Source organism: Paraburkholderia madseniana (assembly GCF_009690905.1).
GTDB lineage: Bacteria > Pseudomonadota > Gammaproteobacteria > Burkholderiales > Burkholderiaceae > Paraburkholderia > Paraburkholderia madseniana.
This window is the reverse complement of sequence record NZ_VOSW01000014.1, coordinates 57,672-115,342: the sequence shown is the minus strand read 5'-3', so window position 1 is coordinate 115,342 and position 57,671 is coordinate 57,672. Positions and strand designations below refer to the sequence as shown.

The following is a 57,671-nucleotide window of genomic DNA, read 5'->3' as shown; positions in this document are numbered from 1 at the left end:
GGCGGAACTGTCGCTGTTTTACGGAGACGAGGCTGCGTCCCGCGAAAGGGACGCGCCAGATAAACGACGATGGATGCCGACATTTTTTCGGGACCGGTACTTGCTGCTCGGCTTGTCCATCCGCTGCGCAAAAAAGGCGGTTATCCAGAGAGATAAATCGTGAGAATTCTTCAGTTGGTTCACGCACCGCGACTATCCGGGGCGGAAGTACTTGTAAAGGGGCTCGCGATTCAGCATCAGCGCGGCGGCCATGAGGTCTGTATTACGTCGCTGCTTCCCCAGCAGGACGATTTCGTCGGCATTCGTGCCGAGCTGGAAGCCGCGGGTGTCACCTGTCTGTTCCCGAGCAGCCCCCACGGCAGGGTGGGCAAATTGCTGCACCTGTATCGCGTGGTACGCCAGTTCCGCCCCGACTTCATCGTGGCGCATGCCACGCTCGCCGCACTCTATGTCCGGCTTCTGCCCGTGCACACACCGATCGCCTGGGTGATGCACTCCGGCGTCAACGACTTCGAGAACGGCGCGCTCAAGCAGGCCGAGCGCCTGCTGTCACGGCGGGCGAGAGCGATCATCGGCGTGTCGCAGAAAAATATCGACGACTACCTGCGAGAGATCGGCAAGCATCCGGCGATGGTTGTGATCCCGAATGGCGTTGACGCGTCGCTGTTCGCCGAAGACAACAACCCATCCGCACCGGATATCTCAGTGCCTGCGAAGCAGATCGTTCAGCTAGGCCGCTATATAGAAGGGAAGAGCCAGTTGGACACGATTCGCGCGTTCGAGCGTGTCGTGCAGAGCGAGCCTGAAGCGCGCCTGCTGCTGTGCGGAGTCATCGAGGAGATCCCCTATTACGAGGCGGTGGTGTCGCTGGTTCATCAGCTTGGCCTGGACAGCCGCGTGACGGTATGCGGGCCGCGCCTGGATGTCGCCGCGATCCTTCGCTCCTCGCGTGTCTTTGCCATGCCTTCGCGTTTCGAAGCGCAGAGCATTGGCTTTCTGGAGGCGCTCGCCTCGGGTATTCCTGTCGTGGCGAGCCGGATTCCGTCGTTCGGCTTCGCCAGCGGATTTGCCGGCGTCAATCTCGTCGACACGGCCGATCCGGAGGCCTATGGCCGCGCATTGCTCAAGGCGCTCGACATGCCGCGAGCGAACCGGCAACTGGCGGGATACACATTGCGCGACACGGCAGACCGCTACATGACGATCGCGCGGCAGTTCGTTCAGCCGCTGCGCGTTTCGACCTGAACCGCGTCGGGTCGATCGGCTCGCGCTACTGCGTCAACCGGTCGATCCGCACCGTCTCCGAGAACAGCCCCGGCAGTTCGCCGAGATCCTGGGCTGCGCCCAGGGCGAAACCATCGCCTACCGGATAGCGCGTCAGCGCCGGTGCGCCGCCGGTGAAATAGAAATCGCCGAGCGTCGCGTCGGTTCTTCGATAGAGCACGAGTGCCGCATTGCGCTTGTCACGCACGAAAGCCGGAAAGACATCCGACCACGACATGCCGCGCAAGGCCGCCGCCTGGACCGGCACGGCGTTTGCATCCGCTGTGTCGAGCGTGGCAATGTCGATGACCGCGTCCTCGTTCGTTCCGTCGAGATGCGGTGTCAGAAGAATCAGCGTATTGCTCGCTTTGCCGTGCACGGCCCCGACCGTCACTTTGACGAAGTCGGGCAGGAAACTCGCCGGCAATAGCTTGCGTTCGCCGACGGTCATGCGCGTGCCGTCGTTGGCGATTGGCGTGAGTGCGAGCCGGCCGTCCGCACCCTCCACCGCGACCAGTGACGCGCGTGATCCTGCAGTCTGGACTGCCAGAAGATTGGCGTTTTGCCGCAGGGTTTTTGCTTGTGCCATGAGCGTCGGCGCTGAGGCCACTGAGCCCGCTGAGCCTGTGGACGACGCCATCCAGAGGTCGAGCCCGCTATCGGCGCGTTTCTGTGCGATCAGCACGTCCGTATGTCCGGTTCCGCCGAAGTCCGCCGCCACATATTGCTGCGTCAACGCTGGCCTGAACTCGCGGCTGGTCTGAAGCCAGAGACGTGGGGCCTCGAAGCGCTCGCCTGTGCTGCGGAGCAACCAGAACGCGGTGCCACCCTGGCGCGCGGTGATGACCATCAGGTCCGCCTTGCCGTCGCCGTCGAAATCGCCGAGCAGGAAGCGCGCGCTATCGAAACACAGCTTGTCATCCGCGCAACTGGGCGCCGTGGCGCGAGGATCGAAAGGGACAGTGCCGGCGTACCAGAGGGCGGGGGGCGACGCTTTCACGAGCGACGCCGCGTACACGTTGAAGCCGGGTCCGTCGTGTTGTCGCTGCACATAGACCGCGGCTTGCTCCCCCGTGCCGCCAATGTCGCCGACCATCGCGGTTGCGAGCCGCAAATCGGTCGCCTGAGTGCGTTGCGTGGTCGCCCAACGGTAGCGTGTGGTGAGCAGGGTGCAGCCGCGCATGGTGAGTTTGGCGTCGGTTTCGCCAAGACAGTGCCGCAGCGGCGTGTAGACGAGGCCGAAGTCCCACGGCGTCCAGCGCTGCGCCATGTCCCATTGATCGCAGGTTTCGGAGATCAGATAGCCGTCGCGTTCGGCGATGCATTGCGAAGTCGCGACGCTGACGAGCGCGGCGTTGCGCGGATTGCCGGGATAGACAGTCACGGGATCCCAGCGCCATTGTTGCGTGGATGAGCCCGTGCACGCGGCGAGTGTCGGCGCCTGGCCGCTGCCTGCGGAAGTTAGACAACGGCTCGCCGCCGCGTTGAAGAGCTGAATGGGATGCGATTGGAAATCCGCGATGCGGCGATCGCTGCGATCGGCGAAGGCATAGCGTCGCGCGACCCAATTACCATTCCACTGAAACTCGCCGAATACATGCGAAAACTCGCTGCCGTCGACAGAAAAATAGCTGGCGACGATGTCGCGCTTGCGCTGAACCTCAGCCGCCGGCACATTACCGGGCCAGTCGCCGGTCGGATAGGTGATGTGGTATTCGATCGGCACGCTTTTGTTCAACGTCTGGGCGACGTGACGCGTGATGCGCGCGGCGTAGATGTGATCGGGATGCTCGAGAAACGGTACGGTGTCCGGATTGAGCGTGTAAATCTGCGACGCCCCGGCGAGTATCACTTTCAGTGTGGCCGACAGCGAGGCCCGATCGTATTGCACACGCACGGAACCGTCGGCGTTCATCGGATAGGTGGAAAGCGTGGCGTGCTGTTCCCACAGGAGGCCGAGCGGTTCGCGGCCGCCGCGCACGGCGCCGCCGGGCAGGCGGAATTCGAGCAGACGGACTTGCGGCTTCGCCTTCAGCACCATTTGATGCACGAGCTTGCCGGCGATCGGAATATTCGTTTCGATCCATTCGTCAGGCACCCCCGCCATGCGCGCATACGCGAGCCGCGAGGCCCGCTCGCGGGTCTGCACGTAAGCGAAATCCGCACCGTTGGCGCCGCCGATCAGATGGACGGTGGTGATGCACCAGCCGGCGTCGAGCCGTTCGCTGATGGCGGGGTCCACAAAAAGAAGATCGTCATCGAGGTGGGCGACGACCGTGACCAGCGTCCCGGCGCCGCAATTTGCCGCGCGCGCCGCACCGGAAAAGAGAGTGAAAAAAAGTAGCGCTAGAAAAGCAATGGATGAATCGCGAACGAGCCTGGCTGCCGATGATCGCATGTTTGATTCGAACCCTGACGGTGAGCTCGATCATACTGTACTGGCGTGGGCCGCCACGTTGGCGAACTCACAGTAAGCAGCACTTTGCGTGCCGGCAATGGGTCATGCGGATGGCGGGGCTGTTGGCGCGAGCGGTGGCCCAAACTCTGCCGCTAACGGAAGTAAGCCTTGGTGTTCTCGTGAACATCGGCGCGTGCGAGCAGCTCCGAAGGTGCTAGCCAGAGATAGTCGCTGTGCTGGTCGAGCCGGCCGACCGAGATGGTGCTGGTGAACTGCAGCGCATAGGCGAGCACGATGTAGTGCGTCGAGACGTCAGGCTCGGCGGCAAAATTGTCTTTGTAGTGGTGCTCGAAAACGCCCTCGAAGCGCGCGGTCGAGCGGTTCAGCCTGCCGATGCCCAATTCGGCGTCGGCAATGCGGGTGAACGCTGCGTCGAGCGTTTCGTCCTTATGAATGCGCCCGCCGGGAACGAACCATGTGCCGCGGGCAGGGCGATTGCGCCGGTGGCCGATCAACACGCGGCCCTCGGCGTCGCTGACGATCAGATCGATCGCGACCAGCGGCGTCAGACGCACCACGTCCAGGAAATCGATCTCGGTCAGCATTCCATCTCCTGCAGGGCGCGCGTCGCGTTGAGCGCGTGGTGATCGTGAGGCGATGCTGAAGGCGCTATTAGTCGCCATGGTGCTCATCATCCCGGGTGAGACGGCTTGAGACATTCGCCAGCAGCAGTGCGACCAGAATCGCGCCGACCGTGGCGAAGAGAAACGCCCCGACCATCCCGGCCAGCACCAGCATTGTCCATGCGAGGCCGTTCATTTCTCGGCTCCAGCGCGTTGATATGCATGCGAGGTAGTCTCCGTCTGGATTCTACGGGTGTAAGAAACGACCTGCCCTGTCACATCACGCCGAAGTATCGTCGCGTCTCGACAGTAAGCGTTGCCTATCGAAGGATCCACGGCGGCGCGCCATGCGCACCCCGCACTCCGCGCGGCACATCTAGCGAGGCACGTAACCCTCCGGAGTCGTGACCGCGTCCTTGAACACGCCGGCGTTGGCGGACACCACATAGATAGGCGTCGGCGACAGCTTGAGGCTCGCGACACCGTCGCGATACGGCAAGCTCGATGGGTTGCCCATCATGTCGAACACGGTCACTTCGCCCGACGTGCCGGGCGCGTCGACACGCAGACGATAGTCCGCGCTCTGGCTCGCGCTGAAGCCGGTTTTGGCATTCCACGCGTCGTTGTCATGCGTCCACAGCGCCGTCACGACCTTGCCGCCGCCGAGCCGGCGGAACGCGTACGCGTAGACGCCTTTGGGCAGACCTTTGAGGGGCCCGAGCGTATCCGTTCCGTCGATGATCCGCGTCATCGCCGCTACCGCGAGGGCGGCGGGTTTGGGGCTGATGCGAGCGGCGCCGTAGGCGCCATTCGGATGATCGAGTTCGAAGAAAACACCATAGCCGGGCGCGGCGTCCGGCATGTCCGCGAGGTAGAACACGTAGGTCATGTCCGCGCCTTCGCCGAGCAGGATGAGATGCGTGCGCGCCACGACCGCGGCTTGCGCATACAGCACGTTCTCGCCCGGATAGTTCTTGCCGTACGCAGCACCAATGTCGTAGCTGATGCCGGTTTCGGTGACGAACAGCGGCGCACCGGGTTTCAGGTATTGACGCAACTCGTGACGCAGCGCGCGCATTGCGGCGGGAAGCGCGCCCGGCACGGTGCCCTGGTTGCCTGGGTCGGCGACGCGCTCGGGAGGGTGCGACGGTGTCGTGCCGATGTCGTAATAGCCGTGAATGGTCATGCCATCCATATAGCGGCCGATCCCGAGCGGACCGAGACGGCGCATCTTCTCGACATTGACTTGCACCGAGGCATACGTCACACCCATCACCACGGCATGCGGGTCCGTCTGATGAATGCCCTCCCAGACGGCCTTGTACATCGCGACGAAATTCGCGTCGGTATCGCGCCACGGCAGGCCGCCGTCGGCGTCCGGTTCCCACGTCACCTGATAGTAGTTGTCGCGCTGTTTGGGGAAGTAGGTCATCCGCGTGCGGTTGGACTCGGTGCCGACTTTGGCCATGTAGTCCTTCATTTGCGCGAGCGAGGTCGGCGCATAGCTGTGCGTCTCCTTGCCGGTCGGACTTACCCACTGAGGAATACCGTCGAGCTGGATCAGACGCATGATGTCGCCGCGCCGAAAGTAGGGAAGCAACTGCTTGCTCGCGGGATCGAACGTGCCCGCGTTTTTTTGCTCTTCCATATACCAGTTGCGATTGTCGTTCGCCCACGAAAGGCCGAGCGCGGTATAGGCCGGGCGATAGCCGTCGCCGTCGCAACAATGCTGTAGAGGCGCCAGGTAGGCGGTGCCCTGTCCGCCGAATCGATGCAGATCTTCATACGGAAAGCGTACGGCGGGTAAGGCAGCGGAGGTGTCAGGCAGCACACCGAAAGTGGCGATCCCTGCAGGACGTGTGCCGCGCGATTCGAGCTGGCCGTGGGCGCGTTCCAGCGAAGCGGAAACGGCGAAGTAGCCGGCAACGGTCGAGGCGCAACTGAGGGTCGACAGCGTGGCGCCCGCCGCAACGGGGAAGCGGCCGCTGGCCCGCACGGCATTCCAGCTATCGCGGATCTGCCAGTTGAGCGTGTCGTTTTGCGTAGGTCGTGTCGTGAAGACGAGCGCGAAAGGTTTGTCCGCTGCGAACAGGCGCGTGCCGTCGCTCGGCGTGTCCGCTTCCAGCAGATCGCCGTTTGCGGCCGCGCGCACCTGCGAGGCGGGCGCGGCGCAGCGCAGACCCTGCCCGGGCGGTGCCTTCAATGAAGTGGGCACCGTGGCTGCAGATTCCGTCGCGGCGGCGGGCGCTGCGTCTTTTTGCGCCGGGACGGCGGCCTCGGCCTTGGCCGCCGTACTCGAATCAGCCGCAGTGACCGCAACCGCGCAGCGCTTCTCCACACCGGGTGCAGGATCGCCGAACACACCGTTATTGCAATCGGCGCTGGTCGTGAACGTCTTGATGACATGTTGCTCGACCGTGCCGTACAGCACGTCGCGCGTACCGCTGAACCGGCAGGTTCCATATTCCGCCGCGCATGCTGTCCACTTTCTGCCGTCGACCGTCAGATCGGCATTGCTTGCGCTGTCAGGACCGGCTGAAGCCGCTGCCGCACTACACGAGGAGGCCACGATGCCCAGCAGGATAAACGCCGCCGCCCAGGCGGCAACGCGCAGCACTAACGCGTGGGCGGCACAGGTGCCGAAGGGTGGTTGCAGCGCGCGATATTCGCATACATCAGACATGTGTTCCCCGTGTCGTTCGACGCATAGGTTCCGGCATGTTCCAACGATAAGGCGTCACCGGATGACTAGTTGACCAGGCCAGACCCGCCTCAGGCTACCTCGTGTCGCAATGTGTTGCGGAAACCGCATAGGCTATTTCCGCAATTCGATGGCGGAAACATACCGGCTCTCATCCGACAGAATCCGCCATTGGCCCGTCTATTGCCGGGCGGGCTAAAGTTGTCTTATTGCAGTGTTTCACGTTTGAAACATTAATCGTCGTGTTTATATTCTCCAGATCCTATAACAGCGAATTAAATAATTTTGTCTCTCGAAAAGTGCTTATATTAGAACCTGCTTTACATGTCTCCGCTGACCGAATATATCGTCAGAAGAAACCTCATCGGGCATCTGGTAAGAGCAATGAGTGGTGCAAGCAAGGCGGCTGCGCTCATTCTGACGACGTGATGGAAAGAAGTCACTTCAAATCCGCGAAATGATGGGCGGATCAAATTGCAACTCAAGCATTTCGAGTAGCGATTGTATGTGCGTCAACGCACAAAAAATCACATTAAATTAGCATTAAGATTCGCAGAATGTGAATTCATTCATATGCAGAATCGGCTTTTAATTCATTGAAAAAATAGTAGTGGAGTGCTTGTTCCGAAAATCACTGGCTGGCCACCATATCGAAACGCCAACATGTCTGCACTTTCGGTCATGGCGGCTAAATGCTTGATTGGGGATGACTATGATGCACTGCACAGAACATTCGTCTGTGTAGGCGTTCAAGGTTGAAAAGTAGATCCGTATTCTGTTGAGAGGATGACTATGACCTGCGCGAGTCTCGAGTCTGCAATGCTGCGCTGGGTGCACGCACCGAACAAAGGTATGCGTCGCATCGCAATCCTGATGTTCAACGACTGCTCGCTGCAGGGCGCGGGCGTGGTTGCCGAGGTGTTTCAGGCTGCCAACGAACTGGCATCGTCCGGCTCGGGTGGCTGGTTGTATGACGTTTCCTTCCTGTCGGCCGACGGCGGCATGGTGACCTCGTCATCGGCACTGCGGGTCTGGACCGACGGGCTCGACGCGCGGCATTACGGCGGCTTCGACGCGTTGTATGTAGCCGGTGGCAAAGGCGCTTTCGCCGCAGCCGGCGACGAGCGGCTGATCGCCTGGTTACGGCGCGTGCGCCGCAACACCGGCATGATCCGGCCGATCGCGGAAGGGCGCGCGCTGCTCGAGGCGGCTTATGTGCCGGACATCAAGGAAAGCGCCGAATTCCACCAGCCGCAGTCGATGTCTTCGCGCCAGACCGAGCAGAACGGCGATGCGGGTGACCGGCTTGAATCGATGAGAAGCGCGCTCGCCATGATCAAGCGCGATCTCGGCGGCGCGACCGCCCGCACGGTGGCCGAGCGTCTGCTTGCCGATTCGTGCTCGAACCTCGCACCGCTGCTTGGTGAAGACGGCGGTTTGAGCCCCGGCGACAAAGTGCGCGCGGCGGCCCGCTGGCTGCAAGAGAATTGCCAGCAATCGATTTCGATTGCCGATGCGGCTCAGTTCGCCGCGATGAGCGAGCGCAACTTCCTGCGCCGCTTCAAGATGGAAATGGGCATCACGCCCTCGAGTTTCCTGTTGCATGAGCGCCTTGCGGTGACCTGCAGCCTGCTGACCGAGTCGGAATTGCCGGTGGACAAGATTGCCCGGCGCACCGGCATGGGTAACGGTGACCGCCTCGCGAAGGTCTTCCGCAAGCGGATGAGGATTTCCCCGACTGAGTTCCGGATTCAAAGCCGCCGCATGGTCGGCGGATAGCGCGCGCCGCGAACCGCGCTGAGCGCGCCCAACACGCAGTCGTTTCGTACCGTGCTTCGGTAAGTATTTCCTTGACCTCAAAGAATTATAAGGATTCCGAATATGTTGACTAAGGGATTTGTGAGCGCTGCGTCGGCGAACCCGGACGGCGCCAGTGCCGGGACCGCCGGTGCGCGTTGCGCGCGCATCGTCCCGGTCATTCTTGCGGGTGGCTCGGGCACGCGGCTGTGGCCGGTGTCGCGCGAAAACTTTCCGAAGCAACTGATCGACGTGGTCGGTTCCGACTCGCTGCTGCAGGCGACCGCGCGGCGTATGGACGGCTTTCCCGCCGGCTGGAACGTGGACGTGTCGCCGATCATCGTGTGCGGCGAAGAACACCGGTTTGTGATCTCCGAGCAGCTTCTGGAAAACGGCGTGGACGCGCGTCTGATCGTCGAGCCTGCGCGGCGCGATACGGCGCCGGCGTTGACGCTCGCCGCGTCGCTCGCGTGCGCGGACGGCAACGACGCGATTCTCATCGTGATGCCGGCCGACCATTCGATTGCGGATGTGCCTGCGTTGCAAGGCGCGCTGGAACGTGCGGCCAGGTACGCGGAACGGGGTTCGATCGCGACGCTGGGCGTGCCGCCGACTCGCCCCGATACGGGCTTCGGCTATATCCGCATCGGTGCGGAATTGCCCGACGGCGGTCATGCGATCGACGGCTTTGTCGAGAAGCCCGCCGAGGAAATTGCCGCGCAGTACGTCGCTGCGGGCACGTATTGGTGGAACGCCGGGATCTTCGTCGTGCGGGCACGTGTGTGGCTCGATACGCTGAAACGTCTGCAGCCTGAGATGCACGCGGCCTGCGAACGCGCATTCGCGAACGGCCGCACCGAAGGCGCGTATTTCCGTCCGCTGGTGGACGCTTTCCTGAGTTCGCCCGCTGACTCGATCGACTATGCCGTGATGGAGCGTCTCACTGATGTGGACGATGCGAGTGACGCGAGCGTCACGGATGAAACGGCCGCGACCCACGTCACCGACCCGCAGGAGTCCGGCGCGAATCCCTCCGGCGTCGTCGTGCGGCTCGATGCGGGCTGGTCGGATCTCGGTTCCTGGGACGCCGTCTGGGCCGCAATGGATAAGGACGCCAACGGCAACGCCGGGCGCGGCCGCGTGACGTTCGAAGGCGCGGTGTCGAGTTATGCCCATTCCGAAGGACGGCTCGTCGCCTGTGTCGGCACGACCAATGTCGTGGTCGTCGAAACGGCCGACGCCGTGCTGGTGGTCGACCGCTCGCACGTGCAGGACGTCAAGGGCCTGGTGTCGCGCATCAAGGCGCAACACGCACCCGAGGCCGATGCGCATCGCAAGGTGCGGCGCCCGTGGGGTTTCTACGATTCCATCGACCACGGCGAACGCTTCCAGGTGAAGCGCATCGTCGTCACGCCGGGCGCGAAACTTTCGCTGCAACTGCATCACCACCGTGCCGAACACTGGGTCGTCGTGCGTGGCACGGCGCTCGTCACGCGCGGCGAAGAGCAGTTCCTGCTGAGCGAAAACGAATCGACCTACATTCCGCTCGGTACACGTCACCGGCTCGAAAACCCGGGGAAAGTACCGCTCGAAATCATTGAAATCCAGTCAGGCACCTATCTTGGTGAAGACGACATTGTGAGGTTCAACGACAACTACGGCCGCTGCTCCTAACAGCGCCCCGGAATCATGTGCGGAAAAGAACGAACGGCAAGAACGAGGTAAGCAAAATGCGCAAGTTTCAGGATTTGCTCGCGCGAGTTTTCGATGTCGCGTTGGTACTAGTGGGTGCGGCGGTGGCGTCGCAGATTCGCTTTGATTACCTCGCTCAATCCGGGTTCTATTGGGCGCTCGTGATGTTTTCCGCCGCCTTTGCGCTGGCAATCTTTCCAGCGTTCGGTGTGTATGAATCATGGCGCGGCCGCTCCAAGCTCTCGCTGGCCGGGCAGGTGTCGCTCGCCTGGTTGATGGTGCAGGGCAGTGCGCTGGTGCTGATGTATTCGCTGCACCGCATCGACTTCGTCTCGCGGCTGTGGTTCTCGTATTGGACCGCGGTGACGGGCGGCCTGCTGATCGCTTACCGGCTGATCACGCATGCGGTGCTGGCGCGTGCGCGCAGTGCCGGTCTGAATCTGCATCAGGTCGCGATCGTCGGCAGCGGCTCGCAGTGCGACGCGATCATCCGCAGGATCGATTCGGCGCCCGGCACAGGCTTTCGCGCGACAGCCGTCTACAACACGCGCCCTGACGTGTCCGCTGTGACCAGCACGCGGGTCCCTGTCTGCGAGACGGTGGATGCGCTTGCCGACTACATTCGCAGCAACGATGTGCACGAGCTGTGGCTGATGTTGTCGCTCGCCGAAGAGCCCCTGATCTGCAAACTGATCAGCGAGTTTCGCGACGATCTGGTGAATATCCGCTTCATGCCGGACGTGCGCAGCATTGCATTGTTCGATGGCAGCGGCGTGATCGATCTGCTCGGCGTGCCGGCGATCAACCTGGTCGCCTCGCCGCTGTCGGCCAGTTCGATGCTGAAAAAGGAAATCTTCGACCGTCTGTTCGCCGCCACGGCGTTGATCGGCCTCGCACCGATCCTGCTCGCCATTGCGATCGCGGTGAAGCTCTCGTCGCGCGGCCCGGTTCTCTTCAAGCAGAAGCGTAAAGGCGCGGACGGCCGCGTATTCACGATCTACAAATTCCGCTCGATGCGACTGCATCACGAGCCGAAGGGCACGCTCAAACAGGCGACGCGCGACGATCCGCGCGTTACGCGCGTCGGCGCATTTCTGCGCCGCACGAGCCTCGACGAACTGCCGCAATTCTTCAACGTGTTGCGTGGCGACATGTCGGTCGTCGGACCGCGTCCCCATGCACTCGAGCACGACGACCTCTATCAGAAAGTGGTTGCCGGCTACATCAATCGCTATCGGATCAAGCCGGGCATTACAGGCTGGGCGCAGATCAACGGCTTTCGTGGCGAAACCGACCGCATCGAGAAGATGGAGCGTCGCGTCGAACATGACCTGTACTACCTGGGGCATTGGTCGTTCGCACTCGACATGCGGATTATCGGCGCGACGATCGTTGCCGGACTGGCGCATCGAAACGCCTACTGAGTACTAAGTAGTTAACAAGCACGCTGGGCGCTACCTCCCCCGAGGACAGTCCCTGGCGCAAGGAGGAAACACCATGAGCTCGCTTGGCATACGCACGGGAAGTCTCGTGATTTTCACAGTTACAGCACTGCTTTCCGGATGCGGAATCGTACCGGGTCAACAGATGATTACCCCAGCCGCGGTTCAGGACACGGGTGGGGACTACAGCACGGAAGCATCGCAGCAACAGCAGATTCCGATTACCGATATCAACCTCGCGCTGCTGCGCAAGATGAACACGACGCGGACGTCCGCGGCGCTGCCGCCGGAGACGACGGCGCTGTTCGGCAAACCGACCGCATACAAGGTCGGCCCGGGCGACGTGCTGCAGATCGTCGTGTGGGATCACCCGGAACTCGCCGCCGCGCTAGGCCAGCCCGCGCAGAATGCAAAGACGACGGATGCCGCGCCCGGTTTTCTGATCGACGAAAACGGCGACGTGCAGTTTCCCTATGCAGGCACGGTGCACGTGGCCGGCAAAGACGTCGGGGCGATCCAGAAGGAGCTGCACAAGCGCCTGAGCAACGTGTATCAGAAGCCTGAGGTGACGGTGCGGGTGGCCTCGTTCCGGAACGCGCAGGTCTATGTCGACGGTGAAGTACGCACCCCTGGCGCGCAGTCGGTCACCGACATTCCGTTGTCGTTGACGAGCGTGATCAACCAGGGCGGCGGCTTCAGCGCAAATGCGGATCGCAGCCGCGTTGAGCTGATCCGCAACGGCGTGACATATCCGCTCAACGTGGACGACCTGATCAAGCGCGGCCGCAATCCGTCGGACATCTACCTCCAGGCCGGCGACATCGTGCGGGTGGCTTCGCGCGAAGACAGCGGCGTGTATGTGATGGGCGAGGTCAACAAGCCGGCGACCATCCTGCCGATGCGCAACGGCACGCTGACGCTTTCGCAGGCTATTTCCGACAGCGGCAGCTTCGACTCGAACACGGCGGCAGCCAGACAGTTGTTCGTGATCCGCAATTCGACCAGCGAATCACCGCAGGTCTATCACCTCGATGCGACCTCGCCGGTGTCCATGATCCTCGCCAATCAGTTCGAGCTTCAACCGAAGGACGTCGTGTATGTCGGTCAAGGCGGACTGGTCCGCTTCAACCGTGTGCTGAACCTGCTGCTGCCGGCGATCAATGCGGCTGTAACGGGTGCCGTTCTTGCGAAATAACAACCGTGCAACGTGACCTTGAACCGCCGGGCTTTGTTGGGTGAACAAAATGGCAATTAATTTCGAAAACCGCTATACCGACGTGTCCGGACCGGACGAGCTGCACCTGTCGGACTATCTGCGCACGATCGTGAGAGGTTGGCGCACGATCGTGACGGTGACGCTGATCGCACTCGCGCTGGGGTGCGCGTATGCGTTCCTTGCGCCGCCGACCTATCGCGCGGATGTGCTGTTCCACGTCGAGGACAAGACGGCCAACGCCAACGCGAACGGCAAGGATTCCTTGCCGCCGCTCACCGGCATGTTCGACACCAAGCCCTCGACGGCGGCGGAGATCGAGTTGCTGAAGTCGCGTCTCGTCACCGAGGAAACGGTCAAGAACCTGCACCTCGACATTTCAGCTTCGCCGCGTTATCTGCCGTTTATCGGCGGGATGATCGCGGGCCTGGTGAACGGACATTGGGGCTTCAAGTTGCCTTCTTTCATCAACCTGTCGGGCTTCGCATGGGGTAACGAGAGCATTGCCGTGTCGCGCTTCGACACGTCGAAGGACTTTTACGACACGTCCTTCACGCTGATTGCGGGCGATGGGGGTTCGTACGTGCTGCGCGACAAGAACGGTATCGCGATTCTCTCCGGCCGCGTCGGCGAGACCGTGGAAACCGACACCGCCGACGGCCCGATCGCGTTGCGTGTCGACAAGCTGGTCGGCGAGCCTGGCGCGCGTTTCGAACTGCAGCGCGCCTCGACGCTGGGCACCGTGGACCGCTTGCAAAAGGCGCTCGTGGTGGCCGAAACCACGCTGCAGTCCGGTGTGATCCGCACGAGCCTCGAAGGCGGCGACCCCGCGCTGACCGCGGCGATCGTCAACAGCATGGCGCGCGAATTCGTGCGTCAGGACGTGGAAAGCCGTTCGACCGAAGCGGAGCACATGCTGGCCTTCCTCGACCAGCAACTGCCCGGCTTGCGCAAGGAACTCGACGACGCCGAGCAACGCTACAACAAATTCCGCAACGCGCACGGCACGGTCGATCTCGGTGAAGAAAGCCGCCTGTTGCTCCAACAGGTCGTGGACAACAAGACGAAGCTGCTCGATCTGCAGCAGCAACGCGCGGAGATGTCGCAGCGCTTCACGGCGAATCACCCGGCGGTAGCCGCGCTCGATGCACAGATCGCGGCGTTGCAGGGCGCGGCGGCCACCATGAACCGCAGCGTGGCCGTGATGCCGGATACCGAGCAGACCGCGTTGCGCCTGCTGCGCGACGTGCACGTCGATACGGAGCTCTATACCAATCTGTTGAACAGCGCGCAGCAACTCCGGGTGGCGAAAGCCGGCCAGGTGGGCAACGTGCGGGTGGTGGACTTCGCCGAAACGCCTGACGAGCCGGTGCGCCCGAAACGCGTGCTGGCGATCCTGATCTCGCTCGGCGGCGGCTTGCTGATCGGCATCATGCTGACCTTCTTCAAGCGCGCGATGTACGGCGGCGTGGAACGTCCGGACGAACTCGAAGCGGTGCTCGGCGTGCCGGTGTTCGCGATCGTGCCGCGCAGCCAGACTCAGTTGCGTTTGCAGGAAAACGTCATGCTGCGCCGGCGCGGGCTGCATGTCCTCGCGCAGCAGGCGCCGGAAGACATCGCCGTGGAAGGCGTGCGCAATCTGCGGACCTCGTTGCAGTTGTCGCTCGATCACGCCGAGAACAACGTCGTGATGATCACGGGTTCGCGGCCCGACACCGGCAAGTCGTTCCTGTCGGTGAATCTGGCGGCGCTGGTGGCGTCGGCGAACAAGCGGGTGCTGATTATCGACGGCGACATGCGGCGCGGCGACGTCCATTCGCATTTCGGCATCGCCCATCAGCCGGGGCTCTCGGACGTGCTGAGCGGTGGCGATCTCGCGTCGATGGTCCAGCGCGACGTGCTGCCCGGACTCGACGTGCTCGCCAAGGGCACGCTGCCCTCGCATCCGTCTGAATTGCTGATGAGCAAGCGTTTCCAAACGATGCTCGACGAGTTGAAGTCGCACTACGACATCGTGATCGTCGACACACCGCCGGTGCTTGCCGTGACCGACTCGACGGTGATCGGCAAGTACGCCGGCACGACGCTGCTGGTGGTGCGCCACGGCCGCCATCCGCTGAACGAGATTGCCGAGACGGCCAAGCGGCTGCTCAACGGCGGCGTATCGCTCAAAGGCGTGCTGTTGACCGATGTGCCTCAGGAAGGGGCATTCCTCGGTTCCGGCTATCAAGGCGGTTATTACGGATACGACAGCATTGCGGGTTGAAATGGCGGCCCCATGACGGGGCCGGCCATTCGATCGTGGTGTTGCACTGGGATCTCAAAGTTCAACGAGGGGAGGGGTTCATGAAACGCAAGGTCGCGCTGATCACCGGCATTACTGGACAGGACGGGTCGTATCTCGCCGAGCTGCTGCTCGCCAAGGGTTACGACGTACACGGCATCAAACGCAGGTCATCGCTGTTCAATACGGACCGGATCGATCATCTCTATCGCGACCCGCACGACCCGGACCAGCGACTCTTCCTGCATCACGCCGACCTGACCGACTCGACTAGCATCCTGCGCGTGATTCAGCGTGTGGAGCCCGATGAGATCTATAACCTCGCGGCGCAGAGCCACGTGGCGGTTTCGTTCGAGGAACCAGAATACACCGCTAACGCGGACGGCCTCGGCGCGTTGCGGATTCTCGAAGCGATCCGCATTCTGGGGCTTCAGCACAAGACGCGTTTCTATCAGGCCTCGACCTCGGAACTGTACGGCCTCGTGCAACAGGTGCCGCAGTCCGAGACCACGCCGTTCTATCCGCGCAGCCCGTATGCGGTCGCCAAGCTGTTTGCGTACTGGACCACGGTCAATTACCGCGAGGCGTATGGGCTCTATGCCTGCAACGGGATTCTGTTCAATCACGAATCGCCGGTGCGTGGCGAGACCTTCGTGACGCGCAAGATCACGCGCGCCGTGGCGCGCATCGCGGTGGGCATGCAGAAGACCTTGTATCTCGGCAATCTGTCGGCGTTGCGCGACTGGGGCCATGCGCGCGACTACGTCGAGATGCAATGGCGCATGCTGCAGCAGGAACGGCCGGAGGATTACGTCATCGCCACTGGCGTGCAGTACAGCGTGCGCGAGTTCGTTCAGCATGCCGCCGCCGAGTTGGGCGTCACGGTGCGTTTCGAAGGCTCCGGTGTGGATGAAGTCGGCATTGTCGACAAGGTGGAAGGGCGCGAAATCAAGATGTCGCCCGGCGATGTGATCGTGCGTGTCGATCCGCGCTACTTCCGGCCTGCCGAAGTCGAGACGCTGCTGGGCGATCCGTCGAAAGCCCATGCGCAGCTCGGCTGGAAGCCGACTACGCCGTTCAGCGCGCTCGTCAAGGAAATGGTGCGCTCGGACTATCAGATTGCGAGACGTGACGCGCTTGTCACGCTGGCCGGTTTCACGGCGCTGGAACATCACGAGTAACGGCGATGAACAAACAAGCACGCATCTTCGTGGCGGGCCACCGTGGCATGGTCGGCTCCGCGCTGGTCCGGCGGCTCAATGCCGAGGGCTATCAAAACGTCGTCACACGTTCGAGGGCGGAACTCGACCTCACGGATCAGACCGCTGTGAACGGCTTCTTCGAGCGGGAAAAGATCGACGTGGTGCTGCTCGCAGCCGCGCGCGTGGGCGGCATTCTCGCCAATGCGTCGCAGCCGGGCGAGTTCATCTATGAAAATCTGGTGATCGAAACCAACGTGATTCACGCCGCGTATCGCGCGCAGGTGGAGCGGCTGGTGTTCTTCGGTTCGTCGTGCATTTATCCGAAGCAATGTCCGCAGCCGATCCGCGAGGAGTATCTGTTGACCTCGCCGCTCGAACCAACCAACGACGCCTACGCGATTGCGAAGATCGCCGGCCTCAAGCTGTGCGAGGCATACAACCGCGAATACAACACACAGTACGTCTCGTTGATGCCGACCAATCTGTACGGCCCCAACGACAACTACGACCTGAACAGCAGCCATGTTTTGCCGGCTCTGCTCAGGAAGGCGCACGAAGCGAAGGTGGACGGCTCCGCGACCTTGACGGTGTGGGGCTCGGGCACGCCACGCCGCGAGTTTCTGCACGTCGACGATCTCGCCGCGGCCACGCTCTTCGTGCTCGAACACAACGTGACAGAAGGCCTGTTCAACGTCGGGGTGGGTGAAGACCTGTCGATTCGCGAACTGGCCGAATGTATCTGCAAGGTGGCCGGCTTCGAGGGTGAGCTCGTGTTCGACGCGTCCAAACCCGACGGCACACCGCGCAAGCTGCTGGACGTCTCGCGGCTCGCGCAAATGGGTTGGCACGCGACCATCGGCCTCGAAGAGGGCATCACGTCCACGTATCGGGAATTCGTTGAATTACACGCCGGCTCGACCGCCGCCGCCGTCATGCACGTTTAGGCGCGCATTGAAGGGCTGCTGGGCGCGATTCCGGCAATGAGGGAGCGCGTGGAGCGTTCGCACGAATAGCGTGCAACGCACACAGGGACGATTTTCGAGGAGTGGCATAAAAATGACTGCGTCAGTCACGATCTTCCACAACGTCGTATGGTCGCGTCACAAGGGTGTCGTGTTCTCCGCCTTGCATAACATCTCGGCATCCGGCGCGATTCGCTACTCGATGGTGCAGATTGCGGATACGGAGCACGACCGTATTGGTTTTTCGGACGTCGACTATTCGTACCATCGCTATCCGATGCACAAGCTGTTCGACGGTTGCTACGAAGATGTGCCGACGTTGAAGATGATCGCGCGGCTCACCTGGGAAGTGTTGCGGACCAAGTCGGATCTGATCGTCCTGCCGGGTTACCACCGTCCGGAATACTGGGCGATGCTGGCGGCGTGCATCGTGACCGGCAAGCGGCGCGCGGTGTTCTGCGATTCGACCGCGCGTGACCGGCCCAAAAAACTGCTGACGTCGATTCCGAAGCGTGTGTTCTTTTCGCTCTGCGACGGCTATTTCGGTTTCGGTGAACGTAGCCGCGAGTATCTGGAGTCACTCGGCGCGAAGCGCGACAAGATTTTCGTGCCGTGCCAGGCCGCGGCAATGCCTGGATCGTTTGCACCGGAGCGCGCGCTGGTCGAGCGGGTTGCGGCGCGCGCCGGCAATCCGCCGGTGTTTCTGTACGTGGGCCGTCTCTCAGAAGAGAAGGGCATCGGCACGCTGATCGAGGCGTTCGCCGGCTTGCGGCGCCGCATTCCGGCGGCGAAGTTGCGCATTGTGGGCACGGGACCGATGGCGGACGCGCTGCACGCGAAGGTGGCCGATCTCGAACTGGGCGACGCGGTAGCTTTCGCCGGCAGTTTGCAGGACGAACCGCTCACCCGCGAATACTACGGCGCGACCTGCATGGTGCTGCCGAGCTATAGCGAGCCGTGGGGACTCGTCGTCAACGAGGCGCTCGCGCATGGTTGCCCCGCGGTGGTCAGCGAGAGTTGCGGCTGTGTGCCGGAACTGGTGATCGATGGCGTGAGCGGCTATGCATTCACGGCGGGCGATGTCGCCGGACTGCAGCGCACGATGCTCAAGGCGATGGAGGCATTCGCCGACGCCGGCGGCACGGCGCGCCGCTGCATGGATGTGATTCGCCGTTTCGATCCGCCTTCTGCCGCCGCCAATATCGCGCGTGGCTGCGCGCTGATGCTGAGCGACTGAGGCGCCTCACGGCCCCGTCGCGCATGCGAAGCTCTAACCCGTCCTGGCAGCCACAATGAAGATTCTGATCTACGGCCTCAATTACGCGCCTGAACTGACGGGGGTGGGTAAGTACACCGCGGAAATGGCTGTGCTTCTGGCCAGACGCGGCCACGAGGTTCGCGTGGTGTGCGCGCCGCCTTATTACCCTGAGTGGCGCGTGGCGGCGAACTATGTGTCATGGCGGTATCAGCGCGAAACGCGCGACGGTGTGACGATCTGGCGCGCGCCGCTGTGGGTGCCGGCGCGCCCGAGCGGGCTGAAGCGGATGCTGCATCTGGCGAGCTTCGCGGCGAGTTCGTTGCCGCTGCTCGCCCGGCAGGTGCTATGGCGCCCCGATGCCGCGATGCTGATCGCGCCGACCCTGATGTGCGCGCCCGCTACGCTGGCGCTCGCGCGTCTCGCGGGCGCGAGTGCGTGGCTGCATATTCAGGACTTCGAGGTCGATGCCGCTTTCGATCTGGGTCTTCTGAAAAGCTCGCTCGCAGCGCGCGTGGCGCGCTGGATCGAAAGCACACTGCTGCGCCGCTTCGATACCGTATCGTCGATTACGCCGCAGATGGGTTTGCGCGCGGCGGTCAAGGGCGTCGAGCCTTCGCGGGTCGTGTGCCTGCCCAACTGGGTCGACGTGTCGACCATCTTTCCGCTGACGCGCGCGAGCGACTACCGGCGCCTGTTGGGCATTCCGGCCGGCCAGAAAGTGGTGCTGTACTCGGGCAACATGGGCGCGAAACAGGGCATCGAAACGCTCGCCGATGCGGCGGCATCGCTCACCGCACGTACCGACCTCACCTTCGTTTTCTGCGGCAGCGGCGCGGCGAAAGAGAGTTTGCTCCAGCGCTGCGCAGGATTGACGAACTGCGTGTTCATTCCGCTGCAACCCATGGAACGTCTGAACGAACTGCTCAATCTCGCCGACATTCATGTCCTGCCGCAACGCGGCGATGCGGCGGATCTGGTGATGCCCTCGAAGCTCACCGGCATGTTCGCAAGCGGGCGCGCGGTGGTGGCCATGGCGCGGCGCGGCACGGGTCTCTACGACGCGGTGGCACCGCGCGGCGTGATCGTGCCGCCGGATAACGTCAAGGCTTTGGCGGCGGCGATCACGGTACTGGCAAGAGATCCCGAACGCCGTGCGGCGCTGGGTAAGGCTGCCCGCAATTATGCGGAGCGCGCGCTATCGCCGGAGTCGACGATCGGCACGTTCGAAGCGCGGCTCGCGACGCTGGTTCATGGCGCGCGTGGTTCACGTGGCTTAAGTGGCACGCATGCAAATGGGGAGACGCCGTATTTCGGTGTTCCGAGGTCTTCAACCTCCCCGACCCGGCGGCGCAAGCCGGCTACAACGGAGGAAGCCGCGCCGGATTGATCCGGTACGCGGCCATCTCATGAATGCGATATCACCACGGGGATTTGTAGACGGCGTGCTTGCCCGCATCGAACGGATCGGCGTAAGTGGTTTTCGCGGCGCCATCGGGCATCAGACGGGCGGCCGCGTTCGGACCGCCTGGCTGACCGGCCGCGCGCAGCTTGCCGTTGCCGGCGGCCTGCGCCTTGTTGGGCTGCTTGCGCACGGCAGGCTGCGCTCCGCCCAGCACCGTCATGCGTTGTTCGTCGAGCAGGGCCGCCTGCTGGGCGTCGGCGGTATTGCCTTGCTGCGCGTCTGGCGAGCCGTAGTCGCGTGGGGCGCCGAGCAACTGCGCTTCGCTGTTGCGATGCGCCGCACCCGGGTTGGCGCGCGCTGCGGGGGCGGGGGTGCCGTAGCTGGTCGCAGCCGTAGCGGCAAGGGCCGGCGCAGCGGGCGCGGGCGCTGCTGCGTTCTGCGCGAGCGCCGGTACGGCATAGGTCGCGATGGCGAGAACCAGCGGGGGTGTTATGTGCCGAAACGAGATGGTCATCGCATGCCCCAGGAAGATGCGGTCGCAATAGCGCTATCGTGCGCCAACCAGTACGCGTGCAGCCGCCAAAACGCTTGCTCGTACGGCCATGAAGCAGGCTTCAGTAAGGAGTCGCAACATAATGTGAGTGTGACGCAGGGGTATGTCGATTCCCGTTCGTGGTTTGGAGAAATCTGATGGGTAACGCCGCCGACGATCCGCAGATCGGGCGTATGCCGGAAGTCGAAGGCGTTCGCGAGGATGGCCGTGTCATCGATCTCAGTCTGGCTGGAAAGGGGAACTATCGCGCGAAGCGCGGTGCCCTGATCGAGCTCATCTGGTTTGTTGTTGAAGCCTGCGTGATCAACAACAAGCTGCTGCCGCTCTCGTCGGTCAGGGTTGCGTTGTTACGCCTGTTCGGCGCGAAGATCGGCACGGGTTGCCGCTTCGTGCATCCATTGCGCGTGAAATCGCCGTGGAACCTGGAGGTGGGGGATAACTGCTGGTTCGGCGTCGACGTCTGGATCTACAACCAGGCGCAGATCCGCATCGGCTCGAATGTCTGCATTTCCCAAGGGACGTTCCTCAGTGCCGGCTCTCACGATATGAGCACGACGATGGATCTGCACGTCGCGCCGATCGTCATCGAGGACGGCGTCTGGATCACGTCGAAATGCGTTGTGCAGATGGGTGTGACGATCGGCCGGTCCGCCGTGGTGACACCCTTGTCCGTCGTGCATCGTTCGCTCGATCCAGAGGGCGTGTATGGCGGCAATCCATGTCGTTTTATCCGGAACCGCTTCGATTCCGTGACCTGAAGCACAGAGAGAGAACCGCAGCGTTTATACGCTGAGGAGGCCAGGTCGTTGACAAGCCGGAATGTCGGCGACCGCAATCGGATTGTCGATCGATGCCCTTGATCGACACCTGCGGCGACGCCGATGATGCGTTCGGCAACGACGTGTGCGTGGTTTGCTTGCCAGCCCCGGTTGGATGAGTAGCCGGTTTGACGCACTCAGACATGCATGAAGAAGATGGGGAGTAGGGATGTTCATCGATACTCGCACTGTTGAACACAACACGGTCATTGAAACGACGGTCTGCATCATTGGCGGAGGGGTCGCCGGGATTACGCTTGCGCTGGAGATGTCGAGGGCGGGGGTCGACACCTGCATGCTCGAAAGCGGGGGCTTCGGGCCGGATGACGAAACCCGCGACCTCTATCGCGGCGAGAACGCCGGGCTTCCCTATTCGTTCGCGGACGGCTCGCGCAGCCGTTACTTCGGCGGCAGCAGCAACTGCTGGGGCGGCTGGTGCCGTCCGCTCGATCCGTGGGACTTCGACAAGCGCGACTGGATCCCGCACAGCGGCTGGCCGTTCGGTCTCGACGAACTGGCGCCGTACTACGCGCGTACGCATGAACTGCTGAAGCTCGGCCCGCAGAATTTCGACCCCGCCTACTGGGAGCGCGAGATCGGGCGCCATGACGTGCGCCGCATACCGCTTGCGACCGGCGATATGCGCGATACCGTCGCGCAATTCAGCCCTCCTGTGCGTTTCGGCAAGGCCTATCGCGACGAGCTGTCGCGTTCGGCGCGGGTGCGCGTGTTTCTGCATGCGAATGTGCACAATATCGACGCCGATGCTGAGGGCACGTCTGTTGCGCGGCTTCAGGTGGCGACCATCAGTGGACGAAAAATGACGGTGACCGCGAGGATTTTCGTGCTCGCCACGGGCGGCATCGAGAATGCGCGGCTTCTACTCGCTTCGAACAACGTGCAGGCGGCGGGACTCGGCAATGCCAACGATCTGGTGGGCCGTTACTTCATGGATCATCCGCGGATGATGTCCGGCAAGGTGCGTTTTCGTCCGGGCAACGCGCGCAATAAGCTGTATGACATCAAGTATCACTATCAGAATGCCGCGGTGTCCGCGCACGGCACGAAGATCTCCTCACAGTTCGCGCCGAAGCAGGAGTTGATGGAGCGCGAGAAGCTGCTGAACTCGCGCGTGTGGCTTTATTCGCGCTGGTACGGTGAAGGAACGGCAGGATCCGAGGCCCTGATCCACTGCAAGGAAGCGCTGTTGCAGAAGGACCAGCCGGGCCGCAGCCTGAAAACCGATATCGCCACGATGATCGCGCATCCGCTGCACACCGTGGGCTACGGTTTGACGCGGCTTTTGCAATGGCCGGCGTTGATCACCGATGTGACCTTGCAGGCGATCGTCGAAGCGGTGCCCGACCCCGATAGCCGGGTCACGTTGTCGGCCGATAAACGCGACCGGTTCGGCATGCCGCGGGTGAAGGTGGAGTGGCGTCTGGGCGAACAGGTGCAACGCACCTTCGACAAAACCTTCGCGTTGCTCGCGCAGGAGTTGCAGATGGCGGGCATCGCGGACGTCGAACTCGACGCGCCGCTCGAAGGCCGTAGCTGGCCGGCGAAGCTGGAGGGCACGTGGCATCACATGGGCACCACGCGCATGCACGATTCGCCACGTGAAGGCGTGGTCGATCGCGATTGCAAGGTGCATGGGATGAGCAATTTTTATGTGGCGGGCAGCTCGGTCTTTCCAACAGTCGGCGCCAACTTTCCGACCATCACGATCGCCGCGCTTGCGCTACGTCTTGCGGGTCATCTGGTGCGGCAACTCGATGTCCCGGATATCGTCGGCGATACGCGGGGCGACGCCGCCAACAGTTCCCTGATGTCGGTCCAGACGCAGCAGCCTCAAGTCGAAACCCTGCCGATCGCAGCCTCGACCTTGACGCCGTTGATGAAGGAGCAGTGAAGAACAACCGGTGACAGTGCGCGCCTCGTGGCGCGCGCTGTTATCCCAACGTCACCGGCTCGGTTGAGTCGTGGCTTCGCGCAGCGTGGAGAGCGTGTTTTCGCGCGTTTCGCCGATGCTGCCTTTCGTTTCCAGCAGCGCGGTCAACGCGCTGACCATGGTTTCGACCCGGAAGCGTGCTTCGAAAGTGCGAGTTGCCTGAGCGCGCATGGCGGCGCGTGCGGTGTCGTCGAGCTCGAGCCAGCGCACGAGATTCTTTTCCGTACCGTCTACTGTGTCGGCAGCCACCATTCCCGCGCCGTCCGCTTCGATCTCGCGCCACACGTTGACCTTGTCGGAGATCAGCGCCGGCAGTCCGCAGCCGAGCGCTTCGGCAACCGCTACGCCGAAGTTCTCCTGATGCGAGGGCAGAACGAACACGTCGCTTGCATGGAACGCGCCCCACTTGAGATCACCTTGCAGCATGCCCGGCAGGCTGAGGCGGTGCGCGATGCCGGCTGCCTGAGCCTGGGCGCGCAAGCTGGCCACCCAGCCGGTCTCGTCGGGACCCGCAATCATGAGATGCAGCGACGGGTCGCGGCCGGCGATACGCGCAAACGCATCGATCAGCAGATCACAGCCTTTCTTCGCGTGCACGCGGCCGAGAAACAGCACGATGCGTTTGCCGCGCAAGCCGGGCACGGCTTGCAGGAACGCTTCGCGCAGAGGCTCTATGTCGAGCGGCGGCACGGTCGCGCCGTACGGCACGATCCGCTCATGCGCCCGGTACAGCCAGAACGATTGACGGGCGCGCGCACGTTCTTCCTCCGTCGTAAAGATGACGGCGCGTGCATCGCGCAGTACCCGGTATTCGGCCCACGGCCAGTACAACCACTTCTTCAGATGCTTGAGCGGGTAAGCCTGTTTGAACCAGGGGTCGAGCATGCCATGTACGTACACGTAGTAGGGCACGTCGCTTTGGCGCAGCGCTTTCCATGCCGCGAAGCCGTGGTACTGCCACAAGCCGTGCACGATGACCGCGTCGAAGCGCTTCGCGTTGCCGGCGAGCCACGGCGCGAGTGGCGCGCTGTAGCTATAGCGGCTGTTGACGGGGCCGAATGCGTGGACCGGAAACGGAAAGGACGCGAGGTAGGCGTCGCCGGGCGCATCGCAGGTGGCCACTTCGATTTCGTGCCCGGCGTCCTGCATCGCCGCGCCGCTGCGGCGAACGCCTTCAACCGGGCCGCCCGCGCGGGGATCGACGCTTGCAAGCAAATGGAGAATTTTCATCGGACGATATTCCGTCGATTGGCGTTTTGCGTCGACGTGGGGCGCGACACGAGGGCGCCGAACTGGCCGGCGCCGGGTGCGGTGCTTGCCGCGTGCGAGATGCCGAGGGTCGTCGCGAGATCCGCGCGACCCATGCCGGGCTGGATCCTGCCCGGCAATTCAGGCATGGCGGCTGGGTGCAAATGCGGGGGCGTAGCTGGGCGTTTCATCCGCGCTGGCAGTGCGCGCTGCAATCGCGCGTGCGTGGCGATCATCAGGCCGAGGGCAACGCCGAATATCAGTCCGGAGAAACGCGGCCCGAGCGGATTGCCACCGATCGACGTAGCCGGCAGCGCGGCGAACAGCATGATGGCGCGGCCTAATACCGGAAGCATGGGCGCGTCGGGAACCACCACGCGCCAGTAGCGGTACGAGAAAAAGCAGATTGCCAGCGCGGCCAGGGTCGCCAAAGGCATGGCGATGCCGAACAGCAGTCCGCCCGCGAAGAGCTGATAGACCCAGAAATTATGGCCCGCCGGCCATTCGTTGATCGCGTAGAAGTCTTTCTCGCTGATCTGGCCGGCAAGGTCCGGCAGGTAAACGGGGGAATAACGGTAGTAGTGCCCGTAGCCTTCGCCGAACAGCAGCGTTTCCGGCGACGCCGTCACCTGGTCGTACTGATCGCGCATCTCGGCGAGACGGGTGATCGTGGTTGGATCCTTGCCGGTGACGGTTTCCTCGGACGCGAAAATGCGCTGCGTCCAGTGTTCGGTGACGGTCGGGAAAGTGACTGCCACGATGCCTACCACGCCGGCCAGTACCGCGCCGGTCATTACGCTGCGGGCGGCCGTGCGCCAGACAAGCTGGATCGACGGTGCGCTCAGTGCCATCGCGAACAGGAACAGGAAGACCGTGCCGATCATCAAACTGCGCGTCACGCTCAGCAACTCGACGATCACGCTGACCGCGAACACCGCGATGGTGAAAAACGAAAAGCGTCTGGCGACGACGAATTCGTGCAGTAGCACGGCTTGTAGCCCCAGCAACGTCACGGAGATGATACGAAAGCGCGCATCTTCGAGGTCGCCGCTCGTGGCGAGGCCATAGGCGAAGGTGAACAGGAGACAGATCACGTTGGAAACGAACAGGGCTTTCTCGAACTGCGAGATTCTGTATTCGCTCCACGGACGGCAGGCCACGAGGTAGCCCAGCAGAAACAGCACGAACGGTAGGAGAACGCGCAGATAGTTGCCGGTGTCGTTATCCTGAACAAACTGGGCGACGATGCTGCCGAGCACGCACAGCAGCACGCTGAAGGTGATCACCGAGCGCAGCCGCGAGCCGTTGTGAAAGCGCGGCGCGATCAGCGCGAGAGCGAGTCCCGCGGCGATCACGGGGATGACGAAAACGAACTGGATAAAGTGGCCTACGTTGGCGTCGGGCGCTTTATAGTCCAGTGCAAGCGGTAACAGAAATAACCATATCCAGAGCGTCGCATACTGATGGCGCATTGCTGATCCCTCCCCGTGCTGTCGATCCGCCGTTGGTCTATAGCGGACGGTCTCGCATCGGGTCATTGTGCGGGAATATCCCCATGTGGCCGTTCCACCTGGCCAGTTTCGTCGCCCATTGCCTGGGTTCTGGCGACAGTGGCAAGGGCGGTCCCTGCAAGACGCGCGCACACTTGCTGATGTTGTCGGCCAATGCCTTGATGTTGGCGCGCGCGCACGCGTGCCGCCACCGAAGATGCAAAAAGGAACACGCGCCCAAGAATGGCGACAGGGGAGAACAACATGAAATTATTCGGCGGGGCGAAATCCGTAACAGCCGGCCGGGCCATCGAGCTGGATTTCGTGCGCGGCATCGCCATTATCATGGTGATGGGCTTTCACTTTCATGTCGTTCAGACCGGCAACATCCTGATTGAGATCATCGAGTACCCCCTGAAGAATTTCGGGCGGGAAGGCGTCAACCTGTTCTTTACGCTGAGCGGATTTCTGGTTGGCGGCCTGTTGCTTCGACAGTACGCCGAAACAGGTAACGTCGACGCAAAGCGCTTTATCGTCCGGCGGATTTTCCGCATCTGGCCCGCGTATTACGTGCTGATCGCGTTTCATGTGCTGGCCGGTCGCCATCCGTGGAATACGTTTCTGGTGCAGAACCTGACCCACCTGCAGAACTATCTGGGCACCTCGATTACCCAGACCTGGAGCCTCGCGGTCGAAGAACACTTTTATCTCGTCCTGCCGGCGCTGCTGTTGCTGTTCGCGCGCTGGCGCCTTGGCGCATGGACGATTGTCGGCGTGCTCACCGGAATCTGCGCGGTGGTGTTCACCGCGCGCTGCTTCGCGGTGGCGGGCGGCAATCTGGAAGGGGCATTCGCGTACACGCAATACCGCATCGACAGTTTGCTGGTTGGCGTGATTCTGTCGGCGATCTACTGGATGAAACCGGGCGTCTATCATCAGATCGCAAAGCGCAAGTGGCTGCTGGTCGCCAGCATCGTGATTCTGTGTGCGTGGCTCGCCCTTGCGACCAAACACATCGCGCTCGACGAAAGCATCGGCTATACGATTCAGGCGCTCGGTTTTGCCGCGCTGATCGTGTTCGTGCTGGAGTATTCGGGATCGTTCAAGACGTCGTGGGTGTATCGCGGGATTGCCTGGATCGGCCTCTATTCGTATGGCATTTACCTGTGGCATTCGCTTGCGCTCGCTCCGGGCGACATGCTGATTCGCAAAACGACTGCCATGGGTCTCGCGCCGAGCGTAATCTGGATCGTGGCGCTTACCGCGCAGTTTGCTTTCGCGATTGCGATCGGCTACGTGACCACGCGCGCGATCGAGTATCCGTTCCTGCTGATGCGCAACGCGCTGTTCCCGGCAAAGCGCAACAGTTCGGTGCGCGAAGAAGTGCCTGTTGCTGGCGGCCAGGCTGCCGCGCGATGACATAGCGCATCGCGCCAGCCGCTCTGAGTGTCTGCCGAGGTGAGGGTGTGTCGAAGAAGGCGTGTTGCCGGATCAGGCCATCTGCTGAAGCAAGGTCTGCTTGAATTGCCCGAGCGTATGCCGTGACAGCAGATCTTCGCGTGCCGCCGGAACGGCCTCGGGCTCGTGCGGCCACGAGGTCATGGTCTCGGTGATCGCCTTGCCGATCGAGGCGGAACTCAGGTCCTTCAGAATCGGCCCCAGTTCGCAGCGCCGGCTGAACCAGCCGATCAGTCCATCTTCCGTTGCAATCACGGGCTTGCCGAAGCGGTACGCCTGCACGAGCACGCCGCTCATGCCGTAGTGCCCCTTGTAGCCTAGCCAGACCGCGTCGCAGGCGGAGAACAGATCGCGCTCGACGTCGTTCGCAATGAACGAGTCGAGCACCAGTGGCGCAGGCGTGAGGTTGCGCACATGATTGCGCATGAAATGGCGCGTGCCCGCATCCTGCTCGCCCGCGACGATCAGCGTGGGTGCATGCTCCAGACGCGTCAACGCGTGGACCAGTTCGTAGATGCCCTTGCGTTCGGTGATCGAGCCGTACACCAGCAGATAACGCTGCGCGGGGTCCAGTCCGAGACGCTCACGGGCCAGCACTGGATTTTCCGCGTGCTCGTCCGGAAACGGGTCCGCGACATAGGCGACGGCCGCGCTGTTTTTCGAGGCGTTGTGCGCGGACCATTCCGGCAGAGTCGGGTCGATCGTCAGCAGTGTGCGCAGCCCGACGGAGCGGATTGCACGCTTGAAAAGCAGCGCCTTGACCGCATTCACAATCGGTCGGTCGGGCGACTTGATGCCGACCTTGTGATGATGGAAGGTCGAACGCATCGTGATGCCGATCCAGGGTGTCTTGCGAAAGGGCGAACCGAGAAACGGCAACGCGTAGAAGAAGTAATCGACATAAGGCACAACCACCAGCCTGATCGGCTGCGCGTGGCTGACGATGCGATGCACGCGCTTGAAATAGCGGTGAAAGCGTGAATACTGGTTCGATTGGCGCAACAGCCCGCGGGGCCGCTCCTCGGGGTCGACGAAGGCGATCTGCAGATCCGCGCGGTTCGCGGCGACGATCTGTCTGGCGAGCCGATGGTCTTCGTTGGCGGATTCCGTTGCGAGGATGCAGGGATAGCCGGCTTCCGTGCAGGCCTGCATGGTCCATTCGACATAACGCCAGCGGTGGCCGGTGAGGTTGGGTTCCACAATCAGAACGTAGTCTTGTTCCATCGATTCAGTGGTCTTCAGTGGTCGAATGCGCTGTGGAAAAGCACCCTTGCGCCGGCTGTCTTAGGCGCTAGCTGAACAACGTTAGCATCGGCGGCGTCAGTGAACCCGTCTATTTGACCCGTTCTGTGGGTAAACGTACTAGAGCGCAATGGCTTCGGCTGAACTGACCTAGCTGATGGCGGTTGTTGCCGATTGTCTCGCTGTAAGGTCGTATATGGGATTCGATGAAAAAACTCGCCAGCTTGCTGGTGCAATCTAACAATTTATGCGCCGGCGGCGTTTCGCAGCGATGCATTGAATCGCTGCTTATGGCCGAGTCAACGGCGCTCCGATTCGACGGAGAAACAGCTTGCGGGCGATCAGGCTTCCGGCGCTCTCGATAGCGGCCAGCTTCGGCGCGAGCGCGGCGACATGGGTGCTATTGCAGCAGTTCGCCGTGCGTGGACTCGTAGCCATCAAATTTCTTGCGATTGGCCGGATGCTCGGGCCGGCGGCGATCGGCAGCGTGAGCGTGGCCTTGCTCGCGGTGGCGATTGCCGAGGCGTTGTCGGACACGGGTCTCGCGCAGGCGGTCATTCAAGGCGAACATCCACCGTCGCGTACGCAACTCGGCGCGGTGTGGACGACGCTGACCGCGCGCGGCGTGCTCATCTCGCTGCTGCTGGTCGCGCTTGCACCATTGCTGAGCAGTCAGTTTCATCTGAACGGTTCACTGGTGCTGATTCAGCTTGCCGCGTTGCTGCCTCTGTTACGCGGTCTCGCATCGCCCACTTACTACCTCGTGCAGCGCGAGCGGCGCTTCCAGCATATTGCCGGCGTCGAGGTCGGGGCGGCATTTGTCGATTGTTCGGTGGGACTGGGGCTCGCGTATTTCGGCGCCGGTGCGGCCTCGGTGCTGCTCGGCCTCGTGGCCGGCGAGAGCCTGAAAAGCATCCTGACCTGGGCGACGATGAAACCGCGTCCGCCGATGCGCCCCGTGTGGTCGGGCATTGGTCACTACGTCGGCTTCAGCCGCTGGATCTGGGCGAGCAGTGTGATCAACCTGCTGCTCAACCAGTTCGACAAGGTCGTGGTCGGCAAACTGCTCGGCCCGGCGCAACTGGGTGCCTATCAGATGTCGTCGCGCCTCGCGCAGATGCTGCTCGCCGACGCCGCCATTGCGATGTCGCAATACCTCTTTCCCACCTTCGCGGCACGTCATCGCCGGAGTCCGCAGGCCGCATCGCGGTCGATCAAGATTTATCTGCTCGTGATCGCGATCGGGCTCGCCGGGTTCGTCGCGGTGCTGAGGCTGATCGCCGAGCCGCTCTTCTCGCTGATTCTCGGCGCGGCCTGGTTGCCTGCGGTGCCGCTGTTCAGAATTCTGGTGATCAATATGGCGATCGGCGCGTTGATTGCCGTGCTGGTTGCTTATCTGCGCGCGGTGGGTGACGCGAAGGCGACGGTGCATGCGTCGCTGATTCAGGTTGTCGTGCTGCTGGCGAGCGTGCCTGCGGCGGTTCATTGGTGGGGCGTGACGGGTATTGCCTGGTCCATGACCCTTGGCCTTGGCTGCGCCGCGGCGTGGATGCTGTTCAGAACGTTGACTGCAAGGACTTCATGATGCGCGTCTTACATCTGGTTCTGGCGCCGCGTTTGTCGGGCGCCGAAGTCCTCGCCAAGGACCTCGCTATCGATCAAAGCGCCGGAGGCATGGCCGTGTGTGTGGCCTCGCTGTTGCCCGTGCACGCCGAATTCCTGCCCTTGCAGGACGAACTGCAGCGGCACGGTGTGCAGTGCTGGTTTCCTTCGCGGCGCAGGCGCGTCGCGGGCAAACTGTCGAATCTGTTCTTCACGGTGCGGCGATTTCAACCGGACGTGATTTTCGCGCACGCCACGATTCCTTCGTTTTATGCGCGCGCGTTGCCAATACGGGTGCCGGTCGTCTACGTCATGCATTCGGCCGCCAACGATTTCGAGCGGCCGCTGTTCCGGCGCGTCGAGCACATCCTGTCCGGACGTGCCCGGGTCGTGATCAGCGTATCGCAACAAGGCATGACCGATTACGTGCAGGCCATCGGACCGCATCCTTCGATGACCGTGGTGCCCAACGGGGTCGACCTCGGCCGCTTCACGTTCACCGACGGTGCCGGATATAGTGGCCGGGCGCCCCAGGTCGTGCAGATCGGGCGGTATGCGTCGGTGAAGAATCAGCTTCTGACGGTGCGCGCCTTTGGCCAGGTGCTCGAGCAGGTGACGGACGCGCGCCTCGTGCTGTACGGCGTGGTCGAAGATCCGGATTATCAGCGCACCGTCATTGGTCTCGTGCAGGAGTTGGGCCTCGCGCACCGCGTCGTGGTGGCGGGTCCGCGCACCGATGTGGCGAGCGTGTTGTCGGAGTCGAACGTGTTCGTCATGCCCTCGCGCTCCGAGGCGCACAGCGTGGCGTTTCTTGAAGCGTTGGCTTCCGGTATCCCGATCGTCGCGAGCAGGATTCCGTCGTTTGCCTTCGCGAACGGCTTTCCCGGTGTGCAACTGGTCGATACGGACGATGTGCCGTGCTATGCGGATGCCGTGGTCGCGGCGCTAGGGCAGGCGCGGGCGCAACGCTCGCTTGCCGGTCTGACGCTTAGCGATACGGCGGCTCGCTATCGGGCGATTGCGCATCAGGTCAGTAGCCATCTCGCCGTGCCGGCCCGTTAGTTCTTCGGCAGGACCCTGCCTATGGCTTGCGCCGGGACACCTGACGTTCAATGGTGGCTGATGGCGGAGCTGCGGTCGTCGGATGTCGTCTCGGGTGCGGGCGTCGACGGCCACGCGCTCGCCAGTTCGGATTCGCGCATCGCGAGGGTCAGCAGGCGCTGGGCTTCCTTGCTGCTCGAATCGACCTGCAGCGCATCGCCGGCTTTGTGCCAGACGCATGCCCATCGTGCGACATAGCCGCAACCTCGCGCCACGCTCAAAAGAGCGTCCCGCTCTTGTTCACGCGCGGTCACGGTGTCGCGCATGCGCAGTGCGTCGGGGTTGTCCGGCTGGGCCGCGATGGCTGCCGCCAGGCGCGCTTTCGTCGCCGACAGATTGTTCTGCTGCAGATTGGCGCGGGCGGACCTGATCTGCTTCGAGGCGTCCACGGGAGGTTTGACGGGCGGGTTGTCGGTCTGGCCGCCCGGGTTGTGCTTCGCCTCGGCCGATGCCGTCATCATGCGCCGCGGAGCCGGCGGCGGCGCAACCGGTGCCGGGACAGGAAGCGATCGCACGGGCACGGGCTTCACGGGCCGTTGAGCAACGAAGACCGGCGCGGACCGCTGAGCGAGGGCAATCGGCGGTTTCACGTTCTGGGTCTTCACTTTGCCGGACACCGCGATAGGGGTGCCGTCGTCCGAGTCGTTGCTGTGAATGAAGCCCAGGTACACGGCGGACGCGACAACCAGCATCGAGACGCCGAGCACGACGGGCTGGCGCAGTCTGTGCACGACGGGGGCGGCGACCGGTGTCTCGCTGGTGACGGAATACGGATCGGTTAACTCTCGCGAAGACGGGCGCCAGATTCGCGGCGTCATCAGCCGGGTCACTAGCATCGGCTGGGTATCGCCCAGCGGCATTTTCAAGGGGGGAGGCAGCGGTCGGCGCGTGCCGGGCGAATCGACTGGACGCGCGCCGCACTCGGCGCACGGCGTAAAGCGACCGGCTAGCGACGCACCGCAGTGCTCGCATTGGGGGTAATCATGCTGATCGGAAGTAAAGTCGCTAAGCATTGCCGTTTCGCAAACGGGCGTCGAATGCCGGCGCCACAATCAGGAAGAACCAGGCACGGCAGCGAGGCTTGCAGTCGGGATTACTGTGCGACGACGTAACCCCGCGCTTGCATGCACGCGCCATACGCGGCCCAATACTGTGTCATTGGCGGTTCAGGCGCCGGCAGCGGCGGCAGCTTCACGCCGGATGCCGCGGCCGTTTGTGCCGCGCCGGCTGCTGCCGTCCCCGAGGCGCCGTTATCCGCGCTGGTTGCCGATGCCGGCGTGGCGGCCGCGGTCGTCGCGGTTGCCGTGGTTGAACTTGCTGTCTTTGTCGCTGCAGCGGTCGTTGCCGTGCTCACGCCGGCTCCGCTTGCGGCTGGTGCGGCTGCGGCTGCGGGCATGCTGGCGCCAGGCGGGGTCGCTGAAAAACTGCTGGAGGGCAAGGGTGGCCGCGACGGGGCCCCCGTCGACGACGTTTTGGTTGCCGCAGGTTTGCGCGGTGGAAGCTGCGATTCGTGCGCGATGTTGATCTTGGTCTGCTTGTTGGCAGTGGCGTAGCACATCGCGGTGTCGATGCTGCGCTGATAAGCGCTTTGACTTCGGATGGGATAGATGAGCGGCTGCCATGCGAAAGCAGCACTGCTAAGCACCGATAGCGTCAATGCCGTATATGTTCTGATTCTCATCGCAGTCGCTCCCGCAGCGATGTTTCGCCGTTCGCCGGCAATCGCGCTTCGCGGTATGTTCTCGTGGCTGCTGATTTTGCCGCTGAACGGCGGCTCACTGCCGCGAAGGCTGCTTTCTTGAGCCTAACACCGGGCACTGTCGACACAAGGCGCCTTATAGCGTACGAAAACGCCATCCTGCAGTCGAATCAAGACACTCCGGCGGGAAAGGGCGGCAAACGCGGCGAAAATCCAAGGGAATTCCCTGGACGCCGCGTGCCGCCACGCTGACTGAGTGACCCGGTTGTCAGATTGCCTTTCTCACCGGTTGGAAATCCGCCTGGTCAGCCGCGTTGCGATATTCCGCCAGCCATTTGTCGTGTTTCGTCGCAGCAGCCAAGACGTTGCGCTCCTTGACGTGACCGAAACCGCGAATCTCGTCGGGGAGATTGGCAAGCCGCATCGCGACGTCCAGACGGTTGTTGTCCAGCGTGCGACAGAACTCGTCGATCAAGGCGATGTACTGATCGATCAGGGCGCGTTCACCGCGCCGCTCGGCGGTCTTGCCGAACACGTCGAACGCACCGCCGCGCAGGAATTTGAGCTTCGCGAGCACGCGGAACATCGGGAGTGTCCATTGCCCGAAGCGTTGCTTTTTCAGGTGACCGTGTTCGTCGCGTTTCGCCAGCAAGGGCGGTGCGAGGTAAAAGCCGAGCTTGTAGTCGCGGCCAGGTTCGCCTTCGAACTGCGCCCGCAGTTTGTCGAAGTACGCCGGGTCGGCATAGAGACGCGCAACCTCGTATTCGTCCTTGTAGGTCATCAGCTTGGCCAGATTGCGCGCGACCACTGGCGTGAGGCGTAGCTTCGCGCCCGCGGCGAGCGCGGTTTCCTTGGCTCGCATCTGTTCGATTACCGCTCGATAGCGCGCGGCATACTGTTCATTCTGGTAGAGGCCCAGCAGTTCGACGTTACGCTCGATGAGCCGCTCCAGCGACTCCGGCATGTGCACGACGATTGCCTGCTGCTGATTGGTACGCGGCGCGAATGCATCGGCCGCTGCCTCGCCATGCTGCGCGACAAAGCGGCCCCATTCGAACGCGAGGCGATTCTTGTCGACCGCCACGCCATTCAGTTCGATGGCACGGTCGAGGCTTTCGTAGCTGACCGGTAGCCAGCCGCGTTGCCATGCGAAACCCAGCAGCAACGGATTCGCGTACAGCGTGTCGCCAAGCAGCGCAAGCGCGAGGCGATTGGCGTCGATGAAGTCGCAGTCCTCGCCGATGCTGTCGCGCAGGTCGCCCTGGATCTGATCGCCGGGAAAGGCCCACTGCGGATCGCGCACGAATTGCGCGGTCGGTGTTGCGCCGCTATTGATCGCCGCCTTGGTGACGCCGCGTTGCGTGCGCGCCAGCACTTCGGCGGACGCTGACACGATCGCGTCGCAGCCCAGAATCAGGCGCGCTTCGCCGGTCGCAATGCGGGTTGCGTGCAATTCGTGCGGCGTTGCTGCGATCTGTACGTGGCTCAGTACAGCGCCGCCTTTTTGCGCGAGGCCCGCCATGTCGAGCACGCTGACGCCTTTGTTCTCGAGATGCGCTGCCATGCCGAGCAGGCCGCCGATCGTCACGACGCCGGTGCCGCCGACACCCGTTACGAGCACGCCATAGGGCTTTGCAAGACCTGCGATCTCTGGGCGCGGCAGCGCGGTGAAGTCCGGAAGCGCGGTCCCACTGGCCGTCTTTGCCGGCTTCTTCAACTGCGCGCCTTCAGCAGTGACGAAGCTCGGGCAAAAGCCGTTCACGCACGAGAAGTCTTTGTTGCACGACGATTGATTGATCTTGCGCTTGGTGCCTTGCGGCGTTTGCAGCGGTTCGACAGACAGGCAATTCGATTTCACCGAGCAGTCGCCGCAGCCTTCGCAGACGGCGTCGTTAATGAACGCCCGCTTGGCCGGATCCGGATAGGTGCCGCGCTTGCGGCGCCGGCGCTTTTCGGTCGCACAGGTCTGGTCGTAGATCAGGATCGTGGTGCCCGCGACCTCGCGCAACTCGCGTTGCAGACGATCGAGCTCGTCGCGGTGATACACCTTCACGCCGTCCGGCAAGCGTACGCCCGTAGCGTATTTTTCGGGTTGGTCGGTGACGACGAGCACCTGCTTCGCACCTTCGGTCGTCACCTGGAACGCGATCTGCGGCACCGTCAGCACGCCGTCGATGGGCTGGCCGCCGGTCATCGCGACCGCATCGTTATAGAGAATCTTGTAGGTGATATTCGCACCGGCCGCGATCGAGGCGCGGATCGCCAGCAAACCCGAGTGAAAGTAAGTTCCGTCGCCCAGGTTCGCAAACACGTGACGTTCGTTTGTGAAGTGCATCTGGCCGGTCCACGCCACCCCTTCGCCGCCCATCTGGCTGAAGGTTTCCGTGTTGCGGTCCATCCATATGGTCATGTAGTGACAGCCGATGCCAGCCAGCGCGCGTGAGCCCTCGGGGACGCGCGTCGACGTATTGTGCGGGCACCCCGAGCAGAACCACGGTTGCCGTTCGGTGACGGTGCGCGGCGTGGCGGCGTCACGTTCCTTCGCTTCGATGATGGCGATGCGTGCTTCGATCCGGGCGCGTACGTCCGCAGGCAAATCGGCTTTCGCGAGACGCCGCGCGATCGCCTTCGCGATCAGTGCAGGCGACAGTTCGTATTGCATCGGCAACAGCGCCTGACCGCGCGGGACCGACCACTCGCCGCCTGCATCGTCGCGTTGATCGAACTTGCCGAATACCTTCGGGCGCACGTCGTCGCGCCAGTTGTAAAGCTCTTCCTTCAGTGCGTATTCGAGGATCTGGCGTTTCTCTTCGACCACCAGAATCTCGTCGAGTCCCGTTGCAAAATCGCGCGCGTTCTGCGCATCGAGCGGCCACACGCAACCGACCTTGAGCACGCGAATGCCGATCCGTGCGCAGGTGTCGTCGTCGAGCGACAGGTCCGCCAGCGCCTGACGCACGTCGAGATAGGCTTTGCCCGCGGTCATGATGCCCAGACGCGGCGTCGGGCTGTCGATCACCACGCGATTCAGTTTGTTCGCGCGCACATAGGCGAGCGCCGCATACCACTTGTGGTTGAGCAGACGCGCTTCCTGTGCGAGCGGCGGATCGGGCCAGCGGATGTTCAAGCCGCCTTCGGGCATTTCGAAGTCATCCGGCAACACGATTTGTAAGCGGTCCGGATCGATGTCGATCGACGCGCTGGCCTCCACGACGTCCGTCACGCATTTCATCGCGACCCATAGACCGGAATAGCGGCTCATGGCCCAACCGTGCAGGCCATAGTCGAGATATTCCTGCACGCTCGCCGGATAGAGCACCGGAATGCCGCTCGCGACGAACATATGTTCGGACTGGTGCGCAACGGTCGACGACTTCGCCGCGTGATCGTCGCCCGCCAGCACCAGCACGCCGCCATGCGGATCGGTGCCTGCCGAGTTGGCATGCTTGAAGACGTCGCCGGTGCGATCGACACCCGGTCCCTTGCCGTACCACATGCCGAATACGCCATCGACTTTCGCGTCGGGCCACAGGTTGAGTTGCTGCGTGCCCCACACGGCGGTGGCGGCGAGATCCTCGTTAACCCCTGGCTGGAACACGACGTCGTGTTCCTTCAGATGCTTCTTCGCTTTCCACAGTGCCTGGTCGAATGCGCCGAGCGGAGAGCCGCGATAGCCCGATACGTAACCCGCAGTGTTCAGTCCCGCGCGACGGTCCCGTTCTTTCTGCAGCATCGGCAAGCGGACCAGCGCCTGAGTGCCGCTCATGTAAACGCGGCCTTTCTCAAGCGTGTATTTATCGTCGAGTGAAACGGTGGCAAGTGCGTCGTGCAGCGGGGGCGATAGGGGGGCGTTCATGGGCGGCGTCTCCGGTAGCTTTATTGTCCTGGCGAGTATAGGAAGCCGAATTCCCATCGTAAAATCACAAATACCGAACCCTGCTATGCGAAAAACACATGTCAAAAGACGTCACATTGCGGCAGATGCGTTACTTCGTTGCGGCCGCGCAAAACGGGCAGTTTTCGATGGCGGCGGCGACCGAACACGTGTCGCAATCCGCGATTACCAATGCGGTACTTGCACTGGAGGAGACGCTGGGAACCCGGCTTTTCGAACGCCTTCCGCAGGGTGTCGCGCTGACGCCGGATGGGCAGGACTTTCTCAATCACGCGCGTCACATCCTCGATTCGGTACGCGACGCGATCTACAAGGCGCCGTTTCGCTCACACGACCTTAAGGGCACGGTGCGTATTGCTGCCTCGTACACCTTGCTCGGTTATTTCCTGCCGGAACTGTTGGGGCGGTTTCGCGCGACCTATCCCCACGTCGAGCTGGATCTGCGCGACGCCGATCGTCCCGAGATCGAACAAGCCGTACTCGACGGCGACATCGATCTGGGCGTGGCGTTGCTGTCGAATGTGGATCATCTCAAACGGTTTCAGCATCACGTGCTGATTCGTTCACGGCGTCAGTTGTGGACGGCGCCGACGCATCCGCTGGCACAGGTGAACTCGCCGTCGCTCGCGGACATTGCGGCGTATCCGTACATCCTCATCACCGTCGACGAGAGCGAACGAGCGACGCTGCGTTACTGGAAAGAAAACGGCGTCGAGCCGAATATCGCATTTCGCACGAGTTCAATGGAGGCGTTGCGTGGGCTGGTGGCGCATGGCTTCGGCGTGACGATCCTGTCGGACATGGTGTTTCGGCCCTGGTCGCTGGAAGGCAAGCGGATCGATGCCCGGCCGATTCTCAACGCGATCCCACAGATGGATGCGGGGATGTTATGGCGCAAGGGCGCGACGCTGGATGCGCCGGCTTTGGCGTTCCAGCAGTTCCTGATCCATGCGTGCGGCAGCTAAGCGGACGCTTATCCGTTTATCGCATACCTGTAAGCGCATCCTTCCGATCTGTCCGATTTTTGCCGCGTTGCTATGTGCACCACGGCCAGGTCGTTCGGCGGCTCGCCTAGATCAACTCCAGCTTCGACGTGAGGTAGGTGAGTTCGATTCGATTCGCGACGCCGAAGCGCTTGCGCAACTTGCGCAAGTGGTAGTCCACGTTGTGGGTGCTGGTGTCGAGGCGGCGGCCGATTTCCTTGTCGGAGGCGCCTTCGGCGATCCCCGTCAGCAGTTCGCGCTCGAACGAGGTGAGCCAATCGGTCGCGTGCTCGCGCGCCGCCGCAATCAGTTGCGGCGAGGCGAACTTGTGCACCGAGAGCCCGATCGACAGCGCCTGTTCGATGGTTGTCGAGAGGATCCAGTCGCGGTTGCGGCGCGGCGCGGTGAAGCTCATGAACGCGTGCAGGCGGGTGCCGGGAATCGCCATCGCGAACATGATGCCGCTGCACATGCCGTCTTCCTGCATGGTCTGCAGGAAACCGTCGAGCGCTGCACGCGACGCGGCCTCGCGTTCCGACGCGTCGCGTTGGCGGCGCAGATTCTGCAGATCCCACACCATCGGTACGTTGCACAGACGTGCGCCGAGCGTGCGCGGATCGATCTCGTGATGACGCTCGCGAACATAGTCGCCGCGATAGGTCACGGGCACGAATGCTTCGTGCAGGAAGAGCCGTTCGACACGCTCGCGTGTGATTTCGAGGGCGAAGTAGGCGAAGGTGGAAAAGCCTGTGAGGTTGAGCAGGCTCGTGACCATGCGGTTGCGCTCGGCCGCGCTTTGCGCGCTGGCGAGTGCTGTGGCCACCCCAAGCCGCGGCGCGTGCTTTTGCGCGACGACAGCCTGCTTGGGGTCGTTGCACCAGACGACTTCGATCAGGCGCTCGCGAGCGGGCGCGATCTCCTGCAATCGATGAGACGAACAGGAACGAGGCATGGCGACTGGCTCGTCCTCGCGGATTTCGACGCTATACATATAAGGCCTCTGATCGATATCCCGCGCGCGACGAACATGAAATAAGCAAGTGGCGAATAAGCCATGGCTTTCGATGCCGTGCGACGCGAATACAACAACAGAATGCAGTCATCCACGAAGCGAACGAAGGATTGTACAGAATCGCGTTCGCACGAGTAATATTGGGTAATAATAATACGAAAGAAAAACGACTGAATAGGCGCTTACTGAAAAACGTGAGTACGGGGTCCTTGTACGAGGCAATACATCGAGGCAAAACCCCAATGACACCGAATGACGGATTCCCGGCGCTTGAATGGTTTTCACAGGCCGACCTGCTTGCTTTTTCTCAACAGCACGACCCCAAGGCGGATGCCGGAAGCCGCGCAGCCGATCTTGCCGGATGCCATCACCGGCTCAGACAGGTGGGCTTCAGCACTTTGAATTACATAGCGTTCGAAATGATCGGCAGGCGCGTATTGCGCGCGTATCTGATGCGCGAACTGACGCCGGCTTCGTTCATTCAACCGTACATGGAAGACCTCCTCTACGAAGTAGATCCGCGCTTCATGGCTGTGCGGCAAAGCGGCTTTCCGGTCGCCTGGCGGGCGGACCGGTTCGAAGCGGAAATGGCGGCCGGCGCGGATCGCCAGGTGGCCGTGCTTTCAGCGAGCTTACGTGCGCACGGGATGAATAGCGGCGTGATCTTCGGCTTGTCGGCGCCGCGCAGGGACTTGCGGGTCGCGGTGAGTCTCACGTCGGAGGCGCACGATACCGACTGGATCGACGACCGCGTGATGGGAGCGGCGCTTGCCGTCAGCCTGACCGTGCATCGGTTCGCGCTGCCCTATATCGAGGCGCGTTCGCGTAGCGCGCGCGACGTCACGCTGGTCGACGAGCAGCTGGCCGTGCTCGACCGGCTCGTCAAAGGCCTATCGGATCAGGAGATCGCGACCGCACTGCAAACCTCGCTGCACAAGGTCAATTACCACATTAAAATCTTGCAGAATGCTTTCAATGTCGAAAATCGCGCTCAATTAGCTTATATGGCGGCGCGTTGGGCCCCGGATGAATAGCGGGGTTTACCGGTCGGCATTGATTTTTTAAACGGGTATTCGGTCATTTATTCCCGGCCAGCGTGTTAAATGCGTTGCGCCGATGTCATTTATTTCCGATGAGTTCGTAAAAGATGCAATGCGCTATTGGCTGACGCATTGTTAATTGGCCACTACGAAATAACGTAGATAAATCGGCCGACCAGAAAAAGAGCAACAAAAAAACGAGCGGGCAAATACCAGGCCACGTGAACCCTCCGGCTCACGCGCCGTTTCGTAGTGAACTTGTAGTAAAGAGTTGCGCTGACTGACTTCGCCTACGAGGCGAGCGTATTCAAGGCGATTACCGGCCCAGTAAACTCGTCTGCAGAAAGAGCCCGCGGCTATGCGCGCATAGCAACGCTAAACACACGCCAAGGCAAGCATTCCCCCAGCACCAGCCTCTCACCGGCACGCCGTTTCTGAGCGGCCGACCAGCACACGTACAGGGAGTCGATTAGAAACGATGGCCTATCCGAAGGCGCTTCCGCGCGATTGGCAGCGGATGTTGACTGCTGGCCGCGGCATGTCCGGCAAACGGCTTGCCGCCGCGTCGCCGCGCGCCGACCTGTTTCTCGCGGCCTTCATCGTCTCTGTCGTCGCACTGTTCATCCTGCCGCTGCCCCAGGTCGCGCTCGACGGCATGATCTCGCTCAATCTCGCCGTGAGCGTCGTGCTGCTGACCGTCTCCACCTACGTGCCCTCGGCCGTGAGCTTCTCGTCGTTTCCGGCATTGCTGCTGTTCACCACGCTGTTCCGGCTCGCGCTGAACATCGCATCGTGCAAGCTGATTCTGCTGCATGCGAACGCGGGCCATGTGATCGATGCCTTCGGGCGGCTCGTCGTCGGCAACAACGTGGTGGTCGGCGGCGTCGTGTTTCTGGTAATCGCAGTCGTGCAGTTCATCGTGATCGCCAAAGGCTCGGAGCGGGTCGCCGAAGTCGGTGCGCGTTTCTCCCTCGATGCGATGCCGGGCAAGCAGATGAGTATCGACGCGGACCTGCGCGCCGGCATCATCAATGCCGACGAAGCGAAGCATCGCCGCGAGCGGCTCGAGCAGGAGTCGCAACTGCATGGCGCAATGGATGGCGCGATGAAGTTCGTCAAAGGCGATGCGATCGCCGGGCTTGTCATCGCGTTCATCAATATCGTCGCCGGACTCGCGGTCGGCACGCTGATGCACGACATGAGCATCGGCGAAGCGCTCCAACGTTACGCGATCCTGACGGTCGGCGACGGCATGGCGTCGCAGATTCCGTCGCTGCTGGTGTCGATCGCGGCCGGCATCGTGACGACCCGTGTCGCCACACGCGATGCGCGCGAGCGCCAGCTCGGCGAACAACTGGGCGAGCAGCTCGGCGCACATCCGCGCGCGCTGCTGATCGCCGCGCTTGTGCTGCTCGGTTTCCTCGCCGTGCCAGGTTTTCCGAAGTGGTCGTTCGCGCTGCTGGCGTTCGCGCTCGGGACCTTTGCCGTGCTGCAACTGCGGCGCAAGACGACGCTGCCCGCCTTCAACCTCATCAGCATCGCGGGGCGCGTGGGAGAGGCGGCCGAGGCGGGCGGCAGCGAGAGCACGCAGCATGCGGGCGTGACGTCGCTGATCGCGGTGACGCTTGCAGAGGACTTGCGCGCGGAGCTGAATCTCGCACGCCTGCAGGCGGCGCTTGCCAGCGCGAAGGCGCGCGTCGATGCCGACGTCGGCACGGTATTTCCGCGCATGACGCTGAACTACGACGAGGCGGCGCCCGCCGCGAGCTACCGCATCTATTTGCAGGACGTGCTGGCTTCGAGTGGCGCGGTGAAGCCGGGCTGGCTCCTGTGGGACGGCGTCTCGCCCTTGCCCGAGGATGCCGAGCGGCAGGCCGCGGAAGCCTTCGGCCCGTTCACCACGGCGCTCTGGATTCGTACCGCCGACGGCGAGCCGCCCGAAGGCCGGTATCTCGACAACGAAGCCGTGCTGGCGGCGCACGTCGAGCAGATCGTGCGCCAGCACGCGGACGAGTTGCTCGGCATTCAGGAAACGCAGGCGCTCGTGCATCTGGTACGGCGCGACCATCCGGAGCTGATCGGCGAGTTGACGCGCCTCGTGCCGCTGCAGCGCGTGACCGAAGTACTGCGGCGTCTGCTTGGCGAACAGGTGCCGATCCGCAACCTGCGGGTGATTTTCGAAAGCCTCATCACATGGGCGCCGAACGAACCGGACGACGTGATCGCGCTCGTGGAACTGGTGCGTATCGACCTGCGGCGCATGATCACCGACCGCTACGCGGGCGTGGGCCGCCAGTTACGCGTGGTGTTGTTCGAGCAGAACCTGCAGGAGCGCGTCGAGGGCGCGGTGATGCGCACGAAGCAGGGCAACTTCCTCGCGCTGCCGAGCGATGTGAAAGAGGACATCTGCGAGCAGGTGCGCGGCATCGCGAGTCTGGCCGGCCTGACGGGCACGCAAGCCGGCACACCCGCGGGCACACAGCCAGGCGCGCGTCTCGCGGTCATGGTTGCGCTTGGCGCGCGGCGCTACGTGAAGACGATTCTGGAGCCGGTGCTGCCGGACCTGCCCGTGCTCTCGTATCAGGAGATCGAGGAGGACGTGCAATTGCATACGGTCGGCTGGGTCAAGAACCCGCCGGATAACGGCATCGCCGGCGCAGGCGCGCAAGTGCGGGGGAGCAGTTGATGGCCAGCTCGACGATTCTGGATCTCACGCGTCAGGCGCTGATGCTCGTGCTGCTGCTGTCGCTGCCGATCGTCGCGATCGCGACGGTCACGGGGCTCGTCGTGGCGATTCTGCAGGCGGTGACGCAGGTGCAGGACGCGAGCATCGGCATCGCGGTGAGGTTGATCGCGGTGATGGTCGCGCTCGTGCTGTTGTCGGGCTGGTTGGGCGGCGAGGTGCTGCGCTTTGCTCAGCAGGCGCTGGAACGGGGATTCGTGTTTTCCATGGGAGTGTCCTGATGCACGTTCGTGCAGCTTCGCGATCGTTCGAACGACGGCGTGCACAGACCGCCGCAACGGTGTTCGTCGCGTCCGTGCTGTTGTCGGTCTCGCTTTTCATGGCGCTTGCGCAACCCGCGCGCGCGGCCGACCTGCGCTGGCGCAACCGGCCGTTCACGATCGTCGCGAACGGCAAGCGGATCGCCGATTTCATCCGCGAACTGGCGTCGTCGCAAGGTGTCACGGCGATCGTGGATGCGAAGATCGACGGCACTATCAGCGGGCGTTTCTCCGGCTCGCCGCAGCAAACGCTCGACACCGTCTGCGCGACCTATGGCCTGACCTGGTACTACGACGGTTCGTTTCTCTACATCGATCCCGCCGACCAGTCGCAGACGCAGGTGATCCCGATTCCCCCGCAGTCGGCGAGCGCGGTCGGCCAGGCGCTGCAAACCATGCAGATCGTCGACAAGCGCTTTGCGCTCGTCATCAACGACCGCGCGAACAGCGTCTACGTATCTGGGCCGCGTCGCTATGTCGAGTTGGTGCGGCAGGCGGTCAGCACGGTGGGCGACCCCGCGTCGAACGGTCAGAACGCGGACATCCGCGCGTTTCGCCTGAAATACGGCTGGGCCTCGGACTTCACGATCAACCGCTCGGGCAAGGAAGTCGTGATTCCGGGCGTGGCGACGATGATGCGGCGGCTCTTCGGCAAGACGGGCGGGACGAGCGCCAGCAGCGCGGGTGCGCCGCTTGGGCAAGCCGCGCGGCAGGTCAAACTCGGCTCGGGCCTGACGATCGACGTGCCACGCATCGAATTCCCGGATGTCGCTGGCGGCGTGCGTTCTGGCAGCTACGGAGCGGCAGGCGGAAGCGGCGCAGAAGGCTCGCCGCTGCTGCGCGATGCGGGCGGCGGCGACACGCTGCCGCAGATCGAAGCGGACGCGGCGATCAACGCGGTCGTCGTGCGCGACCTGCCTGAGAACATGCACCGCTATCAGGCGCTGATCGATCAACTTGACGTGCGTCCGCGCATTGTCGAGATCAACGTGACAATCATCGACATCGACGAGAACTCGCTCGACAGCCTCGGCATCGACTGGCGCCTGCATACCACGCACGGCGATATCCAGATCGGGAACGGCGAGAATCCGCTCAACGGCAACACGCAGTACGGCACCAGCGGCAACCCGCCGCTCACGTTCGGCACCGGCACGACCGAAGCCGGGCAGACCGGCATCTTCATGCCGACGGGCATTGCGCTGACCGCATCGATCGGCGGCGCGCTGCGCAACTATCTGCTCACGCGCGTCAATGCGCTGGAGCAGACCGGCCACGCCGAGCTGCATTCGAAGCCGAAGGTGCTCGCGCTCGACAATACCGAGGCGATCCTCGAAAACCTCACGCAGTTCTACGTGCAGGTGCAGGGCTATCAGGATTCGTCGCTCTACAGCGTGACGACCGGCACGAGCATCAAGGTGACGCCGATGATCGTCGACGACCGCACGCATGACGCGAGCGGCGCGAGCGCGCAAAGCGTGATGATGTCGCTCGACATTCAGGATGGCAACATCGTGCCGAACCAGAGCGTGTCGAACGTGCCGGTGATCCAGCAGCGCAACATCGTGACGAAGACGATGATCGACGAAGGCAAGAGCCTCCTGATCGCCGGCTTCAACAACGACCAGGTGCAGCTCAACAAGAGCGGCGTGCCGTGGCTGTCGGACATTCCGCTGATCGGCAGCCTGTTCAAGTACACGGACAAGAACGGCCAGCACACGGAACGCTTCTATCTGCTCACGCCGCGCATCGTCAGCAACGCGACCATGTATGCGCCCGATGGCTCGCCGGTCAATCCCAGTTTCGACAGCGTGCCCGACGCGAGCGGTCTTGCCATGTACCGCGCGCCGGATAACGACAGCATCGTGCCGCTCGCGCCGAAGCCGCTGCCGGGCACGCTGCTCGGCGCGCCGCTGCCGCCGCCACCACCGCCGCCGAGGGACCCCGCCGTCGAGGCGCCGAAGCCGATCGCAGGACCGCCGAATGCAAACGAGCACCCTTGATGCGCATGCCGGCGCGGCAGGGCTGCGCGCGGCGCCCCAGGACGCGGTGGCCTCACCGTGGAACCTGTGCTTCCTGAGTGGGCCGATGTACGGCCGCACGATGTCGCTGGTGCGTGGCGCCAACTGGGTCGGCACGGCGGCGGATTGCGAAGTGATCCTGCCCGATCGCGAGATCGGCGCGCGCCAGGTATGCCTGCAAGTCGGCGCGCTTGCGGTGACGGTGCAGAATCACGGCGGCGCGGACAGTGCGCCTGTGCTGTTCAACGACGAGCCGCTCGCCGGGCGCCGTTCGTTCATGCCGGGTGACGTGGTGACGGTGGGTTCGATCAAGCTGGGTATCGCCAGCAACGGGCAGGCCGCTGTGCCGCTGCCTGCGGACGGGGAGGAGGCGCGCCCCGCGCGCGATGCCGCCTGGCTCGGCTGGGCGGCGAAGGCGCTGCGGCGGCTCGGCAGCCGGCGCTCCGTGCTGGTGCTGGTCGCGCTGTGGGTCGGCGTGCTGCTCGGCGCGCTCGGCTATGGACTCGTCGCGCTGTCCGGCAGCCTGCCGTGGCAGCACGAATCGCCGCTCGGCCGCGTGCACCGCTTGCAGCAGGCACTGCGAGCGTACCCGGAGCTCGCCGTCGCAGCGCGCGACGACGGCGAACTCGTGTCCGGCTATGTGAAGAGCGCGGCCGAGCGCGACCGGGTCGCGCAAATCGTGGCGGGCGTCGATAACGCGGCGCTCGGCACCGTGTACATCGTGGGCGACCTGATCGCGACTGCGCAGACCTATTTCAGTGATACGCCGCTGAAAGTGTCGTATCTCGGACGCGGGCGGATCGAAGTGACTGGCGAGGCGCCGCGCGCGCAGATCGCGCAGCGCATCCAGAACTACGTGAAGGACGCACGGCCCGCGCTCGAAGTCGTCGATCACGTTAACTACGCGGACGAGCACGACAACCGCACGGCAACGCTCGGCGGGACGGGCGGCGTGCCGGAGATCGCCACTGTATTTGCCGGGGACGACGATCAGCGTTTCATCGAAACAGTGGACGGCAGCCGCTATTTCGAAGGCGCGCGGATGAAGGACGGCTTGACCGTGACGTCGATCGGTCCCGAGGCCGTGGTGTTCGAGCGCGATGGGCGGCGCATCACGGTACCGCTCACCGCCGGCGGCAACGGCAGCGGCAGCGCGGCCGACGCGCCACCGTCCGCGGTTGCCGCGAGCGGTGCGGCGGCGGGCATCGCGGTGCCGGTGGCGGGGCAGGCGCCGGCTTCGGTTGCCGCAGCGGCGGCGTATTCCGCCGGTTCGGGCGCGCTGTCCGCATCGGCAGCGGTGCCGGCGGCGTCGCCGGCCAGGTAGCAGCAACGCATTTTTTGCATGGCACGGCGTGTCAGGGGCAGTGTGTCCCGCACAGCCGGGCTCACCAGGACGCAGGCCGCCGCATTCGTCGCGACGGCAGGCGGGACCGGTGCGCCGACACATGTCGGCGGCCGGTGTTTTCAACTACCGAGTGAAGGAGCAGCAAATGGGTACGTCTAGCAATCCGGTTTCGACCGGCGATGTCCAGAACCAGGCCAACCAGCTCATGGACGAGCAAACGAAGCTGACCGAAATCAACTTCCAGGTGCAGCAATCGACAGCCACGTTCCAGACCTCGACGGCTGTGACCGCACAGGCCGGCACCGCAGCCGCGCAAGCTGCGCAGCACATCGGCTCGGCCGGTCGCGCATGAAAGCGGGCGCCGGCCGCCGGTCCGACGACCAGCGTGCGTGCGCACGCACGAGGCGGCTGGCTTGCCCGCAGCGCGCAGTGATTTCTTGAAGGAGCAGATCATGACAGTCCCAGGGGTCGCGCCGCCGGGTGCGGCGGCGCTCACCAGCGCCACGCAGACGAACGGCGCGGGCGACCCGGCTCACGTGAAACATTTCGACACGCTGATGGGGAAACCCGAGCAGTCGCAGGCGGCAAGCTCGCCGGTCTCACCGACATCGCCGGCGGCAACACAACCGGCCTCCGCGATCCAGTCGGTGCAACTGCACAGCGCGTCGAATGCACTCCCCGGCGTGCAGATGAGGCCTGCCGAAGCGAGCCGCTCGTCGCTCGCGGAGCGCCTGCGCACGTACGGCAACGATCTCGATCAGCGCTACGCGGGCATCGAGAAGCATCGCGAACAGATGCTGACGTCGATGCCGAAGCTCGGTCAGGACCCGCTGATGGAGATGGCGCAGATGATGGACTTCCAGTGGTCCGCGTCTACCACGATCGCCGAGTATCAACTGAGCATGTCGGTCGCGCAGGCGGCGAACGGCTTTTCGCATTCGATTCTGAAGAATCAGGAATGACGAATGACACATCACCCATGACAGCGGCTCGATGAGCCCAGCCAAGCGATGACGAATTTCCAACCGACCCGGCGGACTCGCGCGGCGCGTCCGCTTGCCCGGCTTGTGCTCGTGTGCGCGGTCCTGCTGCTCGCGGGCTGCCAGCGCGAACTATATTCCGGGCTTTCCGAAGCCGATGCGAACCAGATGCTGTCGGTGCTGGGCGATGCGGGTATTCCGGCAGAGAAGGAAAACGACGCGCGCGACGCTTCGGATAAGCAGGCCTGGCAGCTCACTGTCGACGACGGCGATCTGCATGCCGCGCTGACGGTGCTGCACGCGCAAGGCTTGCCGAAGCCGAACTATGCGAGTCTCGGCGAGCTGTTCCAGAAGCAGGGGCTGGTTTCCACGCCTGCCGAGGAACGCGTGCGCTATCTATACGGCGTGTCGCAGGATCTGTCGCGCACGCTGCAGGATATTGAGGGCGTGGTGGTCGCGCACGTGCAGGTCGTGATTCCGGAGAACGATCCGCTGGCCGACAAGATCAAGCCTTCGTCGGCGGCGGTGTACATCCGCTATAAATCCGGGGTCGATCTGCGCGCGATGGCGCCCATGGTCAAGGATCTGGTCGCGCACAGCATTGAAGGGCTGCAATACGACAACGTGTCGCTGTTCCTGCAGCCGGCCGATGCGCGGCCGGTACGCGCTGACGGCGTCGGCAGCGCGCTCAACGACATCGTGCGGCTGCGCTCGCCGCTCGGCTGGCTCGTGTTCGCGCTGATCCTGCTGACGCTCGCGATGGTGGTGCTCGTTGGCGCGCGGCGCGGTGCATTCGGTCGCGGGCTGGCATCGCTGCTGGGCGGCGGCGTCGCGCGGGCCGGCGCAGCGCGCGGCACTGCCGCTCGCGTTCGCGCGTCGGACGGCACGCGAGAGTCCGGCACCTGAGGCTGAATCATGAAACGCCCGCGCGCATTGCCGCCGCTCGCTATCAGGCGCCGCTCGTGTGAGGCGAAACACTGATGGATTTCGCCGCCGCCAGTGCCATGCCATGGACGCAGATGCTCGACGCGCCTGCGCCGCCGCAGCGCGTGCCGTTCTATCGGATGGTCTGCGAATTCAACCTGCGTCCGGACACTTATCTGCATGTCACGCGCGTGCCCGATGCATGGCCGGCCGCTTATCGCCAACTGACGGCGTTCGGTGTTGCCGGGCGCCGGCTGATCGCGAGGCATCTGCTCGACGCGGCCGGCGTGGCCGGGCACTACGACTTCAACGTGGCGAGCCCGGTGGCGCGGCTTGCGCTGTTGCCGGGCGCGGCGCTCGAACAACTGGCCGCCTACGCGGGTTTGCTGCTGCATCGTGCGTGGTTGCGCGAGGCGCTGAGCGTGCGCCGCGTGCGTGCCGAGGTGGCGGCCCGATTCGGTGCGGACGCGCTCGACCTGACGCTCGAGCGCGCACCCGCGTTCGATGCGCTCGGCGAAACGCTCGAACCCTGGCGCGCCGACCCCGCCGCGCTGCCGCCAACGATCCGCGCGCGTGGCGGTCGCCTGCTCGCCGATTTCATTGCCGCGGCAGGCGTGCCGGTAGACGCGCGGGCGCGCCTGAAATTCAACCGTGCGATCGACAGCCAGGCGCCGTATCTGCTGAATCACGCGCAGCGCGACATGGTCGGCGAACTGGTGTTTCTGTTCCTGATTCCCGAGAGGCTTAACGCATGGGACTGGCTTTTCTGATTACGAGCGACAACCTGCAATTGTTGTCCGAGCGCAAGGTGCTGAAAGAGCGCGAATACGCGACGCTCCTCGATGCGTCCGCGGTCATCGCCACGGCGCGCACGGAGGCCGAGCGCATCGTCGCGGCTGCGCAGCGCGAATATGAAGCGCGGCAGGCCGCCGGCTATGAGGAAGGCGTGCGCCGCGCGCAGAAGGCGTCCGCGGCGCAGTCGTATAGCCAGGCGCTCGCCGCCGCGCAGACCATGGAATCCATGAAAGACGCGATGGCCGAGATCGTCGTGAAGGCGGTGCGCGCGATCGTCGGCGAGATGCCGGTGGCGCGCCTCCATGCGGCGGCGCTCGAACGGATCGCGCCGCTGGTGCGCGACGAGCCGTTTCTGATCGTGCATGTGGCGCCCGGCCGCCACGACGAGATGGAAGAAGCGCTGGCGAGCGCCTTTGCCGGCCACGAGCGCACGCAGAAAATCCGCATTGTCGAAGACAAGGATCTGGCGAGCGCGGCGTGCATGGTCGAAACGCCCTCCGGTCGTATCGACGCGAGCCTCGAATTGCAAATCGATGCGCTACGCCAGGCGATTCGCCGCGAACCGCTCGGGGGCGCCGCGCGATGAGCGAATTCCGCTTCGGCGCTGCGCCACGGCCGGACGTCGACGACCCCGTCGACGAAGCCAACCCATCGGCGGGTGGCGAAGCGCTCGATCGCGGCCGGCTGGTCGGCGAGCTGGATGCGGGGCTCGCGTTTTTCTCGCCGGTTTCGGTGCAAGGGCGGGTGAATCACGCGGTCGGGCAGATTCTGAACGCGACCGGCATCCGCGCGCGGCTCGGTGAAATTTGCGAGCTGCGTACGCCGAACCAGCCGACCTTGCTCGCCGAGGTGGTCGGCTTCTCCAGGCAGACGACTTTGCTCACGCCGCTTGGCGAGGTGGCCGGTTTGTCGCCCGAGACGACGGTCGTGCCGTCCGGCCGCGAGCATGTGTTCGCGATGGGCCGGGGGCTGTTCGGGCGCGTGCTCGACGGGCTCGGCCAGCCGCTCGACGGCCGCGGACCCGTGGCCGGCGCCGTCTGGGTATCGACGCAGCAGAATCCGCCGAATCCGCTCGCGCGGCAGATGATCGACACGCCATTCGCGACCGGCGTGCGCGTGATCGACGGCCTGATGACGCTCGGCGTCGGCCAGCGGGTCGGCATCTTCGCGCCGTCCGGCGTCGGCAAGAGCACGCTCCTGGGGATGATCGCGCGGGGCGCGCAAGCGGACGTGAACGTGATCGCGCTGGTCGGCGAGCGCGGGCGGGAGGTGCGCGAATTCATCGAACACAGCCTTTCGCCGGAGGTGCGCGCGCGCTCGATCGTCGTCGTGTCGACCTCCGATCGGCCCGCGATGGAACGTGTCAAGTCGGCGCTTGTCGCCACCGCGATCGCCGAGTACTTTCGCGACGAAGGCCAGCGCGTGCTGCTGCTCGTCGATTCGCTCACGCGCTTTGCGCGCGCGCAGCGCGAAGTCGGCCTCGCGTCCGGCGAGCCGCCGACGCGGCGCAGTTTTCCGCCCTCCACCTTCGCCGTGCTGCCGCGTCTGCTCGAGCGTGCGGGACAGGGCGAGCGCGGCTCGATCACGGCGCTGTATACGGTGCTTGTCGAAGGTGACGAGGAGTCCGATCCGATCGCCGAGGAAGTGCGCTCGATCCTCGACGGCCATATCGTGCTGTCGCGCAAGATCGCGCTCGCCAACCGCTATCCGGCGATCGACGTGCTTGCGAGCCTGTCGCGCGTGATGCCGCTCGTCGCGTCGCGCGCGCATCAGATGGGCGCGGCGCGTGTGCGCGAACTGCTCGCGAAATATCAGGAGATCGAACTGCTCGTGCAGATCGGCGAATACCGCGAAGGCAGCGACCGTCTAGGCGATCTGGCGTTGCGCGCGCGCGACCTGCTCGGCGCGTTCTGCATGCAGACGGGGAGCGAGGACATCCGTTTCGAGGAGACCCTCGCGAGGCTCATCAAACTGGCGAACGACCATGCCTGACGACCAGGAAATCCTGACCACGCTCGCGCGGCTGCGCCGGGTGCGCGAAATGCGCAGCCAGCTTGCGCGCGTCGCGGCGGCCAGGCAGCAGGGCATCGCGGCAGAGAGCCGGCGCGCGCTCGTACAGGCGCAAGACGGCCTGACTCGGCAAATCGAGGAGAAGGCCGCGATCCAGCAGCGGCTCGCGGCTGTCGGCGCGCGCGAAGCGTCGGCGCGCACCTTGCAGGATGCGGCTGTCGATGCGCGGTCGGCGAACGTGCAGATCGGCGCGGCCAACCGCTCGCTGGCCGACGCGAGGACACATCACGACGGCAACGAAGTGCAGCTCGCGCAACTGCAGCATGCGGCGCGCCGCGCGAAAGCCGCTGAGGACAAGCTGGAGAAAGCCGGCGAGCGCCATACGCGCTCGCTTGCTGCGCGCACCGAACGGCTCGCGGACGAAGTCGCCGACGGCTTCGCGGTGCGCCGCTTCGGCGCGCAGCACGCGCTCGAGCAGGACGAAGCAGAGGCCAACGACAACGGCGCCCCCGCTCCCTATCCGCGCCCGGGTGGCCGATGCTAGCGCAGGTGCAGGATTTCAACGATATCGCCGGCAGCCTGCGGCCGCTCATGTACGTGATGCCGCGTCTCTTGCCGATCATGCTGATCGTGCCCGTGTTCAACGAGGAGATCGTGACGGGCCTCGTGCGCAACGGCCTTGCGGTCGTGATCGCCGCGTTCGTCGCGCCGGCGATCGACGCGGCACAGATTGTCAGCATGCCGTTCCTGCTGTGGTGCATGCTCGTCGCCAAGGAGGCGGTGGTCGGCGTGCTGCTCGCGGGCGCATTCAGCGCCGTGCTGTTCGCGATCCAGAGCGTCGGCTACCTGATCGACTTCCAGACGGGTAGCGGCAACGCTTCGTTCTTCGATCCAATGGGCGGCCATGAGGGGGGACCCACGTCGGGTTTTCTGAACTTCGTCGCGCTGACGCTGTTCGTGACGGCGGGCGGGCTGCAGTCGCTCGTGCGGCTGTTCGCGCAGTCGTATGTGTGGTGGCCGATCGGCGCGCTCGGACCGGACTGGTCTGCTGTGTTGTCCACCTTCGTGGTGCGTCAGACCGACGCCATCTTTACGTGGCTGGTGAAGCTCGCCGCGCCGATCGTAATCGTGCTGGTGCTGGTCGAATTCGGTATCGGTCTGATCGGGCGCGCGGTGCCGCAACTGAACGTGTTCGTGTTTTCGCAGCCGTTGAAGAGCACGCTGGCCTTCCTGATGATGGTGCTGTTCCTGCCGCTCGTGTACACCTCGCTGCATGGCCTGCTGAGTCCGGGGAACGGCATGCTCGAACTGCTGCAGAGCCTGATGGCCAATCCGCACTGAGCGCGCGATGGCGGAAAAGACCCAGCAGCCGACCGCGAAGCGCCAGCGCGAAGCCCGCGAACGCGGCGACGTGCCGAAGAGCGCCGAGACGATTTCGACCGCGATGTTCGTCGGCGTGGGCGCGGCGGTGGCGGGAGGCTTAGGCGATCTATTCGGACGCGTGCAGCGCCTCTTTGCGCTCGTTTTCGACGCGGTGGGTGCGCCCGATCCGGGCGGGCGGATGGCGGCGCTCGGCCACGCGGCGGCGCGCGACTGGATGATCGCCTCGATCGAGATCGTGCTCGCGGGCGTGCTGCTCGCGGTTCTCGCAGGCCTCGTGCAAGTGGGCGGCGTGATGGCGTGGAGCAAGCTCGTGCCCTCGCTTGGGCGCCTCAATCCCGCCGAAGGCCTGAAGAACATGTGGTCGATGCGCAATCTCGTCAATCTGGCGAAGATGGCGGTGAAGACCCTGCTGCTTGGCGCGACGCTCGGCTGGCTGATCTATGCGTCGCTCGATCCAGCCGTGCAGTCGGGTTTCACGCGGCCGCTGTCGATTCTCGCGCTCGTCATGCATCTGCTGTTGCTGCTGCTCGGCTGGGCGGCGCTGATCTACATCGTGATGGCGCTGATCGACATCGTGCACCAGCGGCACGAGCACAACCAGAAGATGAAGATGTCGATCGAGGAAGTGCGGCGCGAATACAAGGAAGAAGAGGGCGACCCGCACGTGCAGGCGATGCGCCGGCAACTCGCGCGCGAGGTGCAGTTGCGCTCGCTCGGCGACCGGATCGAGTATGCGGCGGTGGTGGTGTATTCGTCGCGCGTCGCGGTTGCGCTTTACTACTCGGGACTCGGCACGCTGCCGTGGGTGCTCGCGCGCGGTGAAGGCGACGTCGCCGAGCGCATCGTGAAGCTCGCGCACGCAGCGCTGCGCCCCACGCTTGCCAATGTCGGGCTGGCGCATGCGTTGTATGAATCGACGCCGGAGAACGGCACGATCGCGCAGCGCCATTTCGATGAAGTGGCGCGGCTGTTGAAGTGGGCGCGCGGGGCGGGATGAAAGGGCGCGCCGTGCGGCGTGCGGCTGAAGCTTCGTCCGCGCCGTCCCTTGCACCCCTCACCCGATCACGATCTGCTGCCCCGGGTACACGAGATTCGCATCACCTCCGGCAAGCTGCGGATTGAGCTGGAAAATCTCCTGTAACGCGCGCGCATCCTGCTCGCCTTCCGACATTCCTTGCTGATCGGCCGCGGACACGTGCGCGGCGTTGAGTAGCGTTTTGCGGTTACGGTCGGCGATCACCCATAACGAATCGCCCTCGGCAACGAGATAGCGCTGTGCGGTGGGTGTCGGATTCGGCGTCTGTACGGGTTGCCCCGGCTGGCCCGGTGATGCTGATGCACCGGGCGTCGCCGGGGTTGAGGGCGAAGCTGATGGAGCTGGCGACGCACTCGCGCCCGTGGTTGGGCTCGCACTGACGCCGGGCGAAGGACTTGCACTCGCGCTCGGCGTGTTCGTCGACGCAGGCGGTTGAGGGCCCGTGTTGCCGCTGCTGTTATTGCTATTCATGAAGAACGGCGCGATCTGGTTGCCGATGAAGATGCCGATAGGCAGGAGTGCGAGCCAGATCGGCACCTTGCTGACTTTCGGCGTGGCGTTCGGGAAGCGGGCATTGAGCCAGCCCGCCGACAGAATCAGCGACGACGCGGCCGCCGTGCCGCCTGCGAACCAGTGGTTCTCGATCAGTTGCGAGCTCGCGCCGAGGAGACCGCCGGACGCCGTGAACGCGTCGCTGGCGGAGTCGGCGAAGCGCGCAACGCGGCTGCGCTGGTCGACGTTCACGCCCTGGCGGCGACCCAGCAGGACCATGCCCGTATACGTGCCTGACAGCAAAACGCCGGCGGTCGGCAGCACGGTCAGCCACGGGTCGTTGCCGGCGAGCGCGTGGATATCCATCGCCAGCGTGCCGGTGTAGCCCGCCAGCGCCGAGATGCGCGCGGCGGTGCCGAGCCAGTGCCGCGGATTGCCCTGGTGGATCTGTTTCAGCGCCGTGCCGGTGAAGGCGCCTTGCATCTGCCCGAGCATGTCGCCCACGATAATCTGCGTCTGCTCGACCGCGTCGGTATAGCTCAAGCCATGTTCCTTGTGCAGCCAGCGGATGCGCGCGACGTTGGCTTTGCCTTCGTCGGCCAGCAGTTGCAACTGGGCGCTGCGCTTGCTCGTCCGGTCGTAATTCGGCAACTGGCTCGACAGGCGTTCGACCAGCGTATCGGCCACCTTGTCGAAGACGCGCGGATCTCCGTTTTGCAGGCTTCTGACTGAGGCCTGGTGCGCCGCCTGGAACATGCGGGCGATCCGCGTCGCGGTCAGCAGATGCGGCGTGGCGGTCTTCAGGTTGGCAAGGCCAAGCGTATCGAACAGGTTGAACTGGTTGGTGCCGAGCACGGTCGCGACGCCGCCCAGCCCGACGATCGTCGCGCCGGTCAGGAACCGCGTGCGCCAGTTTTTCTCGATCGGCGCGAGGTGCAGCGCGGTGAGTTCGGCGAGCGCCTGTTCGTCCTTCGCAATCTCGTCCTGACCCAGTTGCGCGGCGGTCTCGCGGCTCTCGCTGACAGCTTTCTTTGCGTCGTTCTTCAACGCCGGATCGCTGACGATCTGGGCCCACGGGGTGAGCTTCCCGGGGGCGGATGGCAGCGTGCGGTTGCCGGGATTCCGCAGATGGCTGCCGACGTCGGTCATCCAGCGCCGTGCGTAGGCCTGCGCCTTCCCGTTGCCCGACGGGTTCCAATGGCGCTGTGCGTAGGTCGTCTCGGCGAGCCTGGCCTGGTTGACGAAGTCGGTCGTATTGCGCTGATAGATACGTTCACGGATGCGGGCAATCGCAGCGGGCGGCAAACCGTCTTCACGGCCCACCCGATCGAGTTCGATGAGCAACGGCCGCTGCTGCTCGACAAGGAGCGACGCGGCGGGGCGATCGAACACACGGGTCAGCGCATCGTCGCCGTGAATCCGTGCGAGCTTCTCCGGCTGCCCCGCATACTTGACGATCAGACGGGCGAGCGCGGTGGTCAGCTCTTCATTGGCGATCGAATCGGAGCCGTGCGTACCGTACCCAAGACCCATATGCACCCAGTTCAGCGTCTGACGATCGAGTACCGCTTCCAGCAGTTTCGCGTGACCGCCGCCCGGCACCGATTCCAGCACCGTATCCCAGCCGTGGAAGGTGACCATCACCTGGGGGGCGCGCGTGCCGGCATTGCGCTTCGCCCAGTCTTCGAGCAGGGAGAAGGTGCGGACGTAGTCGTGGTAGCTGTCGTTGGTGCCGGCCTGGATCGCCTTGTCGTGCGCCGAGACCAGATGACGCGACGGCGCCGTTTCGAGACGCAGCGCGAAGCCGGCCTCCCGCGCCGCATCGAGCCAGGCGAAGAGCGTTTTCTCGTTGAGATGGTCGAGCGGCAGAACCTCATTGTTGGCGCCGCGGATCACGCCGTTTTCATAGTCGACAGTCGCCCCTTTCAACGCACCGAGCCTTTTGACCGCCGCAACGAACTGGGGATCATGCTTCTTGCCCTGCGCCGCGTTCAGCGTATTCGGATCGACCACGAGCGTGACGACGGGCATCGCCCCGCCGGTGCGCTTGACTCTCTCGACAGCCTGCTCGGGATTGTCGAGCAGCGTAAACGCCCGTCCCATCGGCGCGACGCGATCCTGAACCGCAGGGTCCGCGGCGAGAAAGTGCCGTATGAGTTTCGTATCGCTGACCGTCGCCACGCTCAGACGTCTGCCCGCGCGCACGTAGTTGCGAAGCAGCCTGGCTTGCCAACCGGTTGCCGTGTCCAGAAGCCTGGCAGCGCGCCTCGTCGGCAGCGGCGAAAACTGCGACAAGCCGTTGGGCGAGTCGTCGCGTGCGACGTGCAGCGGCAGGTGAAGTGCTTTCCACTGGGTCGCGTCGGCCACCACGACGTCGGGCACCCGGTCGACTGCGGCATCGGTGAGTTCGACTGGCGTAGCGGAGGCGTTGCGCTTGCGGCTCGCATATTCCTTGAGGGCCGCGAGCTGCGGGAACAGCCACGATTCCTTGATCTTGCCGTAGCGTGCGATCAATTCGGTGACCGTCGCGCTCGAGAGTGCCGGCTGGTACGGCTTGATCTCGATATCGGTGGTCCTCCTGCGCGCGCCGAGCAGACCGATGCCCTTGTTGGCTTTGGCATGCGCTTCCAGTGCCTTGGGGTCGAGCTCGGTCAACAGGAACTGCATGTTGGCGCCGTGCGGACCGCGGCCGATCGGCGATTCGTCGATCGATACTCCGGGCGCGTTCGCGTCGTGATGCTTCCAGTCGCCGAACCAGCGCAGTTCTTTGCCGCGCATTTCGAGGCGGCCGCGCGCATTGTTCGTCATGTGTGCGATGTCGCCTTCACTGTCGTACACATAGATATGGTGCTTGCCCTCTTTGATCGCGCCGAGTTCCGAGGCTCGCAGCAAATGCACGAAGTTGATGCCGCGAAAATTGACCGCGTGGAGGGGCTGTTCCGGCAGCAGGTTTGGCGCGATGCCTCGCGTTACCGGGCTCACTTTCCGGGCGGCCGCTTCCGTTCGGTGCGCCGCGCGCTGAGCTTCGCGCAGTCGCGCGAGCGCGTGCAGTCGGGCCCGGCCTCTGTAGATGCCGAGCAGCGTCAGATCGGCGCCGCTGCGGTGCGGATCCCTGGCTGGCTTCTCCGCCTTGCGCGCGGCGCGCTTCGATAGCATCGGGTCGAAGCCGCCGAACGCCTCGACCGTTTCGGGCGACTGGTCGCTAATCACGAAGCGCACACCTTTTCGCGACGTCCACGGCATCGGCACGCGGCCCACGTGCTCGCGGAACGCGCTCTTCAGCTTCGCTGGCGCGACACGGGTTCCGGCAACCGGCGCATTCTCCGTGTATTGCCAGGCGTCGTCGATTTTGC

Annotated in this window: 43 protein-coding genes (1 of these 43 only partly in view); 30 read left to right on the top strand and 13 right to left on the bottom strand. The window is 63.7% G+C overall.

Annotated elements, in window-relative coordinates:
* The first annotated feature begins 159 nt into the window (after positions 1–159).
* Entirely contained in the window at positions 160–1,245 is a 1,086-nt protein-coding gene (locus tag FSO04_RS09915) for a glycosyltransferase family 4 protein (protein WP_168435629.1), read from the top strand.
* Positions 1,246–1,270: 25 nt separating this feature from the next.
* On the opposite strand, the gene FSO04_RS09910 is transcribed toward FSO04_RS09915, so the two are convergent.
* From FSO04_RS09910 to FSO04_RS09900, 4 genes are all read right to left on the bottom strand, one after another.
* On the bottom strand, positions 1,271–3,661 hold the full coding sequence (locus tag FSO04_RS09910; RefSeq protein WP_154559521.1) for a PIG-L family deacetylase: 2,391 nt from the start codon (positions 3,659–3,661) through the stop codon (positions 1,271–1,273).
* A gap of 152 nt (positions 3,662–3,813) precedes the next feature.
* Positions 3,814–4,266 carry a GDP-mannose mannosyl hydrolase gene (locus FSO04_RS09905; RefSeq protein ID WP_154559520.1) on the bottom strand — a complete coding sequence of 151 codons (453 nt, stop codon included), beginning with the start codon at positions 4,264–4,266 and terminating at the stop codon, positions 3,814–3,816.
* A 67-nt stretch (positions 4,267–4,333) separates the two neighbouring features.
* Complete coding sequence (locus FSO04_RS46300; protein ID WP_166618166.1) at positions 4,334–4,480, bottom strand: hypothetical protein; 147 nt, start codon at positions 4,478–4,480, stop codon at positions 4,334–4,336.
* Between the two features lie 180 nt (positions 4,481–4,660).
* On the bottom strand, positions 4,661–6,967 hold the full coding sequence (locus FSO04_RS09900; protein WP_154559519.1) for a hypothetical protein: 2,307 nt from the start codon (positions 6,965–6,967) through the stop codon (positions 4,661–4,663).
* 810 nt (positions 6,968–7,777) lie between these two features.
* On the opposite strand from FSO04_RS09900, the gene FSO04_RS09895 reads away from it, so the two are divergent.
* The 9 genes from FSO04_RS09895 (at position 7,778) to FSO04_RS09855 (ending at position 20,222) form a co-directional block, all read left to right on the top strand.
* Positions 7,778–8,764 (top strand): helix-turn-helix domain-containing protein, encoded by a 987-nt coding sequence (locus FSO04_RS09895; protein WP_154559532.1) that lies wholly within the window; start codon positions 7,778–7,780, stop codon positions 8,762–8,764.
* A 102-nt stretch (positions 8,765–8,866) separates the two neighbouring features.
* Entirely contained in the window at positions 8,867–10,456 is a 1,590-nt protein-coding gene (locus FSO04_RS09890) for a sugar phosphate nucleotidyltransferase (protein WP_154559518.1), read from the top strand.
* A 56-nt stretch (positions 10,457–10,512) separates the two neighbouring features.
* Positions 10,513–11,898, top strand: a complete 1,386-nt coding sequence (locus FSO04_RS09885; protein ID WP_154559517.1) for an undecaprenyl-phosphate glucose phosphotransferase — start codon at positions 10,513–10,515, stop codon at positions 11,896–11,898.
* A 73-nt stretch (positions 11,899–11,971) separates the two neighbouring features.
* Positions 11,972–13,111 carry a polysaccharide biosynthesis/export family protein gene (locus FSO04_RS09880; RefSeq protein ID WP_154559516.1) on the top strand — a complete coding sequence of 380 codons (1,140 nt, stop codon included), beginning with the start codon at positions 11,972–11,974 and terminating at the stop codon, positions 13,109–13,111.
* Positions 13,112–13,160: 49 nt separating this feature from the next.
* A complete protein-coding gene (locus FSO04_RS09875; RefSeq protein WP_154559515.1) occupies positions 13,161–15,395 on the top strand; it encodes a polysaccharide biosynthesis tyrosine autokinase in 2,235 nt (744 codons plus the stop codon).
* 80 nt (positions 15,396–15,475) lie between these two features.
* On the top strand, positions 15,476–16,594 hold the full coding sequence (gene gmd / locus FSO04_RS09870; protein WP_154559514.1) for a GDP-mannose 4,6-dehydratase: 1,119 nt from the start codon (positions 15,476–15,478) through the stop codon (positions 16,592–16,594).
* A 5-nt stretch (positions 16,595–16,599) separates the two neighbouring features.
* Positions 16,600–17,559, top strand: coding sequence for a GDP-L-fucose synthase family protein (locus FSO04_RS09865; RefSeq protein ID WP_154559513.1), 960 nt, complete (start codon positions 16,600–16,602; stop codon positions 17,557–17,559).
* A 112-nt stretch (positions 17,560–17,671) separates the two neighbouring features.
* On the top strand, positions 17,672–18,814 hold the full coding sequence (locus tag FSO04_RS09860; RefSeq protein WP_154559512.1) for a glycosyltransferase family 4 protein: 1,143 nt from the start codon (positions 17,672–17,674) through the stop codon (positions 18,812–18,814).
* A gap of 55 nt (positions 18,815–18,869) precedes the next feature.
* Complete coding sequence (locus tag FSO04_RS09855) at positions 18,870–20,222, top strand: glycosyltransferase WbuB (protein WP_154559511.1); 1,353 nt, start codon at positions 18,870–18,872, stop codon at positions 20,220–20,222.
* A gap of 31 nt (positions 20,223–20,253) precedes the next feature.
* On the opposite strand, the gene FSO04_RS09850 is transcribed toward FSO04_RS09855, so the two are convergent.
* Complete coding sequence (locus FSO04_RS09850; protein WP_154559510.1) at positions 20,254–20,751, bottom strand: hypothetical protein; 498 nt, start codon at positions 20,749–20,751, stop codon at positions 20,254–20,256.
* A 176-nt stretch (positions 20,752–20,927) separates the two neighbouring features.
* Here FSO04_RS09850 and FSO04_RS09845 point away from each other — a divergent pair, with 176 nt between their 5' ends.
* Complete coding sequence (locus FSO04_RS09845; RefSeq protein ID WP_154559509.1) at positions 20,928–21,548, top strand: DapH/DapD/GlmU-related protein; 621 nt, start codon at positions 20,928–20,930, stop codon at positions 21,546–21,548.
* 229 nt (positions 21,549–21,777) lie between these two features.
* On the top strand, positions 21,778–23,520 hold the full coding sequence (locus FSO04_RS09840) for an FAD-dependent oxidoreductase (protein WP_154559508.1): 1,743 nt from the start codon (positions 21,778–21,780) through the stop codon (positions 23,518–23,520).
* Between the two features lie 51 nt (positions 23,521–23,571).
* Here the strand turns inward: FSO04_RS09840 and FSO04_RS09835 are convergent, their stop codons facing one another.
* Both FSO04_RS09835 and FSO04_RS09830 read right to left on the bottom strand, forming a co-directional pair.
* Positions 23,572–24,789, bottom strand: coding sequence for a glycosyltransferase (locus tag FSO04_RS09835; RefSeq protein WP_154559507.1), 1,218 nt, complete (start codon positions 24,787–24,789; stop codon positions 23,572–23,574).
* Positions 24,786–26,279 carry an O-antigen ligase family protein gene (locus tag FSO04_RS09830; protein WP_154559506.1) on the bottom strand — a complete coding sequence of 498 codons (1,494 nt, stop codon included), beginning with the start codon at positions 26,277–26,279 and terminating at the stop codon, positions 24,786–24,788. Before FSO04_RS09830 ends, FSO04_RS09835 begins: the two co-directional genes overlap by 4 nt.
* Positions 26,280–26,561: 282 nt before the next feature.
* On the opposite strand from FSO04_RS09830, the gene FSO04_RS09825 reads away from it, so the two are divergent.
* Positions 26,562–27,716 (top strand): acyltransferase family protein, encoded by a 1,155-nt coding sequence (locus tag FSO04_RS09825; protein ID WP_154559505.1) that lies wholly within the window; start codon positions 26,562–26,564, stop codon positions 27,714–27,716.
* 72 nt (positions 27,717–27,788) lie between these two features.
* Here the strand turns inward: FSO04_RS09825 and FSO04_RS09820 are convergent, their stop codons facing one another.
* Positions 27,789–28,979, bottom strand: coding sequence for a glycosyltransferase (locus tag FSO04_RS09820; RefSeq protein ID WP_154559504.1), 1,191 nt, complete (start codon positions 28,977–28,979; stop codon positions 27,789–27,791).
* Between the two features lie 349 nt (positions 28,980–29,328).
* Between FSO04_RS09820 and FSO04_RS09815 the strand changes: the two genes are divergently transcribed.
* A complete protein-coding gene (locus FSO04_RS09815) occupies positions 29,329–30,582 on the top strand; it encodes an oligosaccharide flippase family protein (RefSeq protein ID WP_154559503.1) in 1,254 nt (417 codons plus the stop codon).
* Positions 30,582–31,661 (top strand): glycosyltransferase, encoded by a 1,080-nt coding sequence (locus tag FSO04_RS09810; protein ID WP_154559531.1) that lies wholly within the window; start codon positions 30,582–30,584, stop codon positions 31,659–31,661. The genes FSO04_RS09815 and FSO04_RS09810 overlap by 1 nt, the downstream gene beginning before the upstream one ends.
* Positions 31,662–31,708: 47 nt before the next feature.
* Here FSO04_RS09810 and FSO04_RS09805 read toward each other — a convergent pair whose 3' ends face one another.
* The 3 genes from FSO04_RS09805 to FSO04_RS09795 form a co-directional block, all read right to left on the bottom strand.
* Positions 31,709–32,560 (bottom strand): hypothetical protein, encoded by an 852-nt coding sequence (locus FSO04_RS09805; RefSeq protein ID WP_233464800.1) that lies wholly within the window; start codon positions 32,558–32,560, stop codon positions 31,709–31,711.
* A 233-nt stretch (positions 32,561–32,793) separates the two neighbouring features.
* A complete protein-coding gene (locus tag FSO04_RS47450) occupies positions 32,794–33,381 on the bottom strand; it encodes a hypothetical protein (RefSeq protein WP_233464797.1) in 588 nt (195 codons plus the stop codon).
* A 286-nt stretch (positions 33,382–33,667) separates the two neighbouring features.
* Positions 33,668–37,255, bottom strand: coding sequence for an indolepyruvate ferredoxin oxidoreductase family protein (locus FSO04_RS09795; protein ID WP_154559500.1), 3,588 nt, complete (start codon positions 37,253–37,255; stop codon positions 33,668–33,670).
* A gap of 98 nt (positions 37,256–37,353) precedes the next feature.
* Between FSO04_RS09795 and FSO04_RS09790 the strand changes: the two genes are divergently transcribed.
* Positions 37,354–38,259 carry a LysR family transcriptional regulator gene (locus tag FSO04_RS09790; protein WP_154559499.1) on the top strand — a complete coding sequence of 302 codons (906 nt, stop codon included), beginning with the start codon at positions 37,354–37,356 and terminating at the stop codon, positions 38,257–38,259.
* Positions 38,260–38,365: 106 nt separating this feature from the next.
* Here FSO04_RS09790 and FSO04_RS09785 read toward each other — a convergent pair whose 3' ends face one another.
* Positions 38,366–39,229: a helix-turn-helix transcriptional regulator gene (locus tag FSO04_RS09785; protein WP_233464796.1), complete on the bottom strand. Its 864-nt coding sequence runs from the start codon at positions 39,227–39,229 to the stop codon at positions 38,366–38,368.
* Positions 39,230–39,531: 302 nt separating this feature from the next.
* Here FSO04_RS09785 and FSO04_RS09780 point away from each other — a divergent pair, with 302 nt between their 5' ends.
* The 14 genes from FSO04_RS09780 (at position 39,532) to FSO04_RS09715 (ending at position 53,787) form a co-directional block, all read left to right on the top strand.
* Positions 39,532–40,323, top strand: a complete 792-nt coding sequence (locus tag FSO04_RS09780; protein ID WP_154559497.1) for an autoinducer binding domain-containing protein — start codon at positions 39,532–39,534, stop codon at positions 40,321–40,323.
* A 484-nt stretch (positions 40,324–40,807) separates the two neighbouring features.
* On the top strand, positions 40,808–43,015 hold the full coding sequence (gene sctV / locus FSO04_RS09775; RefSeq protein WP_154559496.1) for a type III secretion system export apparatus subunit SctV: 2,208 nt from the start codon (positions 40,808–40,810) through the stop codon (positions 43,013–43,015).
* On the top strand, positions 43,015–43,293 hold the full coding sequence (gene sctS, locus FSO04_RS09770) for a type III secretion system export apparatus subunit SctS (protein ID WP_154559495.1): 279 nt from the start codon (positions 43,015–43,017) through the stop codon (positions 43,291–43,293). The genes sctV and sctS overlap by 1 nt, the downstream gene beginning before the upstream one ends.
* Positions 43,293–45,335: a type III secretion system outer membrane ring subunit SctC gene (gene sctC / locus FSO04_RS09765; RefSeq protein ID WP_154559494.1), complete on the top strand. Its 2,043-nt coding sequence runs from the start codon at positions 43,293–43,295 to the stop codon at positions 45,333–45,335. The genes sctS and sctC overlap by 1 nt, the downstream gene beginning before the upstream one ends.
* Positions 45,316–46,677: a type III secretion system inner membrane ring subunit SctD gene (gene sctD / locus FSO04_RS09760; protein ID WP_154559493.1), complete on the top strand. Its 1,362-nt coding sequence runs from the start codon at positions 45,316–45,318 to the stop codon at positions 46,675–46,677. Before sctC ends, sctD begins: the two co-directional genes overlap by 20 nt.
* A 166-nt stretch (positions 46,678–46,843) precedes the next feature.
* The gene (locus FSO04_RS09755) at positions 46,844–47,050 is read left to right on the top strand and encodes a hypothetical protein (protein WP_154559492.1); all 207 of its coding nucleotides are present in this window, start codon (positions 46,844–46,846) and stop codon (positions 47,048–47,050) included.
* A 100-nt stretch (positions 47,051–47,150) separates the two neighbouring features.
* Complete coding sequence (locus FSO04_RS09750) at positions 47,151–47,660, top strand: dihydrolipoyllysine-residue succinyltransferase component of 2-oxoglutarate dehydrogenase complex (protein WP_154559491.1); 510 nt, start codon at positions 47,151–47,153, stop codon at positions 47,658–47,660.
* 48 nt (positions 47,661–47,708) lie between these two features.
* Positions 47,709–48,584, top strand: a complete 876-nt coding sequence (gene sctJ, locus FSO04_RS09745) for a type III secretion system inner membrane ring lipoprotein SctJ (RefSeq protein ID WP_154559490.1) — start codon at positions 47,709–47,711, stop codon at positions 48,582–48,584.
* A 98-nt stretch (positions 48,585–48,682) separates the two neighbouring features.
* On the top strand, positions 48,683–49,372 hold the full coding sequence (locus FSO04_RS09740; RefSeq protein ID WP_308112586.1) for a SctK family type III secretion system sorting platform protein: 690 nt from the start codon (positions 48,683–48,685) through the stop codon (positions 49,370–49,372).
* Positions 49,354–49,983: a type III secretion system stator protein SctL gene (gene sctL / locus FSO04_RS09735; RefSeq protein ID WP_154559488.1), complete on the top strand. Its 630-nt coding sequence runs from the start codon at positions 49,354–49,356 to the stop codon at positions 49,981–49,983. Before FSO04_RS09740 ends, sctL begins: the two co-directional genes overlap by 19 nt.
* Positions 49,980–51,389, top strand: a complete 1,410-nt coding sequence (locus tag FSO04_RS09730; protein ID WP_154559487.1) for a FliI/YscN family ATPase — start codon at positions 49,980–49,982, stop codon at positions 51,387–51,389. Before sctL ends, FSO04_RS09730 begins: the two co-directional genes overlap by 4 nt.
* A complete protein-coding gene (locus FSO04_RS09725; RefSeq protein WP_154559486.1) occupies positions 51,382–51,951 on the top strand; it encodes a hypothetical protein in 570 nt (189 codons plus the stop codon). The genes FSO04_RS09730 and FSO04_RS09725 overlap by 8 nt, the downstream gene beginning before the upstream one ends.
* Entirely contained in the window at positions 51,945–52,748 is an 804-nt protein-coding gene (sctT, locus tag FSO04_RS09720; RefSeq protein WP_154559485.1) for a type III secretion system export apparatus subunit SctT, read from the top strand. The genes FSO04_RS09725 and sctT overlap by 7 nt, the downstream gene beginning before the upstream one ends.
* Before the next feature lie 7 nt (positions 52,749–52,755).
* Entirely contained in the window at positions 52,756–53,787 is a 1,032-nt protein-coding gene (locus FSO04_RS09715; RefSeq protein WP_154559484.1) for an EscU/YscU/HrcU family type III secretion system export apparatus switch protein, read from the top strand.
* Positions 53,788–53,844: 57 nt separating this feature from the next.
* Here FSO04_RS09715 and FSO04_RS09710 read toward each other — a convergent pair whose 3' ends face one another.
* Positions 53,845–57,671, bottom strand: the 3' end of a protein-coding gene (locus tag FSO04_RS09710; RefSeq protein WP_166618165.1) for an LWXIA domain-containing protein. Its footprint extends 10,453 nt past the window's final position; only the last 3,827 of its 14,280 coding nucleotides appear in the window; the start codon falls outside the window, past its right edge — the gene reads right to left on this strand; it ends in the stop codon at positions 53,845–53,847.

Bases quoted from the DNA above. Each gene is read 5' to 3' on its own strand.
- FSO04_RS09910 (WP_154559521.1), bottom strand. From the start codon at position 3,661: ATGCGATCATCGGCAGCCAGGCTCGTTCGCGATTCATCCATTGCTTTT.
- FSO04_RS09905 (WP_154559520.1), bottom strand. From the start codon at position 4,266: ATGCTGACCGAGATCGATTTCCTGGACGTGGTGCGTCTGACGCCGCTG.
- FSO04_RS46300 (WP_166618166.1), bottom strand. From the start codon at position 4,480: ATGAACGGCCTCGCATGGACAATGCTGGTGCTGGCCGGGATGGTCGGG.
- FSO04_RS09900 (WP_154559519.1), bottom strand. From the start codon at position 6,967: ATGTCTGATGTATGCGAATATCGCGCGCTGCAACCACCCTTCGGCACC.
- FSO04_RS09895 (WP_154559532.1), top strand. From the start codon at position 7,778: ATGACCTGCGCGAGTCTCGAGTCTGCAATGCTGCGCTGGGTGCACGCA.
- FSO04_RS09890 (WP_154559518.1), top strand. From the start codon at position 8,867: ATGTTGACTAAGGGATTTGTGAGCGCTGCGTCGGCGAACCCGGACGGC.
- FSO04_RS09885 (WP_154559517.1), top strand. From the start codon at position 10,513: ATGCGCAAGTTTCAGGATTTGCTCGCGCGAGTTTTCGATGTCGCGTTG.
- FSO04_RS09880 (WP_154559516.1), top strand. From the start codon at position 11,972: ATGAGCTCGCTTGGCATACGCACGGGAAGTCTCGTGATTTTCACAGTT.
- FSO04_RS09875 (WP_154559515.1), top strand. From the start codon at position 13,161: ATGGCAATTAATTTCGAAAACCGCTATACCGACGTGTCCGGACCGGAC.
- gmd (WP_154559514.1), top strand. From the start codon at position 15,476: ATGAAACGCAAGGTCGCGCTGATCACCGGCATTACTGGACAGGACGGG.
- FSO04_RS09865 (WP_154559513.1), top strand. From the start codon at position 16,600: ATGAACAAACAAGCACGCATCTTCGTGGCGGGCCACCGTGGCATGGTC.
- FSO04_RS09860 (WP_154559512.1), top strand. From the start codon at position 17,672: ATGACTGCGTCAGTCACGATCTTCCACAACGTCGTATGGTCGCGTCAC.
- FSO04_RS09855 (WP_154559511.1), top strand. From the start codon at position 18,870: ATGAAGATTCTGATCTACGGCCTCAATTACGCGCCTGAACTGACGGGG.
- FSO04_RS09850 (WP_154559510.1), bottom strand. From the start codon at position 20,751: ATGACCATCTCGTTTCGGCACATAACACCCCCGCTGGTTCTCGCCATC.
- FSO04_RS09845 (WP_154559509.1), top strand. From the start codon at position 20,928: ATGGGTAACGCCGCCGACGATCCGCAGATCGGGCGTATGCCGGAAGTC.
- FSO04_RS09840 (WP_154559508.1), top strand. From the start codon at position 21,778: ATGTTCATCGATACTCGCACTGTTGAACACAACACGGTCATTGAAACG.
- FSO04_RS09835 (WP_154559507.1), bottom strand. From the start codon at position 24,789: ATGAAAATTCTCCATTTGCTTGCAAGCGTCGATCCCCGCGCGGGCGGC.
- FSO04_RS09830 (WP_154559506.1), bottom strand. From the start codon at position 26,279: ATGCGCCATCAGTATGCGACGCTCTGGATATGGTTATTTCTGTTACCG.
- FSO04_RS09825 (WP_154559505.1), top strand. From the start codon at position 26,562: ATGAAATTATTCGGCGGGGCGAAATCCGTAACAGCCGGCCGGGCCATC.
- FSO04_RS09820 (WP_154559504.1), bottom strand. From the start codon at position 28,979: ATGGAACAAGACTACGTTCTGATTGTGGAACCCAACCTCACCGGCCAC.
- FSO04_RS09810 (WP_154559531.1), top strand. From the start codon at position 30,582: ATGCGCGTCTTACATCTGGTTCTGGCGCCGCGTTTGTCGGGCGCCGAA.
- FSO04_RS09805 (WP_233464800.1), bottom strand. From the start codon at position 32,560: ATGCCGCTGGGCGATACCCAGCCGATGCTAGTGACCCGGCTGATGACG.
- FSO04_RS47450 (WP_233464797.1), bottom strand. From the start codon at position 33,381: ATGAGAATCAGAACATATACGGCATTGACGCTATCGGTGCTTAGCAGT.
- FSO04_RS09795 (WP_154559500.1), bottom strand. From the start codon at position 37,255: ATGAACGCCCCCCTATCGCCCCCGCTGCACGACGCACTTGCCACCGTT.
- FSO04_RS09790 (WP_154559499.1), top strand. From the start codon at position 37,354: ATGTCAAAAGACGTCACATTGCGGCAGATGCGTTACTTCGTTGCGGCC.
- FSO04_RS09785 (WP_233464796.1), bottom strand. From the start codon at position 39,229: ATGCCTCGTTCCTGTTCGTCTCATCGATTGCAGGAGATCGCGCCCGCT.
- FSO04_RS09780 (WP_154559497.1), top strand. From the start codon at position 39,532: ATGACACCGAATGACGGATTCCCGGCGCTTGAATGGTTTTCACAGGCC.
- sctV (WP_154559496.1), top strand. From the start codon at position 40,808: ATGGCCTATCCGAAGGCGCTTCCGCGCGATTGGCAGCGGATGTTGACT.
- sctS (WP_154559495.1), top strand. From the start codon at position 43,015: ATGGCCAGCTCGACGATTCTGGATCTCACGCGTCAGGCGCTGATGCTC.
- sctC (WP_154559494.1), top strand. From the start codon at position 43,293: ATGCACGTTCGTGCAGCTTCGCGATCGTTCGAACGACGGCGTGCACAG.
- sctD (WP_154559493.1), top strand. From the start codon at position 45,316: ATGCAAACGAGCACCCTTGATGCGCATGCCGGCGCGGCAGGGCTGCGC.
- FSO04_RS09755 (WP_154559492.1), top strand. From the start codon at position 46,844: ATGGGTACGTCTAGCAATCCGGTTTCGACCGGCGATGTCCAGAACCAG.
- FSO04_RS09750 (WP_154559491.1), top strand. From the start codon at position 47,151: ATGACAGTCCCAGGGGTCGCGCCGCCGGGTGCGGCGGCGCTCACCAGC.
- sctJ (WP_154559490.1), top strand. From the start codon at position 47,709: ATGACGAATTTCCAACCGACCCGGCGGACTCGCGCGGCGCGTCCGCTT.
- FSO04_RS09740 (WP_308112586.1), top strand. From the start codon at position 48,683: ATGCCATGGACGCAGATGCTCGACGCGCCTGCGCCGCCGCAGCGCGTG.
- sctL (WP_154559488.1), top strand. From the start codon at position 49,354: ATGGGACTGGCTTTTCTGATTACGAGCGACAACCTGCAATTGTTGTCC.
- FSO04_RS09730 (WP_154559487.1), top strand. From the start codon at position 49,980: ATGAGCGAATTCCGCTTCGGCGCTGCGCCACGGCCGGACGTCGACGAC.
- FSO04_RS09725 (WP_154559486.1), top strand. From the start codon at position 51,382: ATGCCTGACGACCAGGAAATCCTGACCACGCTCGCGCGGCTGCGCCGG.
- sctT (WP_154559485.1), top strand. From the start codon at position 51,945: ATGCTAGCGCAGGTGCAGGATTTCAACGATATCGCCGGCAGCCTGCGG.
- FSO04_RS09715 (WP_154559484.1), top strand. From the start codon at position 52,756: ATGGCGGAAAAGACCCAGCAGCCGACCGCGAAGCGCCAGCGCGAAGCC.